The organism is Pseudomonas sp. LS-2 (assembly GCF_003605735.1).
Classification (GTDB): domain Bacteria; phylum Pseudomonadota; class Gammaproteobacteria; order Pseudomonadales; family Pseudomonadaceae; genus Aquipseudomonas.
On record NZ_QXTJ01000010.1, the window covers coordinates 1 to 57,019 of the forward strand.

Genomic DNA, 57,019 nt, shown 5'->3' on the forward strand with positions numbered 1-57,019 from the left:
CTGTACGGCCGTGACAAGCCAGCGTTCATCATCGCCCGTCCAGGCAATGGTGCTGCACCTACCAGCAATGGCGTAACCGTCGGTTTCGCTGCCGCCACCACCGCTGAAGTGGATGCGTTCCACGCTGCCGGCCTCGCCGCTGGCGGTAGCGATGAAGGCCAGCCAGGTCCACGTGGCCACCTGCCGGGTGCCTACGCGGCCTACCTGCGTGACCCAGCTGGTAACAAAGTGTGTGCCTACACCTTTGTCTGAAACCAAGGAGTCGTGAGGTCGTTGTGAACGGAGCCTGCTCCGGTTAGGACGACCGCACCTTCCGCTCTGGCCGTGACCGTGCCTGGCATGTCTACTCATGCCACGCGGCCACGGCACTCGGAGACCACGTCAGCTGACGCGAGCTCCGAAAGGTAATTGTCTCGCCTTCATGGCCGAAGGCGTTGCAAGACACACGGAATTCACAGCAAGCCAGTGGGCTGTGTCATTTGCTGTATTTCTCGTTTTGATGTCTCACTGGCTTGCACATTTTATTACTTGCACATCGAAGACGACATCTGGCCTTCGTGGTGTGGTGGCGCCCGGGTTTGTAGCAGTGATCCTTCATGCCAGTGGTAACGCTGGCTCGTAGAGATGAGGAGAATATCCATGGAACGCATTGAACATCACGCCAGCTTCGAGGGTTGGCAGGACGTCTATCAGCATGAGTCGACCGTGCTCGGTTGCACGATGAAGTTCGGCATCTATCTCCCCCCTCAGGCCGAACATAAAAAGCTTCCGGTACTTTACTGGCTGTCTGGGCTGACTTGTACGGAGCAAAACTTCATCACCAAGGCGGCCGTGCAGCAGTATGCCGCAGAGCATGGGATCATAGTCGTCGCCCCCGATACCAGCCCACGCGGGGAGAACGTCGCCGACGACGCGGCCTATGACCTCGGCCAAGGGGCGGGTTTCTATGTGAACGCCACGGAGCTGCCCTGGAGCGATCACTTCCAGATGTATTCCTATGTGGTCGACGAACTGCCGGCGCTGATCGAGGCTAACTTCCCAGCGTCGTCCAAGCGCAGCATCAGCGGGCACTCCATGGGTGGACATGGTGCCCTGGTCATTGCGCTGCGCAACCCAGGTCGTTATGCGAGTGTTTCGGCATTCTCGCCGATCGTCGCCCCCACACAAGTGCCCTGGGGGCAGAAGGCTCTGGCGGCTTACCTGGGCGAGCACAACCAGGATGACTGGAAGCGCTATGACACGGTCGAACTGATCCGTTCTGCGCAAGAGCGCTTGCCGTTGCTGGTCGATCAAGGGCTGGGCGATGAGTTTCTCGAGAACCAGCTGCGCCCAGAACTGCTGCGCGCCGCCTGTGAACAGGCAGGGCATCCGTTGACCCTCAACCTGCGGCCCGGGCATGACCATAGCTACTACTTTATTTCGAGCTACCTGGGCGGACACATGGCCCACCATGCGGCTGCGTTGAATCGCTGAACACTGGAGACCCTGAAGATGAAAAAGACCTCTGACAAACGGCATCATGTCGTCGTCGTTGGCGCGGGTTTCGGCGGGCTGGACGTTGTCAACGGATTCTCCGGCGCCGACGTGGACGTAACGATCATCGATCGCCGCAACTATCACCTGTTCCAGCCCCTGCTGTACCAGGTGGCCGGCGCGTCGCTGTCGACCTCTGAAATTGCCTGGCCGATTCGCTACCTGTTCCGCAACCGTCAGAATGTGCAGACGCTCATGGCGGAGGTGCAGGGTGTGGATGTCGGCTCGCGACAAGTCCTGCTCGACAACGGTTCGACCGTCGGTTACGACACGCTGGTCCTGGCGACGGGGGCAACGCACGCCTACTTTGGTCACGATGAATGGGAGCCCCATGCGCCCGGCCTGAAGACTCTGGAGGACGCTGCCACGATTCGCGGACGGATTCTCTCCGCGTTCGAGGAGGCCGAACGCTCCAACAATCCGGCGGAGCGTGCCGCACTGCAGACCTTCGTGATCATCGGCGGCGGTCCCACGGGGGTCGAACTGGCGGGCACGATCGCTGAGCTGGCGAAAGACACGTTGGCCCATGACTTCCGTTCCATTGATCCGCGGGCTACCCGGGTGGTGCTGATCGAGGCGGGGCCGCGTCTGCTGCCGGTGTTCCCTGAGAAGCTCTCGGACTACACCCGGCGCGCACTGGAAAAGCTTGGCGTTGAAGTGGCGTTGGGCGCTCCGGTCACCGACTGCTCGGCTGACGGTGTCATCGTTGCGGGCAAGCCGCTTCCAGCTAAGACCATTGTCTGGGCGGCCGGGGTGCAAGCGTCACCCGCCGCTCGTTGGCTGAATGCCGAGGCGGATCGTGCCGGTCGAGTGCTGGTCAGGCCGGACATGAGCGTGCCGGGGCATCCCGAGATTTTCGTGATTGGCGACACGGCGGCATCGGCGATGTCGGATGGCAAGTACGTGCCAGGTATCGCGCCGGCGGCCAAGCAGCAAGGCCAGTACGTTGCCAATCTGATCAAGAAGCGGCTGAAAGGCAAAAGTGTGGATGAGCCGTTCAAGTACAAGCACCAGGGCAACCTGGCCACCATCGGTCGTAGCCTGGCGGTGATCGACATGGGGCGTCTGAAGCTGCGTGGGGCACTCGCTTGGTGGATCTGGAAGCTGGCGCACATCTATTTCCTGATTGGCGTGCGCAATCGCTTGAGTGTCGCGCTGAGTTGGGTCTGGAACCACAGTGTCGGTTACCGAGGGTCACGTCTGATCATGCGGTCGACACCGCAGGCCAAGCGTGGGCCCGCCGAGCTGGAACCCAAGTAAGACTGCAACGGTGAATTGATAGTCAGGGATGATTGTCAGTTCCTGCAGGACGTATGCAGCTTCTAGGTAGTGAATGTGAGATCGGCACCTAGCTCGCGTTTACCGTATATTGTGGGATGGAAACATGAGCTGAATGTGTACCCTATAAGCAAGATTTCACCCGTAGAGTATGCAGCTGGGATAGATGTCGGCGCTTTCGATTCACATCGCTAGCATATTAAAGGTGCACGATCTCCACATTTGGCCATTTGCTCGCCAGGTATTCAGCAACAAGTCGACGGTGACAGTGGTGAGGTTTATTTTCGCTGCAAAGGAGGCAGCTGCCGTCCATGATTTCCTTGTCTATATTCTCTATCTTTCTCGATGACATTAATTTTAGGAAGCTATCGGCGTAGTGCGTCCAATCACCACCTTTACTTTTGTACTCGTTAAACATGTCTGCTGTGGGTGCCAGCAATAGGAGATGATGGTATTCAATCTCACAGATTTTTTTGGTGAAGTAGTTGAGGTCGTCGCGTTTAGCAAAGCCCGACAGTTGAGATGTATTGTTTAGGCGAACGTCGATTAGGCGCTTAGCACCGGATTCCCCTAGTCTTGTAAAGAATGACTGCGCGGTGGTCTTAGTAAAGCCGATTGTGAATATGCGCATGGTGATCTCTTAGATGGATTTAAGTGATGATTGAAGTTTTCGTACGTCCAGGTTGAAAGGTTGAAAGGTTGAAAGGTTGAAAGGTTGAAAGGTTGAAAGGTTGAAAGGTTGGAGTGCATATCGGCAGCTAATGTGTATGGTCATGTTGAGTGCTCGGATGTAAAAAGAGCGTACTCTGCCAGAGTATAACTGGCGACGAGGGAGTGTGCCAGGCTGGTAGATGAGGTCACATATGATTGTCAGAAATTTTGAATACTTGTTGGCTCTCTATCGCGAGGGGCACTATGGTAACGCAGCCAGAATCTGTAATGTCTCTCAGCCTACGCTTTCTTCCGGAATTAGACAGTTGGAAAAGGACATGGGTGTCGAGATCGTGCGCCATGGCAGGCGCTATGATGGCCTGACATTGGAAGGGTATCGTGTGTTGGCATTGGCTCAAAAAATGTCTGATGACTGCAGAGCCTTAGATCGAGAACTTGCCGCATTGCGAAGTGGATTCGAAGGTGAGTTGCGGCTGGGTATCGTACCGGGGACGACTTCTATATCCCCGATCTTAAGTGCTGCACTTGCTGAAAAATTCCCACTGTTGCAGCAAACTATCAGTACTGCTAGCCCATGTTCATTGCTGCAAGGGATTAAAAGTAATGGTCTAGACGTGGCACTTATGCATCTTGAGAACACTTGCATGGAGGATTTCGATACGCGAGTCCTGCATAAGGAGCGGTTGTTTCTTTTTGGGTGTTTCGGCTTGGAACTTCCTGCAAGCGTAACGTGGGAAGATGTGTTAAGCAGGCAGCTCTGTTTGTTGGCTTCTACTTTCTCAGTTGCTGTAGAAAGTAGGCTTGAGCAAAGTAAAATGCGATCTGTTGTAACTGATTCAGTGAGTGTACTGGTCTCGCACATTTCGACAGGTAGATTTTTTGCAGTTCTTCCACAGTCCTTAGCTAATAATTTTTTGCATGTGGCCAATGTCAGGGCGGTTGTGATCACTGGAACGCCATCACACTGCACCATTGCCCTTGTTGCTGGCAAAAATTCATTCGAGTCTGCCTCGGTTCGAGCTTTCTTAGAAGTGGCTAGTAGTCCTGAGTTAGCCATTCCTGTCCGAGCCATAATGTCGATCCATCGCCGACTTCGAGCAAAAGACTAACGGCCGCCCAGGCGTATCGCGCGGCTATCTTGAGCTGGTCGTCCATGAGAGGCTTTGTGAACCAGTTCAGGTCGAAATATACGTGCCACCTTAGCTGTTTAGCACGATCTGCGCTAAGGCTTGGCGGTGCATCAGTGAGACAAAGGCACGAGTTGATTGGATTTTTTGCTCGACTCGGTCAACACTTTAGGGTGTTTGTAGGTGAGCACTCTCGGTGCATAGAGCCCAAAACGTGGTTGCTACCAACTGGAGGCATATTTCACTATCAGTTTCGAGTTGCCGAAAGTTCTGTACCACTAAGGGTAGGTTCGAGTATTTCAATTGGCTGATACGCCAGTTGAATACCAAGTCGCGATTTGGAGGATTGTCATGTCAAGTGGTAAATTCATTTTGCACTCAAACTATACGCCGGCAGGGGATCAGCCAGAGGCCGTAGCACGCCTGATCTCAGGGATTGAAGAGGGTGCAACACATCAGATGTTGAAGGGTATCACTGGTTCTGGTAAGACCTTCACCATGGCCAATGTGATTCATCGCCTTAAGCGGCCCACCTTGATTTTGGCACCCAACAAGACGTTGACCGCACAGCTCTATAGTGAGATGAAGAACTTCTTTCCTGAAAATGCGGTGGAGTATTTTGTTTCCTATTACGATTACTTTCAGCCCGAAGTCTATATGCCTGGGAGCGATCGCTTCATTCAAAAGGACTCGGCAATAAATGAGCACCTGGAGCGCCTACGTCTTTCCACTACGAAGTCATTGATTGAACGCCGCGATGTCATTGTCGTTGCTTCTGTGTCTTCAATTTATGGATTAGGAGATCCAGACAGCTACCGTGCGCTACAGGTTCGGCTAGCACGCGGAGTAGAAATCGAGCAGGGTGAACTAATTCGAAAATTGGCTTTGCTGCAATATGATCGCGTCGATCGGGTTCTGAGGCGTGGGTCGTTTCGTGTGCGCGGGGATATCATAGATATCTTCCCGGCGGATTCAGAGCATAGGGCCATTCGAGTTGTACTGTTGGATGATTACATCGAGTTGGTTCAATGGTTAGACCCTATTACTGGTAAGTTGTTAGAAGAGGTAGATAGCTACCTGGTATCGCCTAAGACCTTGTTTGTAACGCCGAGAAATAAAATTGAATCAGCTGCCGTCGAAATACTGGCCGAGATGGAGTCGAGGGTAGAGGAATTTAATCGAGAGAACCGTCTCGTGGAAGCTAATCGCTTGTATGAGAGAGTTACCAATGATGTGGAAATGATGCGTGAGCTTGGATACTGTTCCGGAATTGAGAACTACTCGTGTTATATGAATGAGCGTGATTCTTCGCTGCATCCGACAACTCTGCTCGATTACCTTCCTAAAGATGGCTTGCTATTTATTGATGAGTCTCATGTCATGGTCCCTCAGATTTCAGCTATGTATCGTGGGGATCAAAGTCGCAAAGAGACATTAATAGACTATGGTTTCCGCCTTCCTTCGTCAAAAAATAATCGTCCATTGAGCTTTGAGGAATTTGAAGGCATTAAGCCTCAGGCCATTTTTGTATCAGCAACTCCAGGGCCCTATGAGCTCAAAGCTTCAGCGGGCAGAGTTGTTGAGCAAGTAATTCGGCCTACAGGGTTGCTAGATCCAGAAGTGGAAGTAAGGCCTTTGGAGGGGCGTATGGACGATTTGCTTCGGGAAATATCTGTGCGTGTGCAAAACAATGAAAGGGTATTGGTCACGGCGTTAACAAAAGTTGAGGCCGAGGATCTGAGTACCTTTATGGCGGATCAGGGAGGACGCGTCCGGTACATGCACTCGGATACCAAGGCTGATGCTCGGGTTGAGATCATTAATGGATTGCGCGCAGGCGATTTCGACGTGTTAATTGGAGTTAGTCTATTACGTGAAGGTTTGGATATTCCTGAAGCATCTTTGGTGGCCATTTTAGATGCTGATCGCGCTGGCTTTTTACGATCTGCACATGCGCTGATTCAAATGATCGGTCGAGTTGCGAGGAATCAAAATGGTACGGCTATTTTGTATGCCGATACTGTGACCCCTGCGATGCAAGAAGCAATTGACGAAACCAAGAGTCGTCGCGAACGTCAAATTGAATTCAACAAACTAAAAGGGATTTCACCTGTATCCTCGGTCCGCAAAATGGCTGATGAAGCGACTCTGGTAGTAGAGCCGGTCGTCCACTCAAGCAAGTTTTGCGAAAATTTATCAACGCTTTGCGAACTGATAACTAACAAGGAGCAGGAGTTGCTTGAATATACAGATCGACATGACGATGAGANAGCTGTTGAGGGTTGAGGGTTGAGGGTTGAGGTGTTGTGGGTCAAGCGATTCTGCTGGTTGATTGTGGAGTTAAGGGCCTGTGTTGAGTATTGGATTAGCCGAGGCTATATCTATTTCATTGATAACAAGGGTCAGAGGCTGTTATGGCCTCTGACCACCGTTTTGAGGGGCTGGACGTCCGAGCGAAGCTGTAGGGCACTCCTCACTGGCAGGTGCTTTTCTGTCCTGCCTATTTAGCGCCCTTGATTAGGCTTTGATCAAGTTTGTTCAGCAGGCTTGGAGTAATTAGTGCCCTAGAGTTCGTTGGGTAAGGTATTTGGGATGAATCATGAAACTGACAATTGGGGCGGCTGATCTTGAAAGCGATGTCCTGCTTCGCGAGGCGCTTACGGCCTATCGAACTTATAAGGAAGCGGACGAGAGCGGCGTGCCTTTGGAAGAGGTTCGTAAATTAGGGCTTTTGTTCGAGTCGCTCATTCAGGGGGTGATCGATTCCCACTTCTTGGTAGCTGGTCTACCGCCGTCTACCATCCACTGAGTTACGGCAGAGGCGCGATTCGAAGTTCGTCGTTTCTCGTCAAGGTTTAGAGGCGTGGAAGAATGGTGTACCCAATGCACTGAGGAGTTCGCGCTCAAGCGTGCGTACGATCGCGTCAAGGGGCAAGCCGCTTTCGTCACGGCCGAAAGAGTCTTCGAGTTAATTGCTGGTCTCGATGAAGCTAGAAAGAGGTGGATAGTGCTGGAAGTGGTGCCGGTCGGTGTGTGATCGGATAATGAGTGAGTGTCTAGAGCGTCTTAGCACTGGCGGTCTATAACAAGGCCGCACCTACGGCGACGATTGATTCATTGATTTTACTCCGCGAGGGGGCGGTGTCGGTTAGATTGCTTTTTTCATTTATCTCATAGGGCGCGTCTATCAAGGGTGATCGTGCGCTTGAGTGGAAGGGGATAGATAAAATTGATCATTTCGTCGTTATTTTCAATTTGACGATAGGTCCTCAAAAAAATAGGCTGTATCTGTTGTGATGACTGGTCGACTTGATGAGGCAACCCAACTATAGGAGTTGGTGCGGCTAATTGTCGCGACTATCTTCTTTGTACCCCAGGTGGTGCTGATGAGTAAATAAAATTATTTTAATTCAAGCGGTTTGGGCCATAATTTACCAGTTGATGGGCGGTGAACTGATAGTCCAAATTTCGTTGGGCTTAGCACAGAGCTCTCGCGTTCCTACAATTGCTGCTCGGATACCCTTGATCTCGTCCTAGAGGACTCCGTCAGACCACCTTACTTGCGCCTTTGATGAGTAAAGTTAAAGTTCAGGTTGAGGATGGTCATAGTTTTGGGTAGCCCGTCTGTCTATAAGGATATTGTTATGTCAGTTTTAACTGCGTTGGACCTGGCGCGGATTCAGTTCGCCTTCACGGTCTCTTTCCACATCATTTTCCCGGCTATCACTATTGGTCTGGCCAGTTTCCTGGCCGTGCTCGAAGGTTGCTGGCTCAAAACCAACAATGCGGTCTATAAGGACTTGTATAAGTTCTGGTCAAAGATCTTCGCCGTCAACTTCGGCATGGGCGTTGTCTCGGGCCTGGTCATGGCTTATGAGTTCGGCACCAACTGGGCGCGCTTCTCTGATTTCGCTGGCAGTGTCACCGGACCGTTGCTGACCTATGAGGTCCTCACCGCATTCTTCCTTGAGGCGGGTTTCCTCGGGGTCATGCTGTTCGGCTGGGACCGGGTAGGGCGCAAGCTGCACTTCTTTGCCACGGTTATGGTCGCCATTGGTACGCTGATTTCTATGTTCTGGATCCTTTCCTCGAACAGCTGGATGCAGACCCCACAGGGTATCGAGATCATTGATGGCCGGGTGGTACCGCTTGACTGGTTCAAAATCGTCTTTAACCCGTCGTTCCCATACCGTCTGGCCCACATGGCGTTGGCCGCGTTCCTCAGCACTGCGTTTTTTGTCTCGGCTTCCGCCGCCTGGCACTTATTGCGCGGGCGCAACACGCCGCAGATTCGCAAGATGTTGTCGATGGGCATGTGGATGATTCTTGTCGCTACACCGGTGCAGATAGTGGTGGGCGATGCTCATGGCTTGAACACTCTGGAGCACCAGCCGGCGAAGATCGCTGCCATCGAAGGGCACTGGGAGAACATCCCCGGTGAGCCGTCGCCGCTGATCCTGGCAGGCTGGCCGGATATGGAGGCCGAGAAGACTCGCTTCGCCATTGAGATCCCCTATCTGGGCAGCCTGATACTGACCCATAGCTTGGATAGGCAGATCCCGGCGTTAAAAAGCTTCGCGAAAGAGGACCGCCCCAACTCGACCGTCGTGTTCTGGAGCTTCCGGGTCATGGCCGGTTTAGGGATGCTGATGCTCGCCTGCGCGCTGCTGGCCTTGGTGCTGCGTCGGAACGGCGCACTGTACCGTAACCGCCTGTTCCTCGGGTTCGCCTTGCTAATGGGGCCGTCCGGGCTGATCGCACTACTGGCAGGCTGGTTCACCACTGAGGTGGGCCGCCAGCCCTGGGTGGTCTACGGCATGTTGCGGACCAACGAAGCGGCGTCCAATCACAGCGCTGCGCAGATGAGCCTGACGCTGGGGTTGTTCGTGCTTATCTACTTCTCGGTATTTACCGTCGGCATCTGCTACATGATGAGCCTGGTGCGCAAGGGGCCGACCGCGCACGAGCAAATGCCGAGCGCTGATCAACCGGAATCGCTGGCTACGGCGCGTCGCCCGCTGTCCGTCGCCGACTGAAAAGGAGCTGGCAAAAATGGTAATTCAAGGTATCGACCTATCAGTCATTTGGGGCGTGATCATCGCCTTCGGTCTGATGATGTATGTGATCATGGACGGCTTCGACCTGGGGTTGGGGATTCTCTTCCCACTGATCGGCGACTCCAGCGACCGTGATGTGATGATGAATACAGTGGCTCCGGTGTGGGACGGCAACGAGACCTGGGCGGTGCTCGGCGCGGCGGCGTTGTACGGCGCCTTCCCGCTGGCCTACTCAGTAATCCTCGAAGCGCTTTACCTGCCTTTGGTGCTGGTACTAGCCGGACTGATCTTCCGCGGCGTAGCTTTCGAGTTCCGCTTCAAGGCCGAGGCACACAAGCGTCATCTGTGGGACAAGGCCTTCATTGGTGGTTCGGTCCTGGCGACTTTCTTCCAGGGCGTGGCTATTGGCACTTACATCAGTGGTATCCCAATGGTGGGCCGTCAGTTCGCCGGCTCCGGCTGGGACTGGTTGGCGCCGTTCCCAATGTTCTGCGGCGTCGGCTTGCTGCTGACTTACGCGCTATTGGGCAGCACCTGGCTGCTGATCAAAACTGACGGCATGCTTGAGACGCGTATGCGTCGCTACAGCCGGCCGCTTACCTACGCCTTGGCAGTGGTGATTGTGACGATTTGTATCTGGTCCGCTTCGTTGAACGACGATATTGCCCAGCGTTGGTTCGATGCCAGCCACTGGTTGCGTTCAGCGCTAATCGCTGCTCTAGCGGCGTTGGTGGTAATGGTGATTTTGAAGACCCTTCGCAAGCGCCACTCGCACATGCCTTTTATCGCCGTGGTGGGGTTGGTCTTCCTCGGCTACCTTGGCCTGGCGATCAGTATCTGGCCGAACATTGTGCCGCCGAGCCTGACCTTGTGGCAGGCCGCTGCGCCATTGACCAGTCAGTTGTTCGCGCTGATCGGCGCGCTATTCATCATCCCGATTATCTTGGCTTATACCTTCTGGAGTTATCACGTGTTCCGCGGCAAGGTAAAACCTGGCGAGGCTTATCACTAACACTAGTGCTGGCAGCGTAAGATGGGTGGCGTCCGGCCTCTGCCGGGCGTCATTACAATGCGTCGGGGAGAGGAATTCATTAGCTACCGCAAGCCGAGTCTTCTTGCGCAGTCGATCGATAGAATACACCCACTGCTAAGTGGCTTCTCGACGTCGCTGGAGCAACCGTCCACGCATGGCGCGCAAGTGTTCCCGGCATGCGGTACGGCAACGCCACCAAAATCGGGTAGATGCCCAATGCTCGACGCAGGGCATTGTTAGTGCGTCGGCGTACTGCTCAAACAGTGCGGCATTCGGCTCAATAGGGCACCCAAGAAAACGCCCGCATACCTAGCCCATCAATGGCTTTTTCGAGAATAGTAGCCTAGGGCTCTGAGCTGATATTCGTTCACAGCTTGGAACTGTAACTCCGCAATTTGACGCAGCCGTTCGATTTCTTCGGCGAGACACCCAGAAGCTTGCGCCTCGTGGTAACGCTTCAACGCCTCCACGGCCTCGGTATACATAGGGTGATCAGGATAAAGGAATGGTGTTTTTTGCGTCATTTACTGGCGGGATCCTGGTGAGCGAACGACGGTGGTTGACCAGCTTTGGCAAGCAGAGAGTCAATGACGGCTGGGTAAACCGAATCCGCCAATAGGTAAAAACACCGAACCTCATGCAAAGGTAATTCAGAATCCTCAGCTTCAGAGGCCCTTTGAATGGCCTCAAGCGTTTGCCATATCAGCGGCTCGCCAGCCTCGACCATTCCAATAAGTGTGCGCTTCATGACCACGATGCTCCGATCATTTGAAGACGCATTATAGGTCGCTTCGGCCAGATCCGAGCTGATCGAGAACCTGTATCTGGTTAAGCCGCTAGGGCCACCACTGTGACCTGGCACCCAAATGTCCCGGCTTTTGAGCCTGTGCCGATGGCCCTATGTGTGGATGTAAGGCATTGTCTGCAACCGGTATTCTGCAAAGCCTATCCTGGCTCGCATAGAACATCTCGATGAGCCTCTAAGAAGGGCTTTTCAAAGGAGGTAGAACTAAATTGCCCGCAATCCTGTTGTATGCTCTACGGGTGGACTCCTAGGCGGCAGGCGCTTCGGCTGACGGCAATATCTCCTGGATGGCAGGTCCGAGAATCGACACCAGTTGCTGGGCTCCCGCTTCAGCCAGCAGCGGCACTCCGATGATCCTGCGGCTGACGATCACACCCACCAGCAAGGCTGAGGCCAACCCCGCTGGCCCAAAATTTTAATGGAATCCGGCCAGCAGTCGCGACTGGATGAAGGCCCACAACTGCTCGTGCACCTGCTGACGTGTTCACACCTCCAATGTGTAGGCGGGACGCTGTGCTAAGCCGGCCGGCGGAGCGTCGGTAAGAAGGCCACAGGTGCCGGTCGCAATGGTGGCGAAGGCGTTCCTATCACCCCATCAAGTGCCGAAGCTGTTCTTAATTATCCAGCCATCGTGCAAGTATCCCACAACACACACCGAATGGAGCCGAGGATGGCCTCGGGTGGTGTCGGGCGTGTATAGGGGCGCACGATCGGTGGTGTAGTCGAAGAAGCCGTCCCATACGTACATATCTGTGACCAGAGGTCCGGTAGTGATGCTTGACCGCGCGGCAGCTGAGGTAAACAGTGCGAAACCCTGTATTTTTGAGTTGGTGGCGACCCTCAGGGGGACGATAGAGAATTCGGAAAAAATCGTACGCTAAGCTTCGCGAGTTCTTGTAACCAATTCATTGTTTTTTCAATGGATGAAAGAAAATGGCGAAAGCTATTTGACAAACAAATCGGGATCTTATAACTTACCTACCAAGTAGTCGGTAGATGAAATAAAGCCATGAAACTCAATTCAGATCTTTCGCAGCGTGTTGTCGTCGAGCCTTCAAGCTTACAGTGGGTCGATTCGCCAGCGACCGGGATTCAACGCCAGTTACTGGAGCGTGATGGCGACGAAGTGGCGCGTGCCACCTCGATCGTGCGATACGCGCCGGGCTCCGCTTTTGAAAATCATAAGCACGACTTGGGCGAGGAGATTCTGGTCCTGGACGGCGAATTCAGCGACGAATCCGGGACCTTCGGGCCTGGGACTTACATCAAGAATCCACCAGGTTCTTCGCATGCACCGAGCTCCGCGACGGGTTGCACGTTGTTCGTCAAGCTGCGCCATCTTGATCTAGCCGACAGCCAACGCACCGTGGTCGACACCCGTAACGGCCCCTGGTTTCCAGGCCTCGTGCCGGGTCTGTCGGTGATGCCACTTTCTGAGTTCGACACACAACATACGGCTTTGGTGCGCTGGGCCCCGGGGACACGATTCAATTCGCATCGTCACTACGGCGGTGAAGAAATCTATGTGTTGGAAGGCGTCTTTGAGGATGAGTTCGGAAGCTACCCTACCGGCACATGGATGCGCAGTCCGCATTTGAGTGCTCACCGTCCCTTCAGCAATACAGGCTGCACCATCCTGGTCAAGACAGGCCACCTGCCAGTCGCCGAATCAAATGAGGCGCTTGCATGAAGCATTTCTCCGAAATCTCGCCGACCGCCGAGCGGGTGGTCGATGCCGCTGAAGGGTTGGTACAGCAGCACGGCTACAACGGCTTCTCATACGACGACGTGGCCCAGTTGGTAGGCATCAAAAAACCAAGTATCCACCACCACTTTCCCAAGAAGGGTGAACTCGTGGCCGTGGTCGCACAGCGCTACACGCACCGGTTTCGTGAGGAGTTGCTGAGCATCGAAGGGCAGCATGCGAAAGCGCCTGACAGGCTAACTGCGTATGCGGCACTTTTCGAACGCACCTTCGCCAAGGACCGGCGCCTTTGTGTCTGCGGCATGTTGGGTGCCGAGTCGGACTCGCTGCCGGACGCCGTTGTGAGCGAGGTCGAGCGATTCTTTAAAGTCAATCTCGACTGGTTGACTCTTGTCGTTGCCGATGGTCAGCGTGCCGCGCTGATCACCTCGAATTCCACCCCAGAGGCTCTCGCAGAGGCATTCTTGTGCGCGTTGGAAGGCTCGATGATGGTGGGCCGTGGCATGCGGTCGTCACGCGGACCGGCCGAAGTTGGAAACACTTTTCTTTCCACCGTGTTGACCTGAGGTCGGCACTTTTTTTGCAACACAACCCTACCATTTAGTTGGTAGTTAAGGAGATTATTATGAGTACTGAATTTAATGGCAAGAAGTTGTTGGTCATCGGCGGCACTAGCGGGATGGGACTGCAAACTGCCCGCATGGTTCTTGAGCAAGGCGGAAGCGTCGTCATCGTCGGTCACCGTGAAGACAAGGCCGAAGAGGCCCGCAAGGCGCTGTCGTCGTTGGGCACCGTGACCGCCCTGACTGCCGATCTCTCGCGAGCCGAAGATGTGAAGCGACTCCTGCATACCATCGATGAACACCACAAGGACATCAATCTTCTGGTCAACGCGGCTGGGGTGTTCTTCCCGAAGGCGTTTCTTGAGCACACGGAAAGTGATTACGAACAATATTTGACGTTGAATAAAGCGTTCTTCTTCATCACACAAAAAGTCGTGGCCAATCTCGTGGCCAGCGAGCGTCCCGGCGCCATTGTGAACATCGGCTCGATGTGGGGCAAGCAGGCGATTGCGGCTACGCCGTCGTCCGCGTATTCGATGGCAAAAGCAGGTTTGCATTCGCTGACCCAGCACCTTGCGATGGAGCTGGCATCCAAACAAATCAGGGTCAATGCCGTTTCTCCGGCGGTTGTCGAAACGCCGATTTACGAGGGATTCATACCCAAGGCCGAGGTTCATGGCGCCTTACAGGGATTCAACAGCTTCCACCCAATCGGCAGGGTTGGGACGCCACAAGACGTCGCCGAGGTCATCCTCTTCCTGTTGTCGGACAAGGCAGCATGGGTGACGGGCGCAATCTGGGACGTTGACGGCGGCGTGATGGCCGGGCGTAACACATAATGGGGGAACGAGAAATGAACACAAACATTAAAGGAACTCCCGGCAACGGGATCAACGTCGGCGCATTGCGTGAGTTTGCAGATCAGGTCGCAGCAAAGCCCGCCGCAGGCATCGCGACGTTCGGCGTCGTGACAACCTGGGAGGGTGGCACCCGGACGCGTGCGCGAACCATGCCGCTCGTACTAGGTGACACGGCCTTGGCGCGCGGCTTTGTCATCGACGCGGACGAACCGGCAGAATTGCTCGGTACCGACACGGCCGCTAATCCACAAGAATTGATCCTGGCTGCGTTGAACGCATGCATGACTGCAACCTACGCGGCAAATGCGGCGGCAATGAACATCGAGTTGCAATCGCTGACTATCCGCACGAAGGGAAGCCTCGATCTGAGAGGTTTTCTTGGAATCGATCCTGGGATCAATCCAGGGTACGACCAGGTCGAGTATGAGGTCGAAATGGAGTCGTCGGCGGATTCGGCGGCGCTGAAAGCATTGCACGCGCAGGTGCAGCGAACATCGCCGAATTACCACAACTTCGCGAGAGCCATTGATCTCAAGGCCAAGCTGACCATTCTCCAATGATCGAGTCAGTGTTTCCCGTGGTTGGCTGACGGGAGGCCAAACCAGATGCGCTATGACGGAAGGTTCAACCTTCCGTCATCACGTTCTCTGGAATACGCAGTGTCAATTTGAGGTATACCCTAACTGGATGTCAGGCAGAACCGCGCAGCTCCGTCAGAATAGAGTCTTCTTTCGCATTCTTTGACACATGCCCGCAAAGGTCATAGATTTCAGCCTGACAAAAGCAGGGCTTGAGGCGCAACGGAACAGAAAGTGCACTTAGCCCCCTTGCTCACCTTCAACGCGGAGTTGTTCTGATGACCTTTCTATGGGTTGGATTAGGGTTGGTAGTCGCCGGGCTGTGGTGGGGAACGGTTGTCTGGCGGCGGGAGCAGGCAGACCCTTGGATAAATCCACCAACTCCCGAGGCGCGGCGTTTGCTTCGAGCCGCGAGCCTGCATTTGCATTGCCACATTCTCGGCAGGCCTGCGGTAGACCAGGACGCGCCGTCGTTCGTTGGGGTAGATGCCCTCCAGGCACTTTATCTACGTGACGGGGTGATCTTTTTCGAGAAGGGGATCGCCACCTTGCCGGATGGAACCCAAGTCGAGCTGGGGGCACTCACTCATGAAGTGCTCGAAGTGCTTCGAGAAACCTACAGCGCCTTGGATGCCGCTTCAGCAGTGATCACTGACTATGCCACCACCTTCAATACTCCCGAAGAGTTAGAGAAGAGCGAGAATGAAATCCTGCGAAAGATCGCTGGCTACGGGAACATGTACCCGATGCAGAGCGCGATCGCTCGACTGGCATTGTTACTCAATCTCGATCCCGACAAGAACGATGTTGGGATTGGCGGCAAAGTGTTGTGGGAGCGCATCCGCCGTTGGCGTTGGCCCGAGCGCCATTTCTCGGCGGAGCAGTAGGCGTGCAGGGACATCGCATTGGCTACGTCCGGGTCAGCAGCTTCGACCAGAACCCGGAACGCCAGCTGGAGGAGACCGAGGTGAGCAAGGTGTTCACCGACAAGGCCTCGGGCAAGGACACTCAGCGCCCCCAGCTCGAAGCGCTGCTGAGCTTCGTCCGCGAAGGTGACACCGTGGTAGTGCACAGCATGGATCGCCTGGCGCGCAACCTCGATGACCTGCGCCGCCTTGTGCAGAAGCTGACCCAGCGCGGCGTGCGTATCGAATTCCTGAAAGAGGGCCTAGTCTTCACCGGCGAGGACTCGCCGATGGCCAACCTCATGCTGTCGGTGATGGGTGCCTTCGCCGAGTTCGAGCGCGCCCTGATCCGCGAGCGGCAGCGTGAGGGTATCGCCTTGGCCAAGCAGCGTGGCGCGTACCGAGGCCGCAAGAAAGCCCTGTCCGATGAGCAGGCTGCTACCCTGCGGCAGCGAGCGACGGCCGGCGAGCCCAAGGCGCAGCTTGCCCGCGAGTTCAACATCAGCCGGGAAACCCTCTACCAGTACCTCCGCACGGACGACTGATACATGCCGCGTCGCTTGATCCTCTCGGCCACGGAGCGGGACACCCTGCTTGCGTTGCCAGAAAGCCAGGATGACATGATCCGCTACTACACCTTCAACGACTCCGACCTGTCGCTGATCCGCCAGCGGCGCGGCGACGCCAACCGCCTAGGCTTCGCGGTGCAGCTCAGCCTGCTGCGCTACCCCGGCTATGCGTTGGGCACCGACAGCGAGCCGCCCGAGCCGGTCATCCTGTGGGTGGCCAAGCAGGTTCAGGCCGACCCGGCGAGTTGGGCGAAGTACGGCGAACGCGACGTGACCCGCCGCGAGCACGCCCATGAACTGCGCACCTACCTGCAACTGGCCCCGTTTGGCCTGTCCGACTTCCGCAACCTCGTGCGCGAGCTGACCGAGTTGGCCCAGCAGACCGACAAGGGCTTGCTGCTGGCCAGCCAGGCTCTGGAGAGCCTGCGGCAGAAGCGGCGCATCCTGCCGGCGCTGAGCGTAATTGATCGGGCCTGCTCGGAGGCCATTGCGCGGGCTAATCGGCGGGTCTACCGCGCCCTGGTCGAACCACTCACGGACTCGCACCGTGCCAAGCTGGACGAACTGCTGAAGCTCAAGGCCGGCAGCAGCATCACCTGGTTGACCTGGCTGCGCCAGGCACCGCTGAAACCCAACTCTCGGCACATGCTTAAGCACATCGAGCGGCTGAAGACATTTCAGCTGGTGGACTTGCCCGAAGGGCTGGGCCGGCACATCCACCAGAACCGCCTGCTCAAGCTGGCCCGCGAAGGGGGGCAGATGACGCCCAAAGACCTTGGCAAGTTCGAGCCGCAGCGGCGCTACGCGACCCTGGCCGCCGTAGTGCTGGAGAGCACCGCGACTGTGATTGATGAGTTGGTCGATCTGCACGACCGCATCCTGGTCAAGCTGTTCAGCGGCGCGAAGCACAAGCATCAGCAGCAGTTCCAGAAGCAGGGCAAGGCGATCAATGACAAGGTGCGCCTGTACTCGAAGATCGGCCAGGCTCTGCTGGAGGCAAAGGAAAACGGCAGCGATCCGTACGCCGCCATCGAGGCGGTGATTCCCTGGGACGAATTCACCGAGAGCGTCAGCGAGGCCGAGCTGCTGGCCCGGCCGGAGGGCTTCGACCACCTACACCTGGTCGGCGAGAACTTCGCCACCCTGCGCCGTTACACGCCGGCCCTGCTGGAGGTGCTGGAACTGCGCGCTGCACCGGCCGCGCAAGGCGTGCTGGCGGCCGTGCAGACCCTGCGCGAGATGAACGCCGACAACCTGCGCAAGGTGCCGGCGGATGCCCCTACCGCCTTCATCAAGCCGCGCTGGAAGCCGCTGGTGATCACCCCGGAAGGCCACGACCGACGCTTCTACGAAATCTGCGCGCTGTCCGAGCTGAAGAACGCCCTGCGCTCCGGTGACATCTGGGTCAAGGGTTCACGGCAGTTCCGCGACTTCGACGACTACCTGCTGCCGGCAGAGAAGTTCGCCGCGCTCAAGCGGGAACAGGCCCTGCCCCTGGCGATCAACCCGAACAGCGACCAGTACCTGGAAGAGCGCTTACAGCTGCTGGACGAGCAGTTGGCCACCGTAACCCGGCTGGCCAAGGACAACGAGCTGCCCGATGCCATCCTCACCGAGTCCGGGCTGAAGATCACCCCGCTGGATTCTGCGGTGCCCAATACCGCGCAGGCGCTGATCGACCAGACCAGTCAGCTGTTGCCGCGCATCAAGATCACCGAACTGCTGATGGATGTGGACGACTGGACGGGTTTCAGCCGCCACTTCACCCACCTGAAGGACGGTGCCGAGGCCAAAGACAGGACATTGCTGCTGTCAGCAATCCTGGGCGATGCGATTAACCTCGGGCTGACCAAGATGGCCGAGTCGAGCCCCGGCCTGACCTACGCCAAGCTGTCCTGGCTGCAAGCCTGGCACATCCGCGACGAAACCTATTCGGCGGCCCTGGCCGAGCTGGTCAACCACCAGTACCGCCATGCCTTCGCCGCCCACTGGGGCGACGGCACCACCTCATCCTCCGATGGCCAGCGCTTCCGGGCGGGCGGCCGGGGCGAAAGCACCGGGCACGTCAACCCGAAGTACGGCAGCGAGCCGGGGCGACTGTTCTACACCCATATCTCCGACCAGTACGCACCGTTCAGCACCCGCGTGGTGAATGTCGGCGTGCGTGACTCCACCTATGTGCTCGACGGCCTGCTGTACCACGAGTCCGACTTGCGGATCGAGGAGCACTACACCGACACGGCCGGTTTCACCGATCACGTCTTCGCCCTGATGCACCTGCTGGGCTTCCGCTTCGCACCGCGCATCCGCGACCTCGGCGAAACCAAGCTGTATGTGCCGAATAGCGTCCAGGACTACCCGACATTGCGCCCAATGGTTGGTGGCACCCTGAACATCAAGCACGTCCGCGCCCATTGGGACGACATCCTGCGCCTCGCCAGCTCGATCAAGCAGGGCACCGTCACTGCCTCGCTGATGCTGCGAAAGCTCGGCAGCTATCCACGCCAGAATGGCCTTGCCGTGGCCCTGCGCGAGCTGGGCCGGATCGAACGCACCCTGTTCATCCTCGACTGGCTGCAAAGCGTCGAACTGCGCCGCCGCGTGCATGCTGGACTGAACAAGGGTGAAGCGCGCAACTCCCTGGCCAGGGCGGTGTTCTTTAACCGCCTCGGCGAGATCAGGGATCGGAGCTTCGAGCAGCAGCGCTACCGGGCCAGCGGCCTGAACCTGGTGACGGCCGCCATTGTGTTGTGGAACACGGTGTACCTGGAGCGCGCCACTCAGGGGTTGGTCGAGGTCGGCAAGCCGGTGAACGGTGAGTTGCTGCAATACCTGTCGCCGCTGGGCTGGGAACACATCAACCTGACCGGCGATTACGTCTGGCGGCAGAGCCGCAGGCTGGAGGACGGGAAGTTCAGGCCGCTACGGTTGCCCGGAAAACCTTAGCGTACGATTTTTTCCGAATTCTGCGGGCTCCCCATCTTGAGCCAGCACATGCCCGTCCTGCATGCGCGGAGCCATTGGTTGATGCTAAGGGCTGGCTGGCAGTTGCGCGACTACCGGGAAATGTTCGGCCAAGCACCACGGATCATCGCTGCCGTGTTGTTCTCGAAGATCTGGGTACCGCTCGGCAATACCGGACGCGCGAGGATCAGTGCATTCGCGCCGATGCCCGTCTCACCCGGATTGCAGCGACTGTTTCAGGGAGCGAAACAATGAAATCGCCACTTGGAATGGCGCACCGTATCACTCCCGGGCTCTGGTGGACGCTATCGCTAGCCGTTGCCCTGGCCGACCAGGCGATCAAATATGTAATTGAGGGTTCGCTCTCGGTCGGCGCCGTGGTTCCTCAAACCCCAGTCTTCAATCTGGTCCATTGCTGGAATACCGGCGCAGCGTTCAGCTTCCTAGCTGACGCGGGCGGTTGGCAGCGCTACTTCTTCATTCTCCTCGCACTGGTTGTTTCGATTGGGCTCGCGTTGCTCTTGCGTAAGCCCAGGGCCAAGCTCGAAGCGCTGGGCTATAGCCTCATACTGGGAGGGGCAGTGGGGAATCTGATCGATCGCAGCTTCCGAGGCCATGTGATCGACTATCTGGATTTTTTCTGGCAATCCTGGCATTGGCCTGCATTCAACTTGGCGGACATCGGCATCGTGGGCGGTGCCGCCATGTTGCTCCTGAGCAGTGTGCTGAGTCCAAGCGCGGAACTGGACCGGGGCAGATAATGCGAAGCTCGGATGCCGCAGAAGTGGCTCGCTGGTCAGGCCATGCCTGGGTCGGCCCCGGTATCGGCGTCTTTCTCGGCCATGCCGCCCACCAGGATTGGCACCATCATCAAGCACATCAAATTGCAGTGGGGCTCGACGCCGCGATAACGGTTGAAACGCCGTTGGGTGGGCAATCTGGGGCTGCCATCTTGATTCCGGCAGGCTTGAAGCACCGGCTCAGTGCTGGGCAGGTCCTGTCGATCTACCTGGATGTGCTGTCCGATGAGGCGCGTGCCTTGCGGGTGAGCGGAGCCGTGAGGCTGATGGAGATCGTAGCGGCCGATATTGCTGCGATGGTCGAGGCACTGAGGGCGTCGGGGCATTCGCCTGTCCAGTTGCAGGCGCAGGTACGTCGGCTGTTGCGGCTTGCCGATCCACCAATCCCTGATCCGCGCTTGACCAAGGTCACCGCAGCGCTGCGCGAAGGCCAAATGGGGCGTGAGGCAATGGCCGCGTTGGTGCATTTGTCACCCACGCGTTTTTCCCATTGGTTCGTGGAGCAAACCGGCCTGCCGTTGCGCAGCTATGTCAAATGGCTGCGCCTCGCCCAAGCCCTGCAACACCTGGCCAAAGGGGGACGGCTGACCGAAGCCGCGCATGCGGCGGGTTTTTCCGACTCGGCGCATTTCTCCCGGACATTCAGGGCGCTGCTGGGCATCGATCCGTCCTCCGCCCTGGCTGCGGTCGATCTCCAGAAGTCATAGCTCTTTCGTTCAAGTCGAACGTCGTCCTCTGCACCTACCGTGAAGGCTCTCTACATAGGAGCTGAGCGATGTCCACTTCTCTTCGATTCGCCCTACGCTGGTTGAGCTATCCGCTCGTGTTTGGTGGCAGCGCCGCCTTCATGGTCTGGGCCTTGTACGCCGGGGTGCCGTACTGGCCCAGCACACCCTTGGTAGCCGCAGTCGGTCTATTGGCCGTCGCGGGGCTGGAGCGTATCCAGCCTTTCCGGGAGGGCTGGCTGGAGGATCACCAGGACACCCTGACCGACCTGGTGCATATGCTGGTGAATCTTTCCGTCATCCAGTTCACCGCCGAAATCCTGGCCAGGCTGGGCGATGCAGTGCCGGCTACAGTTCGTCTCTTCCCAGTCGAGAGTCCACTTTGGGTTCAGCTGCTGCTGGTCGCNCACGTACCCTGGCTGTGGCGTTTTCACATGATTCACCACAGCGCCGAGCGCTTGTACTGGATGAATGGGGAGCGCCGGCATCCCCTACATGCGATGCTCATGGCTGGCCCGGGATTGGTGCTGCTGTTTGCATCCGGCGCGCCTTCGGCAGTGGTTGCCACCTGGTTCGGCATTCTGACCGTTCACTTGGGCTTTCAGCACTCGAACCTGGATTACCGGCTGGGTTGGCTGCGCCATGTCATCGGGGTGGCTGAAATTCATCGTTGGCACCACAAGCGCGACTTCGAAGATGCCCAGGTGAACTTCGGCGAATTTCTGATGGTGTGGGATCGGCTATTCGGGACGTTCTACGACAGTACAGGAAAGCAGGGCGACGCCAATGTCGGCTTGCGTGAGAGGGACTATCCCAAGGGTTACCTTGGTCAGTTGACCGAACCCTTTGGGCGAGACCGAGCCCGCACATAGCGTAGTGGGCCTCAAAGCTGTAGGCCCCATGTGTTTGCCTGGAATGATCTGGCTCGTGGGCGGAAGAGACTAGATGTTCCCGCATGCCAAGCAGACATGCGCTCTAACGAGGCAATCGATTCACTACCTATAAGCCCCGTCATTTGCAATTAATGCTGGTTGGTAGCCATGGAATGCAGGTCAGCGCGGATAAATGCAGGTTCATTCGCAGCTAATACTGGTTTGCCGGGCCGGTCAGTCGCAGTTAATTCCGGTCGAAAATCGTATTGATTGCAGGTCGGGACGTTTTCGTTTGCAAGCCGTTACAAGTAGGTATCACCTTTCCTACTCAAGATGCACCCGTGCTCGCAATTCTTGAAAAGGTTGCGGTTTATGACGCGCATCGTGTCACGAGCATTGCAGCCACTCTTCAACAATCGACTGTGTTCAACGCTGCAGTGCGAGAAAAGCTCCATGGCATGGATATCAGCATCCGCTATGCAGATATCTCAAGCAGCTTTGACTCAATTCTTGAAGATGCCCAGCAGATGTTGGAGTGGATGTCTGACGGAAAGCTCCAGCTATCGGAGCGATTGAAGCTTGCCTGGTTGAATTTCCGCCGAGGCACCATCCCTGACCGCTTCGACGCGATCAACGAAAATTACCTGGACGTAGCGAAATCTTCCAACGAGCAGATCCGGATTGAAACCGTCATCTTGGAGGCCTACCAGGATTACCGTTTGGCAATGAAGACTGCAGAGGTTGATGCGAGCGAGGTGCTAAAGCTGGCTGATGCTCAGATGGTTCTGCGCCGGAATGCACTCTCTGAAGCGTCTGCTGCCCTTGAAAACCAAAACCTCGCTCCAACTGAGCGGGCCAGGCTTGAGTTGGCAAGGGATGTGTCCCTGCGGGAGCTGCAGGACGAGGACAAGCGGTTCCAGATCGTTACGGATATCGCGGATCAACTTAAGTCCGGCTACAACGCTGCTGAGCTGGTTTACGCACGGATCAATCAATACCACACCGTCAAGGAGCGACTGTATCAGCGAGCTGTAACGTTCTTTGCGACTAACGAGACACTGCTGACCGGCCTGGCTGCGGCATTTACTTCGGCCAGTGGTTTGGCAGAGGCGACGAATACCATCAATGCGATGAAGGATGGAATCAACGCCAGCCTTGAGGCTCAGGCCGCGATTGGTGGCGACCAACTGAATGCAGCGCTTAAAGCAGGCTACGGCGCCAACCTCCAGACTTCGTCAGTTAAAGCACTGGCGGATGCTGTAGTTGGTTTTCAGGAGAGCATCCTGAAGTCGATTGAAGAGATTCGCAAAGAGTCCAGCAATACCTCTTCTGATATCGAGGCGGTTACTGAAGACAGTAAGCGCCGTTTCTCAGCGCTGTTGCAAAAGAGCCTGTGACGATGGGTACCGTCACTCTCTCTGAACAGATGGGCGCGATGGCGCTCATCGACGAGCTTCGTCACAGCAAGCACGAGGTGCAAAAACATCTCGATTTGCCAGCCAGGCGTATCGCCGTTGCAGAGCGAATCAGGTCTTATTACAAGGACCAGAACCTCGAGGTTGAAGATTCGTTTGTCGAGCAGGGTGTGCGTCAGTATTTCGCATCACGGCTTACGTTTGAGACACCACAAATTGGTCCTGTGTCTAAGCTACTTTCCGGCGTCTATATCTCCCGAAGTCGATGGATTAAACCATTTGCTGGAATTGCTTTTGCAACCGTTGTCGCAGGATTAGGTGCCTTCCAGGTATCCCAGTATTTTGCGCATGCGAGAACCGCGGCTGCTCAATCGCAGAGCGATGAAGCACGTGGCCAAGAGCAGACGCTCAAAAGTCAGTTGGCTCAGCTTCTGAAGCGAATCACGACCTTAAATGACGAGCTTGTTCAGGAGAATCTTTCAACTGGCCGCACCATTCTTGGGGTAGCCAGTGATCGCCTGGCCGATGCAGCCGAGCATCTGAATACACCCATTCCAGCGACTGTCACCGATCAGAGTCGAAGTGCTGATTTGCACTTGATTTCTGAGGCAGTCTCTCAGCTGCAGTCTGCCGCGATGCTGATCAAGAGTGCTGATCAGTCCGTCAGTGACGTGGTGCAATTGATGTCAGCAGACATGAAGCTAAAGGCCCTAGAGAGCTCCGCAGCATTCCCTACGTTGAGCAAGCAGTACCGTCCGGTAGCGGCTTTCGTGGCCCATGCACATCGGACCATTGAGGAAGCTGATACCAAAGGCATCGGCCCAGTGCTCAATGCAGTTGCAGCGGCACAGGCCGTCGTGCAGAAGGCCTCGGGCGCCTCTGAAATGACCTCACAGCTGTTGGCCGCAAAAAATGCGGTCAATGCACTCAAGCTCAATGCAGGGGATGCTCGGCAATTCGAAGCGCTCTATACGGTTGTTGAGGGTCGTTTGAATGATCTGGACAACCAAGGTGCAGCACAGGGGCTGGAAAGCATTAACAATCTTCGTGCTTACGCCGCGACCGCCGTCAACCTCGACGTGATAAGTCGGGCGGGGCAGAAGTCGATGGTCGAGCGCACCTACGACGCGAGCCGCGGCAAGACGTGGTATCTGCTCACTGAGGCCACCGATGCGGCCGGCAATGCCGTCGCGGTACCTGTCACAAGTGCCGAAACTGGCGTGAAGGCTTTCGCGAAAGTATTTGGCGTTCGGGTCAGTCATGCCGCCTATCAGGCTGCCTACAAAGACAAGCTCGAGGATGGACGTGTAGACGACCACGTTATAGGGCACAAAGATGCCAACTCTCTGACCCTAAATTTTACTGGGGGGCGAGTCACTGCTAACCCAGAATTCATTCTGGAGTGGTGATGAAATCAAGTCGCATGATTACAGCAGTGGGTGAAAACTCACGCGTGTACGAAGGGCAGATGAGAAGCAAGCAACGTGAGCTATCAAATGCCCATGAAGCTGAGCTGCGTCTGCAATACGAGCTGACAGCATCCTTTCAACAACTGGCGGGGGTACAGCTTCAGGACGGCGGTAAGCTTCCTCTTGAGGTGCAGGAGCACCTAAGCAATCGTGCTAAGGCGGAGCTAGACCTGCGGCGGCAGCTTGCCGACACTGAGGGGAAAATTTCCCAGCATATCGATAGCGAGGTTGATCTGCAGCAGCAGCTAGACTCCATGCTTTCAACGGTCAGTTCCACTCTGAATGCAGACGAGTCATATGCGGGATGGGCGGCAAAGCTTGCAGTGGCTTCGCAAGCTGTCCAGGCAGCCAAATCTGCGTATCTGGAGATCAAAACTGAGTGCAGCGAAAAACTCAAAGCATTCGACGCGAGCATGTTGTATCGCTATTTAACTGGCGCCGGCTATGGCAGCGCTGCGTACCAGCGCATGCGCCTACTCTGGTCTATTGACCGATGGATTGCGAGGCTCTGCTCGTTCTCTCGTAACCGGGATGCTGAGTTGACACTTCTGGCAATGCAGCAGGAAAACGAGGGCTCATTTAAGGAGCTTGAATGCACAAGGCAGCTGATACATACGGAGCTCGGCAAGCTCTATGACGCTGCCCTTGCGAAAGCTGGCGTGCCGGTTTTGAAAGACAGGCTGGCCCAGGTTCGGATTGCGCTCGAAGCTTCAAAATCGTTCGCCAACGAGTTGCATCTCGAGCTTCAGGATTTTGCCTCTAAAAAGGATCCCCATTTCGCGCGAGCCACCTCATTGCTCACCGATCAACTGTCGGCAATGAGCCTCGAAAGGCTTGAACAAATGGCCAGTTTGACCGCGACAAAAACCGATGATGATCTGGTTCGGCTGGTCGCGTCACAGCGCGATGAGTTCGAGGCAGTAAAGCGTCATATCAGGACGCTCAGTGATGAATGCCGCACCGCTGAACGAGCTTATGAGCGTGCAAAATCGTTGGAACGTGACCTACGTTCAAGTTCTTACACTGGCAGCGGCTACACCTATGCAAGCGGACTGAATCTAGACTCACTGCTGACCGGTTATATGGCTGGTTCACTGAGCCAATCACAGGTGACCAGCCAAGTTTCCCGATATCGCGAGGAGACTCCGCGTCCAAGTTCGAGCTCAGAAACTGGCAGTGGCTTTGGGAGTTTGGGTGGCGATAGCGGTGGCTTCTTCACCACTAGTGGCTCAGATAACGGCGGATCGTTCCAGACCACGGACAGTTTGTGAACTCGACCCATGCCCGCCGGCGCCGTTCACTGGATATAACTGTCGTCGGCTATTCAAATTCGTGAGACGTAAAAATGGTGTCTACTGAAAAAAAAATTGGGCGGTTTGCCGGACGCGCGGCCATAGCCGTACTGGCAGCTATGGTTCTCGCCTTCTTGCATTGGTTTGGCTTGATAGCCTTCGGCCCAGCAGAAGTAATCGAGGCGTACGTGTTGTCACCTTTGCTTGGCCATATGGAATCGGCACCAGGCGGGCAAAGCTCCCAGTTTTCCAATTACATTGAGTCAACGGCTCAATTTTTCCGCTGGTTGGTCGGCGGTGGTGCCTGGATGGCTCTTGCACTTGCTGTAGGACAATGGGCTGTCAAAAGGATCAGAATCATGGAGGCCGGCTCAGTTGCTGCTTACAACCAATGCGTGAGTGATGCCCAAGAGCTCCGAAGCCGGCTAGTGCCGGTGGGTAACCTGGTTGGAATCCAGATTTCAGTTGGAGGTCTATTTTCTAACTCGCAATCCATCGTAGAAACAGACCAGGGTTTTTATCGTGTCGCTGGCTTAGTCGGTGACAGGCTCAAGGGAGAGCCTGTCTATCGTCGTCAGCACGATTTATTTATAGGGGAGGAGGGGCGTCGTAGGAGGTTGACGATTTTAGACTAAACCTTTGGTGGGGCCGAGCGGCTAGGCCCCAATCTTCTCCAGTACTTTTGAATAAGTCGTCGGATCTTCAAGGAATTTGTAGAAGCCTCCTGCATAAACGGCTGCTCTGGAGTCTGTGTTGATACTCCACCCCGGATAAACGTCATATTGCATTTGGCCATCCCTCGAGAGATCGATTCGCAGGTCCTGGACCATAGCCACTGCCTGATCACTAGGTTCCCACGTAATGGCTTCGCGAAGGTCGTCCTTCTTCCACCACCCGACATACACAATAGGAGTAGGCAATTTCCCTCGTCGTGCTTGCAGGATGCACGTATTCAAGTGCAGATCTCCTAGGCCGCTGCCCAATACCACGATCAGATCTGCCTCATTGACTTCACGGGTCAGCCCACCGTAGTAGGAAAGGAACGGAGATTGCTGAAGCCTCCCAAGCTTGTCTAAACCTGTGATGATCGCGCTAGTCTCGACCTGAGTTCCATCGAGACGTGATCGTCCTGAGCCGCCACCATGCGCATGCTTAATGGCCTCCTCCTTGTTGTCGTACCATGCAAGATCGCCAATTCCCACATCAGGATCGCGCTTGGGCTGGCCTAAAGGAAACCCGAAGTGAACCGATCCGTGAAGATGGAAAAGGCCCGGACTCTCCCACTTTGTCCAGTAATCCCTCGGACTGAAAAGGCTATAGCCGTCTTTTTTGTGGGTGAAACCAGTGAAGAATCCTGGAAAGGCCTGTGAAAAAAGGTCGTCGTAGTTTGTCGTGTAAATACGCGGAACCGCATTCAGTTGCAGTCCCTCGATGAAGGCGGTAAGGGGGGCCAGGGAGCGCTTTGGCGTGGCGGATGACATCGAGACGATCTTGTAGATTGCCCTCAACATCGTCCTTGCAGCAGCACTTAATGCATCGTTCGTAAGCGTGTGCTCAGGCCTCAGGAACGGGTGCAGGACGGGTCTGTACTTCGCTACCGCGCCGTCATGGAGTTTCATCGCTGCAAGCTCGTGGAGTGCGTGGTAAACACGCTCAAAATGAGCTTCTCCCGGCTCAGCTTTGTAGTATTCCTCGAGCTTTGCCTTGACCCACCGGTACGCCTCAACACCTCCCACCTGCACGCAATAGTGGTCGTCTTCCATCTCTCTCTCGAGAGCTTCAGTTAAGCCTCTGGTGTGTGGTATTCCGAAGTCGACTGAGGCTCCGGCTCCAACCAGAACCAAAATTCTTTTTTTAGGATTCGCTGACATTTTTCCTATCCGTGATTTAAGTGACAGTCCTGCAGGAGGCACCATTCGACGTGATCAGCACAGCGCACCCGCGCGCCTCTCCACCCGTGGGCCAGGCTATGCCTCATGCCCTGAGTACCTGGGGTGTGTTCCTCATTCTGGCAACACTGTGTGCACCGTGCGATGTATTTTTATGGCGGTGTCCCATAAGCCACGATGCGGGCCTAATTGCGATCTTAGAATTGTTGTGTTCGCTCAGACTGGGACAACCAACCTAGCGAGGCGAGCCCCATGAAAACTGATCCAACTGATGATGCTGATGTGGCCGATAACCCTTCCTCCTATCAGGACCTGCAGAATGAAAATCGCGAGCTCCGCCTGATTCTTTCCCAACGGGTTCTGGAGATGAGCCAGGTCGTTGAGTTTATTTCGGAGTTCGGCATGCCCGCGATCAGGTTGCAGGGTGGTCCGGCCGAACTCATCGCCTTGGCTTTCGCCAAGCAGCTCGCTGCTAGTAATCCAGAAAACTATCTGCAGTTGGTGTTTGGTGCTGATCACGGTGCGGAAATTTCAGTCACGCTACAAAGGCACCTAGGCTTGTCCCCTCATCACTTGCGGGTGCAAGCCCAGCGCGACTGTGAAGAGCAAAAGCAACGGTGCGTTTTGTTGAGTCGAGCACTTCAGCGTCAGCGAAACGATATTCCAGAAGATCAGCCTGGTACTCCTGCACAAACACCATCTGCTGAGGCTGTCATGAACTCACCGTCTACAAGCGCCTGGCTAAAGCTTTCTCTGGAGACAGCGCTAGTGCGTGACAGTGTGGACGCAGCCAGTGACGCTGAGGTGCTGGCGGATATCTTGGGACAGCGTTGTGAAGCTGAGCTTCAAGCTTCACTTGCTGCCTTGTCTGGGCGTTAATTTCTGAGGCCGAAGTTGCAAAAAAGATTCTTTTGGTCGAGAAAAACCACAATAAGCTGCTGAAAGGCATTCGACTGTTTTCGAATCGGAGTGAACAGGTAAATTCTGTAAAAAATCTGAGTTTTTGGCCCTTGCATGTCCCAAGTGTCGGGTTACATTGATTTCGTAAGCAAGGCAACCAAGCCGAGCAACTTAAGAATCACTGAATAGATAATTCAAAGGAGCTTCATCATGGGTATCAACAAAAAAATCATTGGTCTGGCTGTCGTTGCAATGCTGGCTGCTTCCGGTGCTCATGCAGGTAACGGTAGCGGAAACCCAAAGAATGACTCTGGTTACTACATCAAAGAGCCAGTAGCTTATTTCATCTGGAAGGATGGAAAGCTGGTGCCGAATCCAAAGCGTGCAGAAGATCGTAAAGACGGTGAGCGCTTCAATGGCTAAATAGCCATCTACAAAATAAACCCTCTATCATCGCTGATAGAGGGTTTTTTCTTGTCTGTTCTAAGCTGGTTTAGCCACTGTGTCTAAGCGCACTGTCGAGGTTCTGCAACTGAACCGCCGACATTTGGTCCAGCAAATTCTGAGTCCGTATTGATGGGCATTCGGGGGGGGGGTAGATATGTGCTAGTTCAAGCATTCGAGCATAGAAGCGCCATAGACGCATTCTACGCTCCAACGCCCATCAACGATGACAAGCTTTCAACCTGCTTGCCTCACTTTGAAGGCTCTGCCCTCGGCAGCCTGTAGCCCCGCGAAGCATCCAGCGCCACTCCTCGAATGGGGAGGTGTGCCACAGGCCCTCGCAACTGGTTCTCCACCCATATCAATCTGTAATCAATGAGTGACCCTTGTGGCCTTTACCATGACTACTGAAACCCCAGTACCGTCAAACTCATTAGCGTAGGTTTTGGTCCATTTGAGGTCCCAGCCAGGCAACACGTCAACATGCTTCATGCTAGCGGGCAGTATGGCTACAAGCCTCCCATTTGGCGTAACCAACGTCGAGGCCGCCTGGAGGTGCGCGAGCGCTCTACCATCCGCGAATGGTGGATTCATAATTACGCAACTGAATCGCCGGTCGGTTTCAGTAGCCCAACGCAAGAAATCGGCCTCAATTGTGGTAAATCCCTTAGCCCTCAACACCCGGCAGTGCAGCGACGACAGTTCGATACAGAGAGTCCGGTCTTGAGGCATCTTGCACGCAAGCCCGCCAAGCCCCGCTTGGGGCTCCAAAAAGGTATCGCCTGCTTCCTCACCTGCCAACGCTATTGCATCGTCAGCAAGTGACTCTGGAGTGGGGTAGAACTGGTGCGAACGCGCGCATGGGATGACGCCACTGGTAATGATTTCATCCAAAGCCTCCCGAGGGTTGTAGTCAAATTCGAACCAAAAGAATGCATTGGTGTTCAGTCGTACTCCCCCGATCTTGGTCAGGACTGCTTCTGCCTCACGTTTCGATACCTTGCATCCGTCGCTGTACTCAAATCTCAGGGCGTAAGGATTTTCAGTAATGAGATCGCGCCCTACATGGCCGGGGTGCTTCATCCCTGATAAAAGTTGAATGACTGAAAAGGGCAGAGGCCTCTGCAGCGCAGTGAATTCTCTCGGCTTGGCTTTGGGCTTTGTTCTGAACTTCGGAGGTATGGCCATGGGATACAAGGTGGCCAGAATGCTGTTGAGCTTCCAGGCGATATCTGGGTGCACCTCACAATGGATCGTGCCTTTTTTGTAAAGCCTCATACGGAACGATCCGCCGTCGATGGAATGCCAATCACCAAACCTTCTTTTCATTGCCTCTAGCAGCGGGTGAGAGGTTCCAAAGGTCGGTTCTTGCCGGCCCACAAACCTCGCAACCACCGCTCTCAGGTCGTGAATCACCCCGGCGCGACTGTAGTCGATCGATCCATATTTATCTGTCAGCCCTGCGATGATGAAACGCTTGTAGAATGCTTCTGGACGATTGGTCACATGATCGCCAGAAAGGTTTCTAAAAATTCCGTCGACTCGTTCTGCGAAGAATTTTGTGCGATCGCTCAGTAGCGCGTTCATTGTCGAACGCACAGTGGCCTCGTCAAAGTCGGGGGTCGTTCGGTTGCGGATCTGTTCGTTCCATTCGTCTTTTCGAGCCTGTGGCATTGCTTCGTAGACGTCGGTTAGCGCCAAGGCTCTGGTCCAGAACGTGGTGTTCAGGTAGGCAACTGCGCCATCCAGCCCGAACAAACGGCTTGAGCTCACGGACGCACTGCGGGTTGAGTCGCTTGAGTTACCTTCGATGAAATAATGGAGCGCTGATTTGAACCCCTGACCATCCATAAACTCGACGACGGACTTCATGTTGTTCAAAATGCCTTTGTATTCGCCGATCAGACTGTCAATCAGATCTAACTGCACTGGCGCGAAGAATTTGTCGAGATCGTCGACCAGGTCACCCGCCAGAGGCTCATAGTTACCTGTCGCTGAGGGCGTGATTTCTGTTGTCGGCGTTTGTCCAAAGGTCTGCAGCTGCATGGGTGGAAAGCTCACTTGATATTTGAGTACCCACGCACATTCGCATCGATCCCAAAAATGCAAGAGCACCAGGGATCACCGTGAAGCCGTGTTTCGAGTTTGCATTTATCCAAAGTGTGTAAAGATTTTACGATTCTCTGATTCGCCCATTTGGTAGGTTTGATCAGAATCCGCGGTGCAGCTAAGCGACCCAGCTGCACCTGGTGTCTTCAGTTGTGCACTCATCAATGAACTAAGGAAATCCATGTCGTCCGAGCCCCTCGTTAAACCCGCTGCGTCAGATCCAACCCCTACCCAGCGCAACATCGTTCAATTTTGGATCTATATGGTGTTGATTGCGCTCGGCGCAGTCTCTGTATGCGTAGCCTTCAGCATGGGCTGGGTGCTTGGCCTCATTTTGATGCTCACTGTGGTCGGAATCCTTCTACCGGGTTTGATGATCATCACCCCTCTCAAGAAAGAAAATGCTGAATGGCTGACTCTCGGGGGGATCATCTTGGCTGCGAGCGGCTATCTCGCTGGGCTCAATGGGTACTTCCATCCTGTTGAACAATTGAACCTAAAAACGCTGCAGACATTTGACGTGAAGGCTGCTCCGGACAGCTGCAGGTACGACCCGGCAAAAAGCGTGCTGACCTGTGATGTCTCCGTTACTCCTAAGTGAGCATAAGACTGCCAGGGCCAGTTCTAGCTTGATTGTCTGGTTTGAACAGAGGTAATTTACAGTCCCTTCAGGGCTTCGATTGTTCGATGACCTGCATCAGCTGAGTAGCTCAGCACATTAGCAAGATGGGCGCTCCCTAGCGGCCTTTCCTACCCTGCCGGCGGTATGCCGGTTCTTAACCCAACCGGGCACACCTCCCGGTTGGGAGATGTGCCCCGATATCTCGGAGGCAACACCATGTATAGCAATCAATCCTTTGCTGGATTCACCAGTATTGATGCGGCTCAGAGCTTTCGGTCAGAAGCTGGCGGATGGATTTTCAAAGCGGAAAACGGGCAAATCATCTGGTTTGCCATGTCGTTCACGCCCTCAAAAATCCTTCTTCACACCGCCACTGCGGGATTGTCAGGAAGCTTGGTATGAGCATGCAAATCACCTCTGTTGTGCAGCTACCGCCAGCGGATAGTGGTCTGCAGAACTCAATTGTTCGGCTTCATAATTTGAACGTGGACTCAAAGCGAAAGGATCGTAACAAATTTTTCCGCCGCGAGGCGGTCTTAATCCGCAACCGGGAAACAGGGGCAAGCATTTTGCGCTATGTCATGGGCACGCCTGGTGGGATCTCCATCAAGAAGTGCGAGGCCGGGCTTGATTACGATGCGGTCGAGGTCCTCGGTGTCAGGTTCAAGCGTCAAGTGAATCTCGAAATTAAGCGGGCTTCGGCTTTCCAAGTCTACCGATGGTTTTGGAAGCATCCGGATCTTAACGTTCGGATCTCTATCCGATTAGGTATTACGGGCGGCGTGCTAGGGGTACTTGGCTTTAGTGTGGGACTCTACCCATTCCTGCACTTATAGAAATACGTAGACAAAAAACCCGGCGTCAAGGCCGGGTTTTTTTTATTGCTGCTCACCTAGGCGAACGGCCTGGTATTTTTCCCCAGATAGAAGGAGGAAGTCAGGTAAGCTCGTTTCGGCAGGGGCATCGAACCGCAACGGCGTCAAGAAACTGGTTCCTGTGGCTCTGTAGGCTTTTTCCTGTGCGATCACAGCCTCACTCTGCAGTGGGGTCCAAGCATCGCTCACGGCCATAAGCACAATGTCTCTTGCCTGTGAGATTGCTTCCTCCTCAGACTGCCTTGGCGCTACCAAAGCAAAGGCCATAACGTTTACCCCTTCTTCCCAGAGTTTCAGTTCAGTAGCGAAGCGACTGGTTGTTTTAGCCCAGACGGCCTCAGGAACTAAAACGGCGCTCAAGCCAAAATTTCCAATTATGGGCAGTTTGGCAAATGGCCGATCAGGTCGGGAGCGCGCATATTTTTTAAGTGGCGCCAGGAGGAGGAGCTTGCTGTCCTCCTGAATTGCCTTTCGAATGGTGTCAGTGTTCGATATCTCTTGCTGACTACCGATTGGGGCATGCACGAGCAAATGCTCACTGAGCAGATGATCCTGGGTGATAATTCGACCGGCCACCTTGAGGATCTCGGCATTAACCAGGCCCAAGCGTCGCTCGCATGACGGGCTGTCGAACCATCGATTAAGCTTTGCCTCAGTCCATAGAAGATGGAGGAGGCCCTTCATTTTCAGGGTTGGCAGTTTGATGGATTGCTTTGCTGGTCCCGGCGTGGTTTCAGCGGCTTTGAAAAGGCGCTTTTTCAGTCGAACCGTCGTGTTTCCATCCATGCCATCTTTAATCGCTACCGGGTCGTAAGCCCGAAGCCCTGATAGCCGCGGGTAGGGCTCATGAAAAATGCAGCTCGGAGCATGCTTCGGGCCAGTATCAGGTGCTCTAAAGATGAAGTGACCAGAGCGGCCGTTCCTTTGTTTGATCACGATTGTGGGAACGGATAAATCATCGACCTGACCCCAACACAAGCATGATGCTTCCAAGTAGGCCTGCTCATCAGCATTTGCGCCGAACAGGGTTGAAAAAGCATCTGTCATTTGCTCCGCCACAGAGTATGTTTTTCCCTGCACTAGCACGGGGTAGCGTCTATTCTGCAATGTGTTCTCCATCTACAACGGTCAGCTTTGCAATTGCCTGATCAGGCCCTTTATTCGGCATTTCAGGTTAATGCTTTAACAAACAAAAAAGCAGCCCAAAGAGGGCTGCTTCCTGAAAATAGGGATTGTTACAGCTTCGTGGTGACTTCCGCTCGGTCGGTTGCGACCTTGCCTTCTGGAGCGTTCCGAGCTGGATTTGCTACCAGCTTTCCATCCTTCCAGATGTAGCGAGCAACTGGTTCTTTGGCGTGGTAGCTCGAGTCATTTTTTGGGTTGCCACTGCCCGTGCCTCCGGATCCGCCATTACCAGCATGGGCGCCGCACGCGATCGTCGCCAGTGTAATAGCCAAGGCCAGAGATACTTTCTTGTTCATCCTTTTTGCTCCTCACTCGTTTCATTTCTGTCAGCTTCGTCGCTGATTCATACCTACGTTATCGCAGGTTTTAAAAGTGCAAGACCTCTCCCTTATTGGCTTGCCTCGGTAACTCTAGGCGGCTGAAAGCCTATTATTAGGGGCGGCAGCATACCATTTCAGAGCATTTCATAACCTGCAGTGGACTCGACCATCACTGGCCTTCACGCACTCACTGCCAATAAACATGGAACCGTGTGCCGACTGTTTTGATGCTCATCGGCATTTGCCCACGGCCACAGCGGCGCATGTCCGTTCACAAAAAAGGAGAAAAGAGTCGCCCGTAATGAGCAGTTTCCTAAAGGCGAACAACCCATCTGCAGTGCGCAAAACGGTGTCTTGACGACTGAGGGCGTAGCCATTTTAGTCACTGGTGGAATGCCGCTTTTCGATGGGCCACACATCCGAGGTTTACCAAGACCCGCATTAGCTTGATGGACGCCGCGCCCTGCTGCCACCCCACAGCAGCAACTCAAGGGAAAAAGATTCTTTTTGGTAGGGCTCCGCTTTGGAGTGCCTAGTCTTCTTACCCCATAATCAGTTTTTCTCGTCAACGGTCCCCGTTAAATCTGTAGGATTATTCGGGCTTGGAGGTGGACCTTACCAAGCGTTCCCATGCCGATCTGCAGTAGGTGCTTAGCAATCAGCAGCATCTTGGTCTGCAATCGCTCGATCAGCCCCCCACACACGGGTAGATCCGGAGTTGCATTTTCTGAGTCACCCGTAATATGGGTTACATGAAGGCGATGACGCCGGCACCCAAAATCATAGGAATGAGAGTACAGCCATGTCCCAGACCACCGTCCAGCAGTCGTTCGAGCTCACCGCCAGCGACATTCCGCCCAGCGAACTCAAGATTGATTTCGTGTTTGGCAGCATCAAACCTGCGATGGCCAAGGGTAAAGATGTATCTGAAAAAGGGTTGAACGCGACCGCTCGCGACCTGTGGATGCCGTCGGTGTCAGAGCTTTCAAAGCTGCGCGTGATGGATGGCCTGAATGTCAGGATCAAAGACGACGGCCTCGCCAAGCATATTCGCGATCTGGCTGATTCGATGAAATCTGAGGGTTTCAAGTCATCGAAGCCAATCGAAGTCTTCATCGTTGAAGAAAATGGATCGTCAATCCCGTACATCAGCGACGGTCACTGCCGTGTGGAAGCCTTAAAGCTGGCGTTGAGCGAAGGCGCCAAAATTGAGCAGTTTCCCTGCGTTACTCTTCCAACCAAAGGGATCGGCCTAGAGGACATCGTTGCCGGTTTGGTGACGAATAACGAAGGGCGTCGGCTGAGCACTTTTGAAACTGCACTTGTTGCAAAACGCCTGTTCAGCTACGGGTGGACTGCTGAACGCATTGGTGAACGTCTGCACTTCGTCCCGGAATACGTTGTGCAGCTGCTCGAGGTCGTAAGCGCACCAATTTCCATTATCGAGATGCTGCAGAAGGGTGAGCTTTCGGTTGGCCTTGCGTTTGAAACTCTTCGTAAGCATCGCGGTGATGCCGTTCGGGTGCTGACTGAAGGCTTGGCCACCTCGCAGAAGAAGGGCAAAAAGAAAGTTACCAAGGCAGATTTGGCTGGTGGCCGACTGGCTAAGGTTGTGAAAAGCCAATCCACCCCACTTTACGAAGCTGCTCAGAGCATCGCCAAAGATCCTGGATTCGCTCAGTTGAGCGACGAAAGCCAAGCGTTGCTCAACGGTGTGCTCGAAGATATCGCAAATCGAGAAAAGGCAGCTGAGGAGAAGGCGCTGAGGGCGGAGGCGAAAGCCGCTCAAAACGGCCTGGATGGTGCCGACTCTGAAGAGAAGAACGACGAAGCCGAATAGCCACGACGGTTGGGCAGGCTCAAAGGGATGTCGCCATGACTCCAGCATTGCGTAAGGCGATCACCGCCCTTAAGCCTGCTATAGAAGCTGCTAGGGCAAGGTCGGCTCAGCGAAGAATCGAGGGCAGTCCAAAAGATCGCCCTCGTGGTCAGCTACGCGACGATCTCTGTCTATGCGACCAAGCTGAAATGGATGAGTGGTTGGAAGGGTGTGACGGAGTATCGGAGAAAAGCAACGTCGTGGATGGCGCTGATTTGTAATTCGTACGATAGCTATATGTCCTGCTTTCACGCCTTTGTTAAACAGTTCGCACACCCTGCATCCGCGGGGCCAAGGTCGTAGAGGACTGCCGCTTTGGCTCCTACCACTACGAAGGACATACGACATGACCATGTCTCCCTTGGCACAACTCAGCACCCTCGAACTCCCTCCCGAAGTGTACGAGCAGGCGGCTCAAACTCTGCATCAGATCCACACATCTTTCGCGCCATTTCAGGCGAATCTAGGTTTTGCTCAAGGCAATGGGCTGGTCATGGGGTTGGTTGCCGCCAAGGCGCATTCCGTACAGCAGGGGCAGGTACTGCTAGACGTTTTTAAAAGGGCCGAGCGGTTGAAGTTAGATGAGCTGGCAGAGAGCGCTGCACGCAACCCGCACGCCCCCGTTCTGATGAACGAGAAAGCTGCTTTTTCGGCGTTTCATTTCAGAATGACTAAAAAAGAAGTCGAGGCTCAGCCCAAAAGTGGCAGTTACAACGATGGCTGGACGACCGGAGCCCATGAAGCGTGGTTTGCCCGCGCCGACCTTGCTCGTGCTGCTGCTCGCCAGGTGGACGGTACGGTGCAGTCTAGCTAGTTTCGAAGCCCTACCTACGCCCCTTCGCAGTCGATGCCGAAAGTAACCAATGGCCCTCGGCCGGAATTGCGGAGGCTCGCTGAGTCCAACTACGCTGCTTGAATGGCTTCCTTCATCAAGGCCATGTCGCCGTTCACATCAGCGAACGGCGCAAAAGCCACCGATACCTCAGAAGGTTGAGCTAATAGACCTACTTCGCCAGCGGGCGAATTTGCCTTGGAGTCTTCATTCCGTGAATGACTGGCGAAATGTGGCATCAGTCCGAAGGCGAACCGCTCTGAAAACCTTGTCAGCCCCGAGGTCCCTCCCGTAGGTATACCTGGCGGGACTTTTCGTCTCCTCTTCTTCGTCCCATTGGTCAAACCACGAGTCGGGATACCCAACGAACACAGGTGGCCGGTCCTTGTACTGATCGCCGGTAATATCGATAACGATTTCCCCATACCTCAGCCATGCGTGAGTTTCTGTAGCGAGCTTATCGGTGCAAGCTACGAAAAGAACTTGACCTTCAAGGTATTGGTTAAGGACCTCACCTAGCATTTCAGATGCCCAGCCGCACGCACCTTCCGGAAAATAGGACAGGCAGTCAGGTATCGGGGTGGTTGCGTTCAGAGCCTCTTGCATCGCCCGGCGAAAAACAGTTGCCAGATGCTCGATCTGGTTGAGGGTATGGGGCCCGGCTTGAATCATGATATCTCCTGGTCAGGACCGCAGATGCTTGGTGCGCCTCCTTTCCAAGCCGACGAGTCAAAAACTGCAGCCTCGACTTCCTCGTAGATCCGAGCCACTACGTTATCAAAACCGCATTCAAACTCTGCAGGGGCTGAAGGCTCATCAACTGCCCACATGTAGAACCATGAATCAGCTATCCCTACGAAAATCCGCGGCCTGCCGGCGAACTGATCTCCAGTCAGATCCAGGACGACGTCGCCATACCGCAACCATGCGTGGCTTCGCTCACCATCTTTCTCTTGGCCCCATACATACAGCACCTGGTTGTTCAGGCGGTCGTTTAGCATTTGCCCAAGCATCTCGCTTGTGAAGCCGCAGCTTCCTGCAGGAAATCTGGTAAGGGGGGCAGGCGTGTAGCTGAGGCCCTTCAGGGCCTCCTCAAGCGCTTCTCTGAAGCGGGTAGCAACTTCGGTTAGCTCTTCTAGTGATTTCGTCGGATCAAGGCGCATGGGCGCTCCAGGCTAGGCTGCGATTAATTGCAGTTGGCGAGCTTTCCATGGATCGTTAGCTTTTGCCAGTCTGGCCAGTTGAAGCGGCGAAACGCTGTTCCCTACAAATTTGCACTGCTGAGTCTTGGTCAGTTTGCGCCCGTCGTGTCCGCGGTCAATGATGTAGCTGTCTGGGAAGCCTTGTCCTCGGTAAAGTTCACGAGGCGTGAGCATACGAAGGCATACGTCGACGATAAGGCATCGGGCACCGTCAATTGTCACAGTGACGAGGTCGAGTTTTTCTGCATCGGTAGGGCTGTCGCCGAGCTTGCGCACACCGTATTCCAGCATGAAGTCGGCAACCCTCAGAGCTGCGTCGACTTGTGCTTCGGAGAAACGGTTTTCCTCCTTTTCCCCACCATGAAGTTTCGCGGCAACAAACTGCTGCTGGCTACCGGTGCCGGTGATGATGCTGAAGGGGACAGTGACTGGATGAGCTGGGGTCGTGTTTTTCCCCCCATTGGCTTGCACCAGTATCGGCGCCACGGCTGCAAAATGACCGCCCTTGGTCTGCGCGCAGATCGTGCGAAGAGGTTCTGTAACTGGCATGTTGCGCTGGCTGGAGGCGTTTGCGTGCTCGGTGATGAAAGGAGTGATCACCGGCGTACCTAACATGAGTTCGCCGCGGTTTGCTCCGGTTATCGTTCGCATAGGCTCGTCGATATCGTTCAGTCTGACCGCTCCTTGGTGAGTTGCCGGCAGAATGAAAGGTCGACCGTTGAAAACAAATCGCTCGATGCCTTTTGCAATGCGCTGATTTGTGGACCTTACTAACGGTCGCTTGCGATAGAAAATGCTTTTTCCAAGATCTGACCACTCGATGCACCCAGCTGCCGTGCGAAAATGACTTTGGCCCTTTTTTGGGTCTTTCGCATGCGAGGCTTCGGGCCAAACAATCGGCTGTCCATCGCACCGTGCGATGAGGAACATGCGTTCACGGATTGTGGGGGCTCCATCGTCACATGCACGTGATACTCGCCACTCAACCTCGTAGCCGAGTGATCGCAGGCTCGCAACGAAGTGATTCCAGGTACGGCTGGCCGGGTTGCCGTGGCGTGCGTATTTGCGACGCTGTTTCCGTCGGTGAAGGGCGTTTCCAGTAATTCGCCCACTATCAGGAATCAGGTATTGTTGATTTCGAGGTACAACCTCACCTGGCAGCGCAACAGTACCGTCCAATTTCACAACACGTCCCGTTACTTTGCAGCGCTTAGCCACCAAGCTCGTCCAAGCCAGGATCTGCTTTACGTTCTCCACACTCACGACCAGTGGGCGAACTTTTCCGGCCCACTTCAGAACTACCCAGGCCAAGTCCCGTAGTTCTTTGGTTCGCGGCTGGCCACCAGCTGCTTGTGAGTGGTCAGTGCAATCAGGGCTGAAGTGACCCCACGCCACACGCTTGCCTCTGCAAGCTTCTACTGGGTCGACGCCCCACACGTCGGTTAAGAAGTGCTGCGCATGTGGGTGATTTGCGGTGTGCATCGAGATGGCCGCATCATCATGATTGACTGCGACGTCGACGCGGCGACCAAGGCCCATTTCGAGTCCTGTTGAGCCGCCGCCACCACCGCAGAACAAATCAACGATCAGCCAATCATCGGACTCATCAAGACCAAGGCTGTATTGGGTGGTGTAGTCGATCGACGGAAAGTTCTTTTTGAATGCGCTCATTTGTCTACCGGATGTGGTCGCTGGGCGAGTGTTTTTGATACCGCCGATCATCCAGAGAAATTCAAATGTGCAAGGGCGATGCAGCCCCATATGTGCTGCAGTGGTACATCGATAACAGAGTGGCTTAGCCCTAAGCCTTCATCGGTATACTTGGCCGAGAAACAACGTTGGCGAGACGCCTATGGTTACGGAACCGTTCCTGACGGTAGGGAAGGACGAGTCGGGTCAATTCCTTAGTATCGACACTCAGGTAAGTGGGCGAGGAGGGCTCGTTTGCCCGTTTTGTAATCGCCCGCTTGTAGCTGTACGTGGTCTAGTGAGAATTCATCACTTCCGGCATGAAGGTGCTACCTGCAGGGAGTCGAAGAAACCCACAACGTTGATCCCCGGTTGGGACCATTTTCATCTTGCCCTACCCGGTAAAATTGTCATCGAGCTGCTGAAGCAATCCGATAGGGAATACCACGTGTCGTTCGATGTTCGTAACGTCGCAGGAATGTTCAGAAAGCTTGAGGACTACGGACTTATCCAGAACGGGTACTCACGTTATGAGCTCACCGATACCGCCATGGTGGTACCAGGACTACTCTCCCTGAGCAAGTTTGACCCATGGATTCGCCATAGACTGCAGGCTCGGCTGCGTGAAAAACAGGACCTCATAGCAGTGGGGCAGATACACCCAGCGCACTATGAGGTGGAAGCAGCAAGACAGGAGCAAATCCTTTCGGCTTCGCTTTACCTGATGGAGTTGACGACGGACGACGGATTCAAGATTTACAAGATCGGCCGCACCCGTCGTGCCACTGAGCAACGCCTGTTGGAGGTAATCCGTGACGTGGCGGCCGCGCAGCAGATGACCGTTAAGGGAAAATTATTGAAAGTCATCCAATGCGCTGGCCACGTGGAAAAATACCTCCTCTGGAAGTATCGGACTATGGCCTTTCAGATTGCTCGCTTTCAGGAGTTTTTGGCTTTGGATTCTAGCAATGCGAGCAGGCTCAAGGCTGAGATGACACGGTTTGAAAACAGCCGGCGTGCTCCAACTGTTGAGGAGTCCGTAATCATTTCTGGAGCCTGGCGCACGAGAAAAGATGGGAAAGATCTCACCATACCTGCAGCAGTCGGTGATGAGGCGTAAAAAAGTTAGGGAGTAAGCGAAGGCTGTTGTTTGCTCTTCATGCCGCCAGAATGCCACAAGCCCCTGATCACCCAATCCAGCCTTCATTGGCTTGCTCTCGTGCTTCAGTGGAGCTAATCAAATTTTCCAGGCTTACCGGCGTGTCAGAAGCACGCTGCACAAGCGTTCTTGATCTGAGAATCTGAGTCTCGTAGAAGGCCTCACACTGCAACTCATCACATTCCAAAGTCCAATGCGTCGCTTCGGGTAACACCCCTTTGGGGAAGGGATGATTAGCGTGAGGGTTATGGAAAACTTCCAACTCGGCTGACCAAGGCTCGTAGCCTTGCGGCCATAAATCTCGGTATTCCTGGCTAGTCACGTCGAGACAAAAATCGAACGCTTCGAGTGCACCAGGGGTTCGGTCCAGTATTTTGCCAAACCGGGTCATTCGGTAGCCATTTCCAGTTCGGGCTGCCGATGCCAGGACCCGCCCAAATTTCTGGATACTGCACCCGTTGCTGAAAATGATGGCTGACAGATCGTTGTTTTCACCGTTGACGAATAGTCCAGCTCGAATGGCTTTGTCACTCAGCAGATGGCTTACGTTGACCCTCGCTGCAGTCTTAATACCTTCATTCTCATGAACGGTTGCGTAAAATCCGTATAGGTAGGAGATGAGTGCTGGGCGACTCCAGGTCATCGAACCTTGAGCATGAAAGTCTGCTATCGCTAGCGCGAAAGGTTGACCAGAGACGTGAGGACATTCGTGGTAGCGCTTGATCAACTTGTTGTTGATCGTGCCAGCGTACCGTTTAGCGGCTTCACCAAGGCATTGCTCCGTCGCTTGCGAGGGCGGGGGCTCAGCGTAGGTAGTTGCGTGATCATATCGAAGGCTAGGGTTTGTGGTGACGGCTTCAATCCAGGCTGACTCGCCCATGCGGTTAGACACATGAAAGTCTGGTGAGCTGTGTTCCTGCGACACATGTCTGCCTTGCTCACGAAAGCACGCGAGCAAGTGAAGCTCCCACAACCGAGTGTGCAGGTTCTCGCCCTGAAAGTCTGGTACCCAATTAGCGTCTGGCTTAGGAAGCGCGTAGTAGAGGTATCCAATCATCCAGGCAGCCATTTCTCGTCTCTTGGTACTGAGCTGCTTGAATAGGTTGCTGGATTTTTTTTTGCCAGGTTTGTAAAGGTAGGGCCGTTTACCAACACCTGAGGGTATTGGTTCCCGAGCAGCGCCTTCGACTAACTGCAAGCAAAGCCTCTCGTGCGCTAACTCAAGGCTAGCGAACCCAAACTCCTCCAACGTCTTGGTCCAGACCAGATCCACACGTTGCCTCATCGCAACGCATCCAAAGACGTTTGCCTCGTCGTCGTATGTCACGATGCCCCAAGAAGCTCCGTCCGCAGTAAACCACCCCTGAAGGGGCATCGGCCCGACAAACCCTAAGCCCCACGGGAGTGCGAGCCCGTAGATGTCAAACATGGCTTGGGGCATTGGGATCATAGGATGCTCGCGACAGGGCTGAGATGTAGATGGGACACGCGTCAAGGATATTGGAAATCCAACACTGCACGTTTTTACGCCTTTGTTCTCAGATGAACGTCGACTTCCGCAGCGGCAGTCCGAACCTCATCATCACGCTCAAACTGCCGCAGGGTGCCTTCGTCAAAGGTAAAAAATGTCGATAACAGCTTGGCCAGCATCGGCGCCGGGCTGGCCATTGCCTTACGTGTTCAACCACAGCCTCATGGCCAAAGCTCCGCGGACTGGTAGACCTGGAACCCGTCTCCGCGTGCCGCTCAGCGTGGTCCGTCGTCACGTTTGCTGGTTCTGGTCCAAAACCTCAAAGAGGGAAAAAACTCCAGATACTGCCCAACCCCGTAGACAAGAAGAATGCTAAGGACGGCGACGACATACTTCGTGAAGATCGTGACTGAAAATCCGTCATTACAGAACTGGTATTGCTGCCATGCCTGCTTTTCCTCACATCCAAAGGCGTGATTGAAAAGGTACATCTCGTTCGACAAACTCCAAAGCAGTCCGCCTCGAGGGTCGTATCCTTCCGAAAGAATCAATGCACAGCCAATCAACACGATGCCGATGATGACGGTCAATATCCCTTCTTTTTTCAACTGCTCTGCGCTCATTTCACTACCTCAGTGTCTGTGCAGTGCGGCGATCGCATTGCTGCACTGCCTGTGTTCCCTGACATCGTCACGAATTGGTGGAAACTAGGCCGGCATCGATTGCGGACGTAGCTCCACGTATCGAGGGTGGGCATGGAGTGCGCCCGACCTCATTCCGAAATATTGGGTTTAGCTGTCAAGTCAACGCAGCGTGAAGCCATATCCAGCGCGCGATTCGCCTCCCGCTCCCAGCGCTTTGCGTAGGCGTCGTTGCTTTCCGACGCGGATTTGTAGCCCTCCGCTTGCTTCTGCCAGCTCCCAGCAATTTCTTTCCAGCCCTCGATCTGGGACTTGAGAGGAGTGCTCATAAGCATCATTCCCAGCGCAATCCCAACGCCTAATGCGCTGAGGATGTAAAGCAAGGCTTTGGGCGTGAGTTGATCTGGTTTGTCGGATGCAGAGGTGTCAGTTGTAGCGTTGGTCATGCGTTCATACCGTAACCGTCTGGCCAACTCACCTCTCAGCACACAGATCAGCTCAGACAAGAACCGGTCGCAGGTATACCCATTGAATAAGCCTGTATCTGACGTAGCTCATGCAGAGCCTGCCAGCGGGTCGCAATCGACGATGGCTTCATTGTATACTTATGCTCCGCATACCCCTTGAGCTACAGGAACATCAGCATGACTGTACTCCAAACGATCTACTGGCAGCCTACGCCGCCTTAGCGCTACGCCCCCTCGCAACATCCTGCTTCCGCTAGCCTCGCTCGCGGGTGCGCACTGCTGTACGCCTGGTTTTACACCTTAAGCACACAGCAAAAAATCCTCAAAATTTGAATTTGTATCGATTCGCTCGCCGTTCCCTTGGCGTGCGCGATGCTTTGCCTTGGATATTTTCTATGCTGCAAAAACTTAGACAAACGTGGTTTTCCAATGTCCGTGGCGACGTGCTCGCGGGGTTAGTGGTCGCACTCGCGCTTATCCCTGAAGCAATTGCCTTTTCCATCATCGCCGGTGTAGACCCCAAAGTCGGTCTCTACGCCTCATTCTGTATCTGTGCTGTCATCGCCTTTGTCGGTGGGCGCCCCGGAATGATCTCGGCGGCTACCGGCGCCATGGCACTCCTCATGGTTACGTTGGTTAAAGAGCACGGACTTCAGTATTTGCTGGCCGCGACCCTTCTATGTGGCGTACTTCAAATCCTTGCCGGCTACCTGAAGCTTGGCTCGTTGATGCGCTTTGTTTCACGCTCGGTAGTCACCGGCTTCGTAAACGCATTGGCGATTCTGATTTTTATGGCGCAATTGCCTGAGCTGACCAATGTCACCTGGCATGTCTATGCCATGACCGCTGCGGGCCTGGGAATCATCTACCTGTTCCCGTATGTACCGAAAATCGGCAAGCTGATTCCGTCACCGTTGGTGTGCATTCTGACGCTGACTGCCATCGCCATTTACCTCGGTTTGGATATCCGCACCGTCGGTGACATGGGCCAACTGCCTGATACGCTCCCGATCTTCCTCTGGCCTGAAGTTCCGCTGAATTTTGAAACCCTGCGCATCATTTTCCCGTACTCGGCTGCGTTGGCAGTAGTGGGTCTACTCGAATCAATGATGACCGCGACCATCGTCGACGACCTGACCGATACCACCAGCAACAAAAACCGCGAGTGTAAAGGCCAGGGTGTAGCCAACATCGCTGCCGGCATGCTTGGCGGCATGGCAGGTTGCGCCATGATCGGCCAGTCGATCATCAACGTGAAATCTGGTGGCCGCACCCGTCTCTCGACATTGTGTGCCGGCGTTTTCCTGCTGCTGATGGTGGTATTTCTTGGCGAATGGCTCTCCAAAATCCCTATGGCGGCACTCGTGGCTGTGATGATTATGGTGTCCATCGGCACCTTTAGCTGGGATTCCTTGCGCAATCTGAAAGAGCATCCGCTGTCGACCAACCTCGTCATGGTGGCGACCGTCGTGGTCGTAGTGGCCACTCACAACCTAGCCTACGGCGTACTGGTAGGTGTGCTGCTGGCCTCCCTGTTCTTCGCAAACAAGGTCGGGCACTACCTGGATATCAAGAGCACTCTGGAAGAGACGGAATCGCATCGGACTTACCACGTCGTGGGCCAGGTGTTCTTTAGCTCTGCGGACAAGTTCACTGAAGTTTTTGACTTCAAGGAAGCGCTCAACAAGGTCACCATCGATCTCACACAGGCGCATTTCTGGGATATCACCGCCGTCGCAGCCCTGGATAAGGTCGTGATCAAGTTCCGCCGTGAAGGCGCGGAGGTTGAAGTGCTCGGTCTCAATGAAGCCAGCGCAACAATCGTTGATCGCTTCGGCGTGCATGACAAGCCCGGTGCCATCGACAAGCTCATGAGCCACTAAGGAGAACGACAATGACCCACGTAATGGCCTGCATTGATAACTCACAATCCTCATTGGCGGTCTGCGATTACGCAGCATGGGCCTCACAACGACTCAGCGCTCCCCTGACCTTGCTTCATGTACTGGATAAGGAGAAATATCCTGCATCCGCTGACCTCAGCGGCAATATCGGTCTCGGGAGCAGAGAACATCTGTTGGAAGAGTTGGCCACGCTGGATGCGCAGCGTGCAAAACTGGCCCTGGAGCATGGGCAGCACATGCTTGAAAAAGCTCGCGAGCGAACAGCCCACTCTGGCGCCATGTCACCTGATATGAAGCAGCGCCATGGCCATCTCGTCGAGAGCCTGAGCGATCTCCAAGACGATATTCGGTTACTGGTGATTGGAAGAGTCGGTGAGGACAGCACGCGCAGTGCCCAGAGTCTTGGCAGCCAGATTGAAGCGGTAGTCCGAACTATCCACCGCCCCATCCTGATTACAGCCAGCCATTTCAGGAAACCTGAAACAGTCATGGTGGCATTTGACGGCAGCGCTACAGGCCACAAGACCGTACAGATGCTTACTTCAAGCCCGCTGTGCGAAGGCCTGCCAATTCATATCGTCATGGTTGGTACGGACTCTGAAGAAAATCAGAACGAGCTGGAGAAAGCACGAGCCACACTTGCCTCTTTTGGCTCGCTGGTGCATGCCGAGATCCGCCCAGGCGAAGTAGAGTCGGTACTGCATGCGTATCAGGCAGAGCACGGCATTGACCTCTTGGTCATGGGGGCGTACGGGCACTCACGCATCAGGCAGTTTCTGATAGGCAGCACGACCACGACGATGCTGCGTACATCCACTGTACCCGTATTGCTGCTTCGCTGAGCCAGTTCCACTGGCCACAGTATTTCCATGACTGCGGAAATACCGTGGCCACCCTGGACGATGACTAACTGATCTTGCCGTAACGAGACCACATGCAACTCATAACTGAAATTGTTCACCCCGAGCTGAAATCCAAACAGTGCAGAGTATTCCGTCGACATGCAGCGCGCGGCATAGTGATGCGGGATGAACAGATCCTGCTGCTATTCACCGAGCGCTATAACGACTTCAGCTTTCCTGGAGGCGGTCTTGATGGTGACGAGGACATTGTCACAGGCCTGAAGCGTGAGCTGGAGGAAGAGACTGGTGCTCGTCAAATACAGGTGCTCCAGCACTACGGTTACATCGAGGAGTACCGACCCTACTGTAAGCCACAGTACGATCTGATGCACATGACCTCGCATTTTTATCAATGCGAAGTCGCGCCCCAGCTAGCGCCCGTGAGAATGGAAAGCCACGAAATCGCTAATGGTATGCGGCCTGTCTGGATCAACCTGCATGAAGCCATAACGCACAATGAAGCCGTGATGCAGCGTCACGAGTCTTCGATGGGGCAATCAATTCTGCGCGAAACCTACATGCTGAGAAAAGTCGCTTCCGAGTTGTTGATGCCAATCAGCCTTTGAGCTGACTATTGGAGAAGTCCACTTAGCCTGTATCAGGCAAGCATCCAATGCTGCGGGAGTAATTGCGTGATTTCGCTCGCCCGCTGTGTCGGAAGCCGCATCAGAACATCCTTGAGATAGGCATACGGATCGTGCCCATTCATACGCGCCGACTGGATCAGGCTCATGATTGCCGCCGCCCTTTTTCCACTGCGCAGCGACCCGGCAAATAACCAGTTCGAGCGCCCAAGCGCCCACGGCCGGATCAAATTCTCTATCTGGTTATTGTCGATGGGCACAGCACCATCTTCCAGGTAGCGCGTCAGCGCTACCCAGCGTTTAAGGCTGTAATCCAGGGCCCTGGCCGTGGCCGAACCCTGGGGCACAAGTTCGCGTTGGGCCAACATCCACTCATGCAGTTTTTCAGCGATGGGCACCGCTGTTTCCTGACGTAATCGCCAGCGGTCTTCGTCGCTCATTTCCTTGGCGTGTCGCTCGACTTCATACAACCCGCCAATCGAGTGAAGCGCCTGCTCCGCCAACTGGCTTTTATTGGCTGCATGCAGGTCGAAGAATTTGCGGCGTGCGTGGGCCATGCAGCCGATTTCGGTGATGCCCAGCTCGAAGCTGGCCTTGTAGCCGGCGAAGTCATCGCAGACTAGCTTACCGTTCCAGGTGCCCAAGAAATTACGCGCATGTTCGCCGGCACGGCTGGGGCTGAAGTCGTAGACTACGGCCTTTAGGGCCGAGAAAGGCGTGGTGCTATAGGCCCACACGTAAGCGCGGTGAGTTTTCTTTTCGCCTGGTGCGAGCATCTGAACCGGGGTCTCATCGGCGTGGATCACGCCCTGGGCCAACACTTGCTTACGCAGCGCATCGACCAGAGGCTGGAGTTGCACACCGGTCTGTCCGACCCATTGCGCCAGTGTCGAGCGAGCAATTGCCAGTCCGGCCCGGCCAAAAATCTTCTCCTGCCGGTACAGCGGTAAATGGTCGGCGAACTTCGCCACCATCACGTGGGCCAACAGGCCTGCGGTCGGGATGCCCTTGTCGATCACTTGGGCCGGAACAGGCGCCTGGATCAGTGTTTCACACTGACGGCACGTCCATTTTCCACGCACATGCTGCTCAACGGTGAACACGCCCGGAGTGTAATCGAGCTTCTCGCTGACGTCTTCGCCGATTCGCTGAAGCTGGCAGCCGCACGCGCACTGAGTATTCTCTGGTTCGTGACGGATCACGGTTCGCGGAAACTGCGGCGGCAGTGGTGCACGCTTGGGCTTATTACGTGGCTCGGCCGGTGCGGCCGGCGGATTGGCTGCCTTCAACTCGGCTTCGATAGCTGCGATATCGGTATCGAGCAGATCATCGAGCAGACTGCCTTGGTCGGGGCTCAGTTGCTCGCTGCGCTTGGCGAACTTGTGTCGCTTGAGGATGGCGATTTCATGAGCCAGTTGCTCATTGACCGTTTCGAGGCGTTGGATTTTCTGGCTCATGGAGTCGACCTGGAACAGCAACTGCATAGCCTGTTCGGCCAAGCCGCGCAGCTGTTCCGGTGTCATCTGGTCGAGATTGGGCGAGGAAGTCATGCCGCTGATTGTGTCAGAGCAGGTCGTCAACAGCGATAAACCGATGGGCTAATGGCAGGGGCTAAAGCACTGTGATCGCGCTGCCTGCGCCGACCCGCTGCCACGGCAAACCCAGTACCAAGGCTTGAAGTTGCTCGTTATCGAGTTCGACTTCCGATCCGTGACGGATGCCGGGCCAATGAAACTTGCCTTGGTTCAATCGTCGCGCTGCCAGCCAAATGCCCACACCGTCATGCACCAAGACTTTCATTCGGTTGGCACGGCGATTAGCGAAGAGGTATGCGCAGTGCGGCTTCGCCACACCGAACACCGCGATCACCCTGGCCAGAGCGGTCTCGGTACCGGCGCGCATGTCCATAGGCTCGGTGGCAAGCCAGATGGCATCGATCCGAATCATACCAACAGGTCTCGCAGAAAGGTGGCACAGGCGACAGCGCTTACGGTCGGCCAGTTCACTTTGACAGTGCCACGCGGGTGCTGGATTTCAATACAGATACTTGATGAAGCTGCCTGCGAATGTCCTCCGGCTAGCGGCAAGGGCACTGGAATGAAAGCAGGTTGCAGCGCCATGGTTTTGTTCGTGTTTACCCTTATCCATTTATGGACGAGGTTGGCGTTAAGGCTGTGCTTCTGCGCGACGCTGGCAATTGATGCGTCGGGCTGGGCGCACTCTTGGACAACTTGGGCCTTGAAGGATTTTGAATAGGAACGGCGTTGTGACTGCATGGAAAGACCCGCTTAAAAGGCTAGAAATGGTGTCCACCTAAATTAGGTGGACACCATCGCCTTTAGCGTCGGGGTCAGGAAGGTGAGTTGGCCGGACGGTTACTTCATACCTTAGTCAGTGCGCGAAGTCGCGCTTGTTTCACTGGCTTAGCCCGCACGAAGGCGGGCTAAAGGGGACGATGTTTTATTGTCGCCCAGCATCTAGGGCAGGGATCAACCTCTAGCTTTAGCTGAAGGGTTCCTCGGCCTCTGTCACCGCTTTTGCTAGGCGTGGAAAGGGTTGTTCCTGGTCTGGCAAAATCGTCCTCGGTTATCCCTATCCAGCGATGCGGTTCAGCTTCTTATAGTCATCCCAGTCAATACCAAGCACCGCGGCCAGTTTTCGATGTTGGTCCATGCGCCATTCTTCTGNACTCATCAACCTCAAGTCCACGACTTCGAGCTGCTTCTGCGAAAACGACCAGCCGCTGCTGTTCACGGTATTCCGCAACGGTCATGCCGCATGCTTCGATTACCGCTGGTTTGACCGACTCTATTTGGGCCAGCGCACCAGGGTTCTCAGCGAAGAATCTATCGCGTGCCGTGCTGTACCGGTTTTCGATACTCATTTATCCAACCATCCCTTGCTAATCATTTACCGAGGTTTAGGCCTGCATTAGTGATCGTTGCACCGTTTTTTTTTCATCGTCCCTGCGTCACTGGAAATCACGCTGTAATGACCAGGTGGGATATCCATCGTGAGCAACCCGCCGCACTGGGGACACGCGGGATTCGCCATGATCGCCGGGCCCGAAGGTAGGTCATCAGTCCACCATACCTTTTGACAGCTCCCTAGGCAGGCGTGGCTTGGTACACCCTGATTAGCGCTGTAGATGAGGTGCCCTCTAGTTTTCACGATCTGCATTTGAGGCTCCTGCTCGATCTTAGGTCGCGAAAAGCTCCCTTTCCTACGGGCTCGGCCCGCGCATAGGCGGGCTTATTAGTGCACCGAAGTATCTGCTGGCTGATGTCTTCTTGCAGGCGAAGCACGTGTAACCGCGCGGTCGCAATGCCGCTAGTTTTTTATGGCGGCACAGGAGCAACCTGCTGAGCGTGATTATGCATCCCCGACGTCAACGCGATGCTGGCATCTTGGTCATGCATTCAGATTAACATTGTCAGGTGCCTTCCCGGCACCTTGGCGCTGATCGTTCACTTTGAAACCAAAGGACACGACTGTGGCAGGCTGGATAGGTGCACAACACCCGATGGGACTGATCAGCGATTGCGGAGCATTTATCAACGGCCGGGGTGCTGGCCGGACACGTTTGCAGGCGCTCGGTCGTATGGATGCAAGAGCCCTAGTCTCCAAGCTCCCTCAGTTGCGCTGCGCGGTTTTGATCCTATCTTTTGACTTTCTTGCACCTCGAGCCCTTTTTCTCCACTCCGGCTCAGTAAGGCGTCCGTACAGGATGACCCCCGCATAGACGATAGCGGCAACAATGAAGGGGGCGAGACCCTCCAGAAGCATGATAAAAACCTCCCATGGAGGCTGGGTGCAGAACGCAACAATTATGAAAACGACTATCCAGCAACTGAGAAACGCTACTGCTTTTAGGTACGTCGAAACTGACTGGTCAATCATGGTTTTTATCGCTCACTTCCCGTCGTGCATCACCCACGTTTTTTTGTAGGTTTTGTTATGCCAGGCGTTGTCGGCCCGTCACGCAACACGTGCGTAACCTACTGATAGGCAGATGCAAAAACGCCGACGAATGCGCCGGCGTCTTTAGAGTCATTTGTTTATCGGATGACCGGGCCGCTGAATCCCATTGTCATGGAAATCTGGTCCGCGACAGACGCTCCAATTCGTTTTGCGAAGCGATCAAACGGATTTTCCTTTGCGGTGAAGTCGACGACTCGACTAGCACCGACCACGTCACGAGCGACGAAGTCGACATCACCCAAGTGGTCGATCAGACCAAGTTGGAGTGCCTGCTCACCTGACCAGATCAGACCGGAAAACAGCTCTGGGTGACCATCAATTTTCAGGCGGGCCCCGCGGCCGTCTTCAACGGCTTTGATGAACTGCGCGTGAGTGGTTTTGAGGACGTTTTCCCAGAAGGCCGACTCCTCAGCATTCTTTGGCTGGAAGGGGTCCAGGAAAGCTTTGTGCTCACCCGAGGTATACGCCCGCCGCTCAACACCAACTGTGTGCATGAGATCAACATATCCAAAGGTCGCGGCTGTCACGCCGATGGATCCGACAAGGCTGGCTCTATTGGCGTAAATCTCATCGGCTGCGCTGGCGATGTAATACGCTCCCGACGCTCCGAGATCACTGATGACGGCATAGACCTTAATGTCCTTGTGGAGCTGTCGCTGGCGTTTGATCTCGTCGTAAACCTCTCCCGCCTGCACTGGGCTACCGCCAGGCGAGTTGATTCTCAGGGCTACCGCTTTCGTGCGGGAATCATCAAAGGCCTTGGCAATGCTTTTCTTGATCACTTCAGCGCTCGCGGGACTTCCTTCCGAGATTTCGCCGTAAACGTTGACCGCTGCGGTGATCTCCTTCGCGCCGGCGTCATCAATGTCGCTTCGCTCCATGGCAATGGTCGAGGCTGCGACGGCAAAGGCGACTGCCCACAAGCCATACTTCACATAGCCGAAGCGCCGAGCAGACTTGCGCTCTTTGATCAAATCGGAGACCAGAGCGCTCAGCACCTGGTTATCGGGTTCTTTCTCAGACATGGTGGACCTCGACGGATAATGTTGAGCGCATCATGGATGGTCGAGGACGTTGGTTGGCGCTCATTGGCCCCTCACGCGGGGCCAGATATCAATTCGAGTCTTAGGTCGAGGACACGTCACCTTGAGGAGGCTTGAGGGGCAATGAGAGAGTTGGCTCGCTCTCTCACTATCAGATTCCCGTACGTCAATGCTTGATCAAAGGGACGTCACTGCAAACCAACGCTGAATTCCTGGCGCAGGTTCAAGTGGCCCAGAAACCTCAACTGCAGGGACAACAGGTCTTCCTTTTGCTTTCGCCTGCACATACTCCAACGCTGCATCAATGTTGATGAATTGCTTGTTCGTATGTGAGTAACGCGAGGCCGGCACCGGCCTTTCCCGAGATTGGGTCATAGGGATATCAACCGCGGCGATATCAAACCAGTGACCGTAGGGAATTGGGGTCTGGTCATCATTATGGGCAATGGTCTCTGCCATATTCACAGGGGCAAAACCTATGGGTAGCTCCAGCTTCAAGCACTGGTCAATATTGTTGATTTGGTCGCCCCCGTCCGCAATTGCACGCTCGGAAACCCAAACTTTTGCCGATTGGCTCAATCGGCCGATCCAGTCCCTTAGGCGGTAGGTGAAAAGTGGATTCACCGTAACGTTCGGAATAAGGGCGTTATCGAAGTCCAGACGGCCGCTGAATGGAGGCTCTGTACCCTTTGTGGCTCCGTATCGGAAAGCTAGAGACCAGTCATCAGCTGCGGCAATTGCATTCTCATATCCGCGGAGGCCAGCATGCTTGTCGTGGTACAGCTCGATGAACAGAGCTTTCATTTCCGATCGCGCAAAGTCATTAGGTGCAATGCGATGAAGGTGGGCAAATGCGTTGTCAGTGGTTGCACAGATCGTAGCCATTTGCATGCCCCGGCGACATAGAACGCCCAATGGGATAGCAAGGACAGGATGGCCAACACGAGATTGTGAAATGTCTTCTCGTACACCAAGCCATTGCTCGACGAGGTCCCAATGGTCATTTGGCGAAATGCATTCTACCCCGGTGAGTGAATCAAGAGTCGCCGCGTACTGATCGCACTGATTCAGGAGTGACTGCTTGTGAGCGTGGGATTGGAATGCAGATTCTCTGATCCAGCCCACTGCGTCATCCGCTTCAAATAGTCTGGTCTCCGACGCGTCGTGAGTGCGCAGTGCAACCCATCGACGCTCTTTCTCAATGAGCTTGGTCTTGCCTTGCATTACGACCACGCGGTGAACCCAGGCATGAGGCTCCAATCGGTTATCCATCTCGTGTTGAGTCGGAGCGAGATAAACATGGAACTTGCTAGCGCCGGTTACCGTAATCCGTAGTGTTTCATATTCCTGTTGTTCGTAATGGGCTTTAATCACCCCTACGGATTGCTCGCCGGACCCGGCCAGCAAGAACATTTGGTCAAGCAGAGACCGCCATGCTGCGGGCGGAGAACCGTCTTCAAATTGTGGAAGGTCCTTGCCTCTGTTAGCTGCCCGCCATGCAGTGACCGCCTTATCGACGATTGCCTCAGCTTGGTCGCCAGATGCAAGTCTACCGATCGTCAATGCGCTGAGTAGGTGTGCTCGTGTTCCAGCTTCCTGAGCACGCTCGGCCTGAATATGACGTAACGCAGTCTTAAAAAAACGGATGTACTCAACCTGGCCCTCACGACTGTCACGGTCATGGATATACCACTGCAGCTCTGCAGGCGACACAGCATCCAATACGAGATAAGGGGTCTGAACCCGGTTCCAGCGCCCCTCTTGCAGCGCGGTGAGGGTTACCTTTGTGCTGAACTCCCGCATATTTATGCGGCCCCAGCCCTTAACGTCCACGAAGACGTGCAGGTCTTCGCCGCCACGGGCTACGACGCGCATCCCTACGTCCTCGGTTGGCTGGAACCTGAAGCTGAATCCCGTGTAGGTTCGGTCCTCGATTTTACAGGCACCTGGAGCTGTATCGGGATTCATCAATGACGTCCAGTTGCAGAGAACGCGCGAACCAGATTTTAGGTAGGAGTTCTTCTCAGCGATCCATGACCGAACTGGCTGTCGTTTCTTCTTCGGAAGCATTCCTGCCCCGTCATCGTCATGGATGAAACGAAGCCATTTGTCTTGAAAGGCCTGGGTCATGAACTGGAGCGACTGCGCACCTTGGTAGAACTTACCGAACAGATTTAGCCGGTGGTCGAGTCCACAGATCAGAAGGAGAAATCGTTTGTAGTGCAGAGCGAAAGCTGCGTGCGCTTTGAGATGCTTGGTATAGGCCACATCCTTGAAAGTGATCTGGGAGCCATCTACTCCCCGGAACACTCGATCCTGATCATCCTTCGACGGGAAAAGACGCGCAGAACCAAGGTGTGATTCCACGGGAGAGATGATTCGGTGAATATTTTCCCCATCTCGCGCCATTAGAAACACCTTCCGGTTTTCTTGACTACCAGCAATGTTGGCGCCATCGCTACCGTAATCGATGTAGCGGTGAGTTGTGGCCAACACCAGGATGCATCGCTTGGTGGGGAATATCTGATTGACCAGGCCTTCGTGCTCGACCAGCGCCTTCTTGAAAAGGTCAAAGTCATTGAAGTCGAACCACTCGTCTAGGTCGGTGTACACAGCCAGCTCTTCATCAATCTTCAGCTTTCGCTGGACGATGCTCAGAGGGATGCTGCTGTCAGCAGAGATCCCGGTGCGAATGGCTTGTACTTCAACACCTTCACCAACATAGAGATCCAACGATTGAATCCCTTCTAGGAGGGCCTCGACGTGGTTTCTAACGTCTTCCGTGGCGGCGAGTGCGGCAGCAGCGTTTTCACTAAAATATGGGGCCATCGCTTGGACGGTAGCCGCAATATCTCGGGTTTTAGACTGAATCCAATCGCCTTGGATTGTGGCGACCTTTAACTCGTGATTCGCTGCGATTGAGAGAGCTGCGATTGTCTCTTTTGTGATTCCTGTTTCGATTGCTCCGGAAAGTGTCCCGTTGGCTATGCCCGCTAACAAGTGAACGCCGGTGCTGGTCTCCGTGATTTGAGTATCTGGAGCCCCTACACCACCAGACTGTGCGGGTTGGGTTTTCATCGCCTCATCGACAATCTTCTGCAGGATCGCTGGGTCGCTTTGTGCCTGGATGAGCTCATTTTGGAGCTTCATCACCTCACCTTGTAGACGCTTGATTTCGCCGGCCCGGATCTGCTTGGAGTCAGGCTCAAATTCAAAATTTGCTAGGAAGTCAGATAGGAGGAAAGCGTGCTCACCACAGGTAACGTGGTGGACCTGAGGTTTGCCTTCAGCGTTGACGGATTCAAACCGGACACTCGACCCAAACTTTGAGGGGTGAGCTCGAACGATGATGGTGTGTGGAGAATTGTCGACCCAGCGGATCGACTGAAGAAGTAAGACCTCGTCTGCGTTGATGGCCTTTGACGGGATCTGATTTTTGGCTTTCCAGTATTGGCCTGCCTGCAGCGCTTGAAACCGTTCAACGCGCTCAATCGAAGGTTGTCTCAACGCTACATCAGTTGCAGGGGTGCGATTGTTATCGGACATGATTGATTCCATATTGAGCAATGAAAAAAGCATCCCATGCAATCCCAGATTGCAATCCTCGAAAGCCAAAAACGAAGGCACCCTGCCCGAAGTGCTGAGTGCGAGCAGGGTGCCTCGTTAAAACAACGGCGTAGCTTGTAAGCGTCACCGATCGTGATTTAGTGAGCGACAGCCGCGCGTACCGTCTTGGGGGTGGATTCCTTAGTTCTGATTGTGAGGACTGTACTTGTCAGCACTGGAGCGTCATTCACGGGAATGACTACGACAGTAATCAGAGCCGGCTCAGACCAAGCCCCAGCAGTGTCCTGAGCTCTGTAGGTCAGTGTCGTCGTGCCATTCCAGTTCAGATCAGGAGTGAATGTCAGAGTGGAGCCGGCGATCGTTGCCGTGGCATTTGCTGGTGGAGTTACGATTTGAAAGACCGTAGGCGTCGGAGAGTCGATATCGGTTGCGGTCAAAGTGACGGTGCCGACGGTGTCCTCATCGATCGTGAGCGTCTTCGCTTGCGCCACCGGTGGATCGTTCACAGGTCGAACCGTGATGGTGACTGTTGCAGGCGCGGACCAAGCGCCGGCGCCGTCCATCACTCGGTAGGTCAAGGTCGTTGTGCCGTTCCAGTCCTGACTTGGCATGAAGCTGAGGGTAGAGCCGGAGAGAGTTGCTGTTCCGTAAGGGGAGGCTGTGACAATTTCGAAGGTGTAGGGGCCAGGACCGTCGTCACTCAACGTCAGCGTGACAGAGCCCTTGGTGTCTTCGTCCGTGGTCAACGATGCGTTGATCGCAGTCGGCGTCACGTTGTAGCAGCTGTTGTGCTGAGTCCACGACGAGTAGTTCTTTTTGCTTCCGTCGGTCCAGAGGTCGTAGGTGCGGGTTTGAAAGTTGGTACCGCTCGGGGTGTTGGTGGGGCACGCTAATGCTTGGGTTTCTGTCTGCGTGGACTGATAAATGGCCGAGCAACTGGGGTGCTGAACCCAGGCCGAATAGTTTCGGATGCTGCCGTCAGTCCAGACCTCGTAGGTGCGGGATTGATAGTTCGTTCCTGCAGGCGTAGCCGCTGGGCAGGTGAGTTGCTGATTTTCTGTCTGTGTCGACTGATACACGGCGTAGCAGCTGTTGTAGACAGTCCACCCGGAATAGTTCTGCCTACTGCCAT

Annotated in this window: 51 protein-coding genes and 4 pseudogenes (1 of these 55 cut by a window edge); 34 read left to right on the forward strand and 21 right to left on the reverse strand. The window is 54.9% G+C overall.

The window, feature by feature from the left end:
* From D3M70_RS06565 to D3M70_RS06575, 3 genes and pseudogenes are all read left to right on the forward strand, one after another.
* Positions 1-252: pseudogene (locus tag D3M70_RS06565) on the forward strand (VOC family protein); the annotation flags it as partial.
* A 387-nt stretch (positions 253-639) separates the two neighbouring features.
* Positions 640-1,473 (forward strand): S-formylglutathione hydrolase, encoded by an 834-nt coding sequence (gene fghA / locus D3M70_RS06570; RefSeq protein ID WP_016974193.1) that lies wholly within the window; start codon positions 640-642, stop codon positions 1,471-1,473.
* An 18-nt stretch (positions 1,474-1,491) separates the two neighbouring features.
* On the forward strand, positions 1,492-2,793 hold the full coding sequence (locus tag D3M70_RS06575; protein ID WP_052155507.1) for an NAD(P)/FAD-dependent oxidoreductase: 1,302 nt from the start codon (positions 1,492-1,494) through the stop codon (positions 2,791-2,793).
* A 217-nt stretch (positions 2,794-3,010) separates the two neighbouring features.
* Here the strand turns inward: D3M70_RS06575 and D3M70_RS06580 are convergent, their stop codons facing one another.
* Positions 3,011-3,442 (reverse strand): DUF488 family protein, encoded by a 432-nt coding sequence (locus D3M70_RS06580; protein WP_016973433.1) that lies wholly within the window; start codon positions 3,440-3,442, stop codon positions 3,011-3,013.
* 232 nt (positions 3,443-3,674) lie between these two features.
* Here D3M70_RS06580 and D3M70_RS06585 point away from each other — a divergent pair, with 232 nt between their 5' ends.
* The 5 genes from D3M70_RS06585 (at position 3,675) to cydB (ending at position 10,679) form a co-directional block, all read left to right on the forward strand.
* Positions 3,675-4,592, forward strand: a complete 918-nt coding sequence (locus D3M70_RS06585) for a LysR family transcriptional regulator (protein WP_079384147.1) — start codon at positions 3,675-3,677, stop codon at positions 4,590-4,592.
* A gap of 369 nt (positions 4,593-4,961) precedes the next feature.
* Positions 4,962-6,879 (forward strand): excinuclease ABC subunit UvrB (gene uvrB / locus D3M70_RS06590; protein ID WP_256659737.1); only part of this gene is annotated, 1,918 nt, incomplete at its 3' end.
* 330 nt (positions 6,880-7,209) lie between these two features.
* Positions 7,210-7,419 (forward strand): hypothetical protein, encoded by a 210-nt coding sequence (locus D3M70_RS06595; RefSeq protein ID WP_016973431.1) that lies wholly within the window; start codon positions 7,210-7,212, stop codon positions 7,417-7,419.
* 835 nt (positions 7,420-8,254) lie between these two features.
* Entirely contained in the window at positions 8,255-9,646 is a 1,392-nt protein-coding gene (locus D3M70_RS06605) for a cytochrome ubiquinol oxidase subunit I (protein ID WP_016973429.1), read from the forward strand.
* Positions 9,647-9,662: 16 nt separating this feature from the next.
* On the forward strand, positions 9,663-10,679 hold the full coding sequence (gene cydB / locus D3M70_RS06610; RefSeq protein WP_016973428.1) for a cytochrome d ubiquinol oxidase subunit II: 1,017 nt from the start codon (positions 9,663-9,665) through the stop codon (positions 10,677-10,679).
* A gap of 338 nt (positions 10,680-11,017) precedes the next feature.
* On the opposite strand, the gene D3M70_RS06615 is transcribed toward cydB, so the two are convergent.
* The 3 genes from D3M70_RS06615 to D3M70_RS31890 form a co-directional block, all read right to left on the reverse strand.
* The gene (locus D3M70_RS06615; protein WP_016973427.1) at positions 11,018-11,224 is read right to left on the reverse strand and encodes a hypothetical protein; all 207 of its coding nucleotides are present in this window, start codon (positions 11,222-11,224) and stop codon (positions 11,018-11,020) included.
* Positions 11,221-11,448, reverse strand: a complete 228-nt coding sequence (locus D3M70_RS06620) for a hypothetical protein (protein ID WP_016973426.1) — start codon at positions 11,446-11,448, stop codon at positions 11,221-11,223. The genes D3M70_RS06615 and D3M70_RS06620 overlap by 4 nt, the downstream gene beginning before the upstream one ends.
* A 304-nt stretch (positions 11,449-11,752) precedes the next feature.
* Positions 11,753-11,902 carry a hypothetical protein gene (locus D3M70_RS31890; protein ID WP_016973425.1) on the reverse strand — a complete coding sequence of 50 codons (150 nt, stop codon included), beginning with the start codon at positions 11,900-11,902 and terminating at the stop codon, positions 11,753-11,755.
* A 612-nt stretch (positions 11,903-12,514) separates the two neighbouring features.
* Between D3M70_RS31890 and D3M70_RS06630 the strand changes: the two genes are divergently transcribed.
* From D3M70_RS06630 to D3M70_RS06700, 15 genes and pseudogenes are all read left to right on the forward strand, one after another.
* Positions 12,515-13,195, forward strand: a complete 681-nt coding sequence (locus D3M70_RS06630; protein ID WP_004574802.1) for a cupin domain-containing protein — start codon at positions 12,515-12,517, stop codon at positions 13,193-13,195.
* Positions 13,192-13,776 (forward strand): TetR/AcrR family transcriptional regulator, encoded by a 585-nt coding sequence (locus tag D3M70_RS06635; protein ID WP_004574803.1) that lies wholly within the window; start codon positions 13,192-13,194, stop codon positions 13,774-13,776. Before D3M70_RS06630 ends, D3M70_RS06635 begins: the two co-directional genes overlap by 4 nt.
* Before the next feature lie 59 nt (positions 13,777-13,835).
* Positions 13,836-14,612 (forward strand): SDR family NAD(P)-dependent oxidoreductase, encoded by a 777-nt coding sequence (locus tag D3M70_RS06640; protein WP_004574804.1) that lies wholly within the window; start codon positions 13,836-13,838, stop codon positions 14,610-14,612.
* Positions 14,613-14,626: 14 nt separating this feature from the next.
* Positions 14,627-15,193 (forward strand): OsmC family protein, encoded by a 567-nt coding sequence (locus D3M70_RS06645; RefSeq protein WP_004574805.1) that lies wholly within the window; start codon positions 14,627-14,629, stop codon positions 15,191-15,193.
* Between the two features lie 296 nt (positions 15,194-15,489).
* A complete protein-coding gene (locus tag D3M70_RS06650; RefSeq protein ID WP_014003956.1) occupies positions 15,490-16,098 on the forward strand; it encodes a hypothetical protein in 609 nt (202 codons plus the stop codon).
* 2 nt (positions 16,099-16,100) lie between these two features.
* On the forward strand, positions 16,101-16,661 hold the full coding sequence (locus D3M70_RS06655) for a recombinase family protein (protein ID WP_014003957.1): 561 nt from the start codon (positions 16,101-16,103) through the stop codon (positions 16,659-16,661).
* A gap of 3 nt (positions 16,662-16,664) precedes the next feature.
* Positions 16,665-19,631, forward strand: a complete 2,967-nt coding sequence (locus tag D3M70_RS06660) for a Tn3 family transposase (protein ID WP_011005944.1) — start codon at positions 16,665-16,667, stop codon at positions 19,629-19,631.
* A 33-nt stretch (positions 19,632-19,664) separates the two neighbouring features.
* Positions 19,665-19,904: pseudogene (locus D3M70_RS06665) on the forward strand (DUF3703 domain-containing protein); the annotation flags it as partial.
* Positions 19,901-20,410 (forward strand): signal peptidase II, encoded by a 510-nt coding sequence (lspA, locus tag D3M70_RS06670; RefSeq protein WP_120125059.1) that lies wholly within the window; start codon positions 19,901-19,903, stop codon positions 20,408-20,410. The pseudogene D3M70_RS06665 and the gene lspA, both read left to right, overlap by 4 nt.
* Positions 20,410-21,156: an AraC family transcriptional regulator gene (locus tag D3M70_RS06675; protein WP_120125060.1), complete on the forward strand. Its 747-nt coding sequence runs from the start codon at positions 20,410-20,412 to the stop codon at positions 21,154-21,156. Before lspA ends, D3M70_RS06675 begins: the two co-directional genes overlap by 1 nt.
* Positions 21,157-21,581: 425 nt before the next feature.
* Positions 21,582-22,046, forward strand: a pseudogene (locus D3M70_RS32760) (sterol desaturase family protein); the annotation flags it as partial.
* 341 nt (positions 22,047-22,387) lie between these two features.
* Positions 22,388-23,443 (forward strand): merozoite surface protein 3b, encoded by a 1,056-nt coding sequence (locus tag D3M70_RS06685; protein WP_256659738.1) that lies wholly within the window; start codon positions 22,388-22,390, stop codon positions 23,441-23,443.
* Positions 23,444-23,445: 2 nt separating this feature from the next.
* Positions 23,446-24,870: a DUF6384 family protein gene (locus D3M70_RS32195; protein ID WP_177418373.1), complete on the forward strand. Its 1,425-nt coding sequence runs from the start codon at positions 23,446-23,448 to the stop codon at positions 24,868-24,870.
* Entirely contained in the window at positions 24,870-26,201 is a 1,332-nt protein-coding gene (locus D3M70_RS06695) for a hypothetical protein (protein ID WP_120125062.1), read from the forward strand. The genes D3M70_RS32195 and D3M70_RS06695 overlap by 1 nt, the downstream gene beginning before the upstream one ends.
* A gap of 74 nt (positions 26,202-26,275) precedes the next feature.
* Complete coding sequence (locus D3M70_RS06700; protein WP_120125063.1) at positions 26,276-26,857, forward strand: hypothetical protein; 582 nt, start codon at positions 26,276-26,278, stop codon at positions 26,855-26,857.
* A gap of 21 nt (positions 26,858-26,878) precedes the next feature.
* Here the strand turns inward: D3M70_RS06700 and D3M70_RS06705 are convergent, their stop codons facing one another.
* Entirely contained in the window at positions 26,879-28,093 is a 1,215-nt protein-coding gene (locus D3M70_RS06705) for an SIR2 family protein (protein ID WP_120125064.1), read from the reverse strand.
* Between the two features lie 270 nt (positions 28,094-28,363).
* On the opposite strand from D3M70_RS06705, the gene D3M70_RS06710 reads away from it, so the two are divergent.
* Positions 28,364-28,990, forward strand: a complete 627-nt coding sequence (locus D3M70_RS06710) for a hypothetical protein (protein WP_120125065.1) — start codon at positions 28,364-28,366, stop codon at positions 28,988-28,990.
* A 231-nt stretch (positions 28,991-29,221) separates the two neighbouring features.
* Positions 29,222-29,434 (forward strand): hypothetical protein, encoded by a 213-nt coding sequence (locus D3M70_RS06715; RefSeq protein WP_120125066.1) that lies wholly within the window; start codon positions 29,222-29,224, stop codon positions 29,432-29,434.
* A gap of 393 nt (positions 29,435-29,827) precedes the next feature.
* On the opposite strand, the gene D3M70_RS06720 is transcribed toward D3M70_RS06715, so the two are convergent.
* Entirely contained in the window at positions 29,828-31,501 is a 1,674-nt protein-coding gene (locus tag D3M70_RS06720; RefSeq protein ID WP_120125067.1) for a DUF4942 domain-containing protein, read from the reverse strand.
* A gap of 244 nt (positions 31,502-31,745) precedes the next feature.
* Here D3M70_RS06720 and D3M70_RS06725 point away from each other — a divergent pair, with 244 nt between their 5' ends.
* From D3M70_RS06725 to D3M70_RS06735, 3 genes are all read left to right on the forward strand, one after another.
* Positions 31,746-32,165, forward strand: a complete 420-nt coding sequence (locus D3M70_RS06725; RefSeq protein WP_120125068.1) for a hypothetical protein — start codon at positions 31,746-31,748, stop codon at positions 32,163-32,165.
* Positions 32,166-32,402: 237 nt separating this feature from the next.
* The gene (locus D3M70_RS06730) at positions 32,403-32,588 is read left to right on the forward strand and encodes a hypothetical protein (RefSeq protein ID WP_120125069.1); all 186 of its coding nucleotides are present in this window, start codon (positions 32,403-32,405) and stop codon (positions 32,586-32,588) included.
* Positions 32,585-33,022 carry a hypothetical protein gene (locus D3M70_RS06735; RefSeq protein WP_256659739.1) on the forward strand — a complete coding sequence of 146 codons (438 nt, stop codon included), beginning with the start codon at positions 32,585-32,587 and terminating at the stop codon, positions 33,020-33,022. Before D3M70_RS06730 ends, D3M70_RS06735 begins: the two co-directional genes overlap by 4 nt.
* Before the next feature lie 42 nt (positions 33,023-33,064).
* Here D3M70_RS06735 and D3M70_RS06740 read toward each other — a convergent pair whose 3' ends face one another.
* Together D3M70_RS06740 and D3M70_RS06745 are read right to left on the reverse strand one after the other, a co-directional pair.
* Positions 33,065-34,108 (reverse strand): DUF1173 family protein, encoded by a 1,044-nt coding sequence (locus D3M70_RS06740; RefSeq protein WP_165869750.1) that lies wholly within the window; start codon positions 34,106-34,108, stop codon positions 33,065-33,067.
* 188 nt (positions 34,109-34,296) lie between these two features.
* Positions 34,297-34,542, reverse strand: a complete 246-nt coding sequence (locus D3M70_RS06745; protein WP_120125071.1) for a hypothetical protein — start codon at positions 34,540-34,542, stop codon at positions 34,297-34,299.
* 826 nt (positions 34,543-35,368) lie between these two features.
* Between D3M70_RS06745 and D3M70_RS06750 the strand changes: the two genes are divergently transcribed.
* Both D3M70_RS06750 and D3M70_RS06755 read left to right on the forward strand, forming a co-directional pair.
* Positions 35,369-36,406: a ParB/RepB/Spo0J family partition protein gene (locus D3M70_RS06750; RefSeq protein WP_120125072.1), complete on the forward strand. Its 1,038-nt coding sequence runs from the start codon at positions 35,369-35,371 to the stop codon at positions 36,404-36,406.
* A gap of 385 nt (positions 36,407-36,791) precedes the next feature.
* Positions 36,792-37,259, forward strand: coding sequence for a hypothetical protein (locus tag D3M70_RS06755; RefSeq protein ID WP_120125073.1), 468 nt, complete (start codon positions 36,792-36,794; stop codon positions 37,257-37,259).
* A 225-nt stretch (positions 37,260-37,484) separates the two neighbouring features.
* On the opposite strand, the gene D3M70_RS06760 is transcribed toward D3M70_RS06755, so the two are convergent.
* Genes D3M70_RS06760 through D3M70_RS06770 form a run of 3 tightly spaced genes read right to left on the reverse strand, consistent with a single transcriptional unit; the run spans position 37,485 to position 40,150 of the window.
* Positions 37,485-37,949, reverse strand: a complete 465-nt coding sequence (locus tag D3M70_RS06760) for a hypothetical protein (RefSeq protein WP_120125074.1) — start codon at positions 37,947-37,949, stop codon at positions 37,485-37,487.
* Positions 37,946-38,440 carry a hypothetical protein gene (locus D3M70_RS06765; RefSeq protein ID WP_120125075.1) on the reverse strand — a complete coding sequence of 165 codons (495 nt, stop codon included), beginning with the start codon at positions 38,438-38,440 and terminating at the stop codon, positions 37,946-37,948. Before D3M70_RS06765 ends, D3M70_RS06760 begins: the two co-directional genes overlap by 4 nt.
* Positions 38,441-38,452: 12 nt before the next feature.
* Complete coding sequence (locus tag D3M70_RS06770; protein WP_120125110.1) at positions 38,453-40,150, reverse strand: DNA cytosine methyltransferase; 1,698 nt, start codon at positions 40,148-40,150, stop codon at positions 38,453-38,455.
* Positions 40,151-40,616: 466 nt separating this feature from the next.
* Between D3M70_RS06770 and D3M70_RS06775 the strand changes: the two genes are divergently transcribed.
* A complete protein-coding gene (locus D3M70_RS06775; RefSeq protein WP_133306442.1) occupies positions 40,617-41,288 on the forward strand; it encodes a hypothetical protein in 672 nt (223 codons plus the stop codon).
* Between the two features lie 67 nt (positions 41,289-41,355).
* Here the strand turns inward: D3M70_RS06775 and D3M70_RS06780 are convergent, their stop codons facing one another.
* From D3M70_RS06780 to D3M70_RS06790, 3 genes are all read right to left on the reverse strand, one after another.
* A complete protein-coding gene (locus D3M70_RS06780; protein WP_218568408.1) occupies positions 41,356-42,600 on the reverse strand; it encodes a hypothetical protein in 1,245 nt (414 codons plus the stop codon).
* A 473-nt stretch (positions 42,601-43,073) separates the two neighbouring features.
* The gene (locus D3M70_RS06785; protein WP_120125078.1) at positions 43,074-43,421 is read right to left on the reverse strand and encodes a hypothetical protein; all 348 of its coding nucleotides are present in this window, start codon (positions 43,419-43,421) and stop codon (positions 43,074-43,076) included.
* A gap of 149 nt (positions 43,422-43,570) precedes the next feature.
* A complete protein-coding gene (locus D3M70_RS06790) occupies positions 43,571-43,885 on the reverse strand; it encodes a hypothetical protein (RefSeq protein WP_120125079.1) in 315 nt (104 codons plus the stop codon).
* Positions 43,886-44,301: 416 nt separating this feature from the next.
* On the opposite strand from D3M70_RS06790, the gene D3M70_RS06800 reads away from it, so the two are divergent.
* From D3M70_RS06800 to D3M70_RS06810, 3 genes are all read left to right on the forward strand, one after another.
* The gene (locus D3M70_RS06800) at positions 44,302-45,789 is read left to right on the forward strand and encodes a SulP family inorganic anion transporter (protein WP_077750518.1); all 1,488 of its coding nucleotides are present in this window, start codon (positions 44,302-44,304) and stop codon (positions 45,787-45,789) included.
* Between the two features lie 11 nt (positions 45,790-45,800).
* Positions 45,801-46,652 carry a universal stress protein gene (locus D3M70_RS06805; protein WP_120125080.1) on the forward strand — a complete coding sequence of 284 codons (852 nt, stop codon included), beginning with the start codon at positions 45,801-45,803 and terminating at the stop codon, positions 46,650-46,652.
* Positions 46,653-46,744: 92 nt separating this feature from the next.
* Complete coding sequence (locus tag D3M70_RS06810; protein WP_120125081.1) at positions 46,745-47,278, forward strand: NUDIX hydrolase; 534 nt, start codon at positions 46,745-46,747, stop codon at positions 47,276-47,278.
* A gap of 32 nt (positions 47,279-47,310) precedes the next feature.
* Here the strand turns inward: D3M70_RS06810 and D3M70_RS06815 are convergent, their stop codons facing one another.
* The 7 genes and pseudogenes from D3M70_RS06815 to D3M70_RS06855 form a co-directional block, all read right to left on the reverse strand.
* On the reverse strand, positions 47,311-48,846 hold the full coding sequence (locus D3M70_RS06815; RefSeq protein WP_120125082.1) for an IS66 family transposase: 1,536 nt from the start codon (positions 48,844-48,846) through the stop codon (positions 47,311-47,313).
* A gap of 61 nt (positions 48,847-48,907) precedes the next feature.
* Complete coding sequence (gene tnpB / locus D3M70_RS32765) at positions 48,908-49,243, reverse strand: IS66 family insertion sequence element accessory protein TnpB (RefSeq protein WP_009684097.1); 336 nt, start codon at positions 49,241-49,243, stop codon at positions 48,908-48,910.
* On the reverse strand, positions 49,240-49,572 hold the full coding sequence (locus D3M70_RS06825) for a transposase (protein ID WP_120125083.1): 333 nt from the start codon (positions 49,570-49,572) through the stop codon (positions 49,240-49,242). The genes tnpB and D3M70_RS06825 overlap by 4 nt, the downstream gene beginning before the upstream one ends.
* 412 nt (positions 49,573-49,984) lie before the next feature.
* Positions 49,985-50,180: pseudogene (locus D3M70_RS34050) on the reverse strand (DUF6388 family protein); the annotation flags it as partial.
* A 1,174-nt stretch (positions 50,181-51,354) separates the two neighbouring features.
* Positions 51,355-52,302, reverse strand: coding sequence for a S49 family peptidase (locus tag D3M70_RS06845; RefSeq protein WP_120125086.1), 948 nt, complete (start codon positions 52,300-52,302; stop codon positions 51,355-51,357).
* 195 nt (positions 52,303-52,497) lie between these two features.
* Entirely contained in the window at positions 52,498-55,866 is a 3,369-nt protein-coding gene (locus D3M70_RS06850; RefSeq protein ID WP_120125087.1) for a hypothetical protein, read from the reverse strand.
* Between the two features lie 158 nt (positions 55,867-56,024).
* Positions 56,025-57,019 carry the 3' portion of an Ig-like domain-containing protein gene (locus D3M70_RS06855; protein ID WP_120125088.1) on the reverse strand. It continues 352 nt past the right edge of the window, so 995 of the gene's 1,347 nt are visible here — the last part of the coding sequence; the start codon falls outside the window, past its right edge; the stop codon is at positions 56,025-56,027.

What these genes read in the sequence shown, in the direction of transcription:
- fghA (WP_016974193.1), top strand. Translation starts at nt 640, where the DNA reads ATGGAACGCATTGAACATCACGCCAGCTTCGAGGGTTGGCAGGACGTC.
- D3M70_RS06575 (WP_052155507.1), top strand. Translation starts at nt 1,492, where the DNA reads ATGAAAAAGACCTCTGACAAACGGCATCATGTCGTCGTCGTTGGCGCG.
- D3M70_RS06580 (WP_016973433.1), bottom strand. Translation starts at nt 3,442, where the DNA reads ATGCGCATATTCACAATCGGCTTTACTAAGACCACCGCGCAGTCATTC.
- D3M70_RS06585 (WP_079384147.1), top strand. Translation starts at nt 3,675, where the DNA reads ATGATTGTCAGAAATTTTGAATACTTGTTGGCTCTCTATCGCGAGGGG.
- D3M70_RS06595 (WP_016973431.1), top strand. Translation starts at nt 7,210, where the DNA reads ATGAAACTGACAATTGGGGCGGCTGATCTTGAAAGCGATGTCCTGCTT.
- D3M70_RS06605 (WP_016973429.1), top strand. Translation starts at nt 8,255, where the DNA reads ATGTCAGTTTTAACTGCGTTGGACCTGGCGCGGATTCAGTTCGCCTTC.
- cydB (WP_016973428.1), top strand. Translation starts at nt 9,663, where the DNA reads ATGGTAATTCAAGGTATCGACCTATCAGTCATTTGGGGCGTGATCATC.
- D3M70_RS06615 (WP_016973427.1), bottom strand. Translation starts at nt 11,224, where the DNA reads ATGACGCAAAAAACACCATTCCTTTATCCTGATCACCCTATGTATACC.
- D3M70_RS06620 (WP_016973426.1), bottom strand. Translation starts at nt 11,448, where the DNA reads ATGAAGCGCACACTTATTGGAATGGTCGAGGCTGGCGAGCCGCTGATA.
- D3M70_RS06630 (WP_004574802.1), top strand. Translation starts at nt 12,515, where the DNA reads ATGAAACTCAATTCAGATCTTTCGCAGCGTGTTGTCGTCGAGCCTTCA.
- D3M70_RS06635 (WP_004574803.1), top strand. Translation starts at nt 13,192, where the DNA reads ATGAAGCATTTCTCCGAAATCTCGCCGACCGCCGAGCGGGTGGTCGAT.
- D3M70_RS06640 (WP_004574804.1), top strand. Translation starts at nt 13,836, where the DNA reads ATGAGTACTGAATTTAATGGCAAGAAGTTGTTGGTCATCGGCGGCACT.
- D3M70_RS06645 (WP_004574805.1), top strand. Translation starts at nt 14,627, where the DNA reads ATGAACACAAACATTAAAGGAACTCCCGGCAACGGGATCAACGTCGGC.
- D3M70_RS06650 (WP_014003956.1), top strand. Translation starts at nt 15,490, where the DNA reads ATGACCTTTCTATGGGTTGGATTAGGGTTGGTAGTCGCCGGGCTGTGG.
- D3M70_RS06660 (WP_011005944.1), top strand. Translation starts at nt 16,665, where the DNA reads ATGCCGCGTCGCTTGATCCTCTCGGCCACGGAGCGGGACACCCTGCTT.
- lspA (WP_120125059.1), top strand. Translation starts at nt 19,901, where the DNA reads ATGAAATCGCCACTTGGAATGGCGCACCGTATCACTCCCGGGCTCTGG.
- D3M70_RS06675 (WP_120125060.1), top strand. Translation starts at nt 20,410, where the DNA reads ATGCGAAGCTCGGATGCCGCAGAAGTGGCTCGCTGGTCAGGCCATGCC.
- D3M70_RS32195 (WP_177418373.1), top strand. Translation starts at nt 23,446, where the DNA reads ATGGGTACCGTCACTCTCTCTGAACAGATGGGCGCGATGGCGCTCATC.
- D3M70_RS06695 (WP_120125062.1), top strand. Translation starts at nt 24,870, where the DNA reads ATGAAATCAAGTCGCATGATTACAGCAGTGGGTGAAAACTCACGCGTG.
- D3M70_RS06700 (WP_120125063.1), top strand. Translation starts at nt 26,276, where the DNA reads ATGGTGTCTACTGAAAAAAAAATTGGGCGGTTTGCCGGACGCGCGGCC.
- D3M70_RS06705 (WP_120125064.1), bottom strand. Translation starts at nt 28,093, where the DNA reads ATGTCAGCGAATCCTAAAAAAAGAATTTTGGTTCTGGTTGGAGCCGGA.
- D3M70_RS06710 (WP_120125065.1), top strand. Translation starts at nt 28,364, where the DNA reads ATGAAAACTGATCCAACTGATGATGCTGATGTGGCCGATAACCCTTCC.
- D3M70_RS06715 (WP_120125066.1), top strand. Translation starts at nt 29,222, where the DNA reads ATGGGTATCAACAAAAAAATCATTGGTCTGGCTGTCGTTGCAATGCTG.
- D3M70_RS06720 (WP_120125067.1), bottom strand. Translation starts at nt 31,501, where the DNA reads ATGCAGCTGCAGACCTTTGGACAAACGCCGACAACAGAAATCACGCCC.
- D3M70_RS06725 (WP_120125068.1), top strand. Translation starts at nt 31,746, where the DNA reads ATGTCGTCCGAGCCCCTCGTTAAACCCGCTGCGTCAGATCCAACCCCT.
- D3M70_RS06730 (WP_120125069.1), top strand. Translation starts at nt 32,403, where the DNA reads ATGTATAGCAATCAATCCTTTGCTGGATTCACCAGTATTGATGCGGCT.
- D3M70_RS06735 (WP_256659739.1), top strand. Translation starts at nt 32,585, where the DNA reads ATGAGCATGCAAATCACCTCTGTTGTGCAGCTACCGCCAGCGGATAGT.
- D3M70_RS06740 (WP_165869750.1), bottom strand. Translation starts at nt 34,108, where the DNA reads ATGACAGATGCTTTTTCAACCCTGTTCGGCGCAAATGCTGATGAGCAG.
- D3M70_RS06745 (WP_120125071.1), bottom strand. Translation starts at nt 34,542, where the DNA reads ATGAACAAGAAAGTATCTCTGGCCTTGGCTATTACACTGGCGACGATC.
- D3M70_RS06750 (WP_120125072.1), top strand. Translation starts at nt 35,369, where the DNA reads ATGTCCCAGACCACCGTCCAGCAGTCGTTCGAGCTCACCGCCAGCGAC.
- D3M70_RS06755 (WP_120125073.1), top strand. Translation starts at nt 36,792, where the DNA reads ATGACCATGTCTCCCTTGGCACAACTCAGCACCCTCGAACTCCCTCCC.
- D3M70_RS06760 (WP_120125074.1), bottom strand. Translation starts at nt 37,949, where the DNA reads ATGATTCAAGCCGGGCCCCATACCCTCAACCAGATCGAGCATCTGGCA.
- D3M70_RS06765 (WP_120125075.1), bottom strand. Translation starts at nt 38,440, where the DNA reads ATGCGCCTTGATCCGACGAAATCACTAGAAGAGCTAACCGAAGTTGCT.
- D3M70_RS06770 (WP_120125110.1), bottom strand. Translation starts at nt 40,150, where the DNA reads ATGAGCGCATTCAAAAAGAACTTTCCGTCGATCGACTACACCACCCAA.
- D3M70_RS06785 (WP_120125078.1), bottom strand. Translation starts at nt 43,421, where the DNA reads ATGAGCGCAGAGCAGTTGAAAAAAGAAGGGATATTGACCGTCATCATC.
- D3M70_RS06790 (WP_120125079.1), bottom strand. Translation starts at nt 43,885, where the DNA reads ATGACCAACGCTACAACTGACACCTCTGCATCCGACAAACCAGATCAA.
- D3M70_RS06800 (WP_077750518.1), top strand. Translation starts at nt 44,302, where the DNA reads ATGCTGCAAAAACTTAGACAAACGTGGTTTTCCAATGTCCGTGGCGAC.
- D3M70_RS06805 (WP_120125080.1), top strand. Translation starts at nt 45,801, where the DNA reads ATGACCCACGTAATGGCCTGCATTGATAACTCACAATCCTCATTGGCG.
- D3M70_RS06810 (WP_120125081.1), top strand. Translation starts at nt 46,745, where the DNA reads ATGCAACTCATAACTGAAATTGTTCACCCCGAGCTGAAATCCAAACAG.
- D3M70_RS06815 (WP_120125082.1), bottom strand. Translation starts at nt 48,846, where the DNA reads ATGACTTCCTCGCCCAATCTCGACCAGATGACACCGGAACAGCTGCGC.
- tnpB (WP_009684097.1), bottom strand. Translation starts at nt 49,243, where the DNA reads ATGATTCGGATCGATGCCATCTGGCTTGCCACCGAGCCTATGGACATG.
- D3M70_RS06825 (WP_120125083.1), bottom strand. Translation starts at nt 49,572, where the DNA reads ATGCAGTCACAACGCCGTTCCTATTCAAAATCCTTCAAGGCCCAAGTT.
- D3M70_RS06845 (WP_120125086.1), bottom strand. Translation starts at nt 52,302, where the DNA reads ATGTCTGAGAAAGAACCCGATAACCAGGTGCTGAGCGCTCTGGTCTCC.
- D3M70_RS06850 (WP_120125087.1), bottom strand. Translation starts at nt 55,866, where the DNA reads ATGTCCGATAACAATCGCACCCCTGCAACTGATGTAGCGTTGAGACAA.